A 57671-nucleotide genomic window follows, 5' to 3' on the forward strand; every position below is an offset into this window, starting at 1 on the left:
CGACCTTCGGGTTATGAGCCCGACGAGCTACCAGGCTGCTCCACCCCGCGTCCGTGGAAGCGCACTATACTCGGTTAGGTTTGTGATGCAACCCCTTTTTCACATAAATCATTAACTTTGTATGTAAATTGAACGGCGTTGCGATATTTGGACTATTTTTTGCTCAGAATTTGCCAAAGGGCATGTGATTCCGTTTCTTTAGAACAGTGGGTTTGTTATCTTCATCACGCGGTAATGGGCAACTTTAAGACGAGATATAATGAAAGGACGTTGGGCGAAGTATCTAATGACAGGGGCAATGGTAGCCATTCTTGCGGCCTGCTCTTCTAAACCGACCGATCGCGGTCAACAGTATAAAGACGGGAAGCTATCCCAGCCTTTCTCTTTAGTTAATCAACCTGATGCCGTTGGCGCACCGATCAACGCCGGAGACTTTTCCGAGCAGGTTTACCAGATCCGCAACGCGTCGCCACGTCTGTATGGCTCACAGAGCAGCGTTTATAACGCGGTACAGGACTGGCTACGCGCGGGCGGTGATACGCGCAATATGCGCCAGTTTGGTATCGACGCCTGGCAGATGGAAGGGGCGGATAACTATGGCAACGTCCAGTTTACCGGCTACTACACCCCGGTTATCCAGGCGCGACACACGCGTCAGGGCGAGTTCCAGTATCCCATTTACCGAATGCCGCCTAAACGCGGTCGTCTGCCGTCCCGCGCTGAGATCTACTCCGGTGCGCTGAGCGAAAACTACGTTCTGGCCTACAGCAACTCGCTGATGGACAACTTCATCATGGATGTTCAGGGCAGCGGCTATATCGACTTTGGCGATGGCTCCCCCCTGAACTTCTTTAGTTATTCCGGTAAAAACGGTCATGCCTATCGCAGCATTGGTAAAGTGCTGATCGACAGAGGCGAAGTGAAAAAAGAAGACATGTCGATGCAGGCGATCCGCGAGTGGGGTGAAAAACACAGCGAAGCCGAAGTGCGTGAGCTGCTGGAACAGAACCCGTCGTTTGTCTTCTTTAAACCGCAAAACTTTGCGCCAGTGAAAGGGGCGAGTGCCGTTCCACTGATTGGCCGCGCCTCGGTAGCTTCGGATCGTTCTATTATTCCTGCGGGCACCACGCTGCTGGCGGAAGTGCCTCTGCTGGATAACAACGGCAAATTTAACGGTCAGTACGAGCTACGTCTGATGGTCGCGCTGGATGTCGGCGGTGCGATTAAAGGTCAGCACTTCGATATTTATCAGGGCATTGGCCCGGATGCGGGGCACCGTGCAGGCTGGTATAACCACTATGGGCGCGTATGGGTGCTCAAGGCAGCCCCTGGCAGCGGTAACGTATTCAGCGGCTGATTGTGGTATTCTGAGTCGTACTGAATTAACAGAGAAGGGTGAGGAATAACCTCACCCTTTTGACATCTGAGGTTTTATGTCTGTAGTAATCAGCGATGCCTGGCGTCAGCGTTTTGGCGGCACGGCACGTCTATATGGTGAAAAAGCCCTGCAGCTGTTTGCGGATGCGCATGTCTGCGTCGTGGGGATTGGCGGTGTTGGCTCCTGGGCGGCGGAAGCGCTGGCGAGAACCGGCATTGGCGCGATCACGCTGATTGATATGGATGACGTTTGCGTCACCAACACCAACCGTCAAATCCATGCCCTGCGCGATAACGTCGGGCTGGCGAAATCTGAGGTAATGGCGGAGCGTATTCGCCTGATTAACCCGGAATGCCGCGTGACGGTGATCGATGACTTTGTGACGGCAGATAACGTCGCCGAATACATGAGTAAAGGCTACAGCTATGTCATCGACGCGATCGACAGCGTGCGTCCAAAAGCGGCGTTGATTGCCTACTGTCGGCGTTACAAGGTTCCTCTGGTTACCACCGGGGGGGCTGGCGGGCAAATCGATCCCACGCAGATTCAGGTGGCCGATTTGGCAAAGACGATTCAGGACCCGCTGGCGGCCAAGCTGCGCGAGCGCTTAAAAAGCGATTTTAACGTCGTGAAAAACAGCAAAGGCAAGCTGGGCGTTGACTGTGTCTTTTCGACTGAAGCCCTGGTCTACCCGCAGGCTGACGGTTCGGTGTGTGCGATGAAAAGCACGGCGGAAGGGCCAAAAAGGATGGATTGCGCCTCAGGCTTTGGTGCGGCCACCATGGTGACCGCCTCTTTCGGCTTTGTAGCCGTCTCTCACGCCCTGAAGAAAATGATGGCGAAGGCGGAACGTCAGGCCTGAGCCTGACGCGCGGCATCCTGTACCGCCTCACTGAGTGCGACCAGGCCCTGACCGCGCGAGGCGCTGAGCTGCGCCCGTAGCCCCAGTTCATCGAACAATGCCAGCGGCGAGTGCGTCAGCAGCTCCGCCGCGCTTTTCCCTTCCACGGCGGTTAACAGTACCGCCAGCAGCCCGCGAACGATACGCCCTTCGCTGTCGCCAAAGAAATGCAGTTTTTCACCGGATACCGTGCATCCCAGCCAGACGCGGTTCTCGCAGCCGGAAATCTCTTTCGCCTGCGCTTTGCGTTCGTCTGACAGCGCCGGCAACTGCTTGCCGAGCAGGATCAGCTGGCGATATTTATCTTCCCATTGCAACAGCGGGGCGAAAGTCTGTTTTAAGGTCTCTTCTGTGATAACCGTGCCAAACGGATGCTCGGCTAACGCTGAACTCGTCATTAATCCACCAGTATTTCAAGGGCGCGGTCAACGGCATCAACCAGCGCATCCACATCGCTTTGCGTATTATACGGCGCAAACGACGCACGCAGTGTACCGCTCACACCCAGCGCGGCCAGTAATGGCTGCGCGCAGTGCTGGCCGGCACGCAGGGCAATGCCATACCCGGCAAGCAGCGTAACCATATCGCTATGATGAACGCCGGCATAATCAAAGGCCAGCAGGCTTGAGTCCTGCACGCGGAACGATCGAAAACCCGGACGTTTCTGCAGCGCTTCTTCTGCAAGCGTCGCCAGACCCCGGCTCCAGCGTTCTGCCTGAGCGATATCCGTTTCAGCCAGCCATTCAAGCGCGGCACTCAGGCCGATGACGCCTGCGACGTTCGGCGTTCCGGCTTCCAGACGGTAAGGGACATCCTGAGTTTTAAAGCCCTCAAAGGTCACCTCGGTGATCATTTTACCTCCCCCAAGCCACGGCGTCATTTGCGCCAGCAGGGCCGGTTTTCCGTACAGCACTCCGATCCCGGTTGGGCCGTACAGCTTATGTCCTGAGAAGGCATAGAAATCAATATCCAGCTTTTGTACATCAGCGGGGAAATGCACCACGCCCTGGGCACCGTCGACCATCACCACCATGTCGTTAGCGTGGGCCACGTCGATGGCCAGAGCCAGATCCGGGCAACCCCCTGTGACGTTCGACATTTGTCCGAGTGCCAGAATGCGGCTGCGGGGGGTAATGAGCTCAGATAAGCGCGCTACGTCTGGCAGAAGATCTGCACCCAGCGGCAGTTTCACAATGCGCGCGCCCGTTTGCTCAGCCACCATCAGCCACGGAACCAGGTTGGCGTGGTGTTCTGCCTCGCTGACAATAATTTCATCGCCGGGCTTAAGCCGCGGGCGCGCATAGCACTGGGCCACCATGTTAATGGCTTCAGTAGTGCCTCGCGTCCAGACGATGTTTTTCCCGCTTTCGGCGTTGATCAGGCGTGCGACCTGATCGCGTGCGGCTTCATAGCGCGCGGTTAATCGCTGTGCTTCGGCAAACTGGCTACGGTGCACGTTCCCGGCGCTCAGGCTGTAGAACTGCTGCGTCGCCTCAATGACTGCCTGAGGCTTAAGGGCGGTGGCAGCGCTATCAAGGTAAATACCGGCATCGGCCAGCGCCGGGAACTGTGCGCGAAACTGCGCGGGACTGAAAGCGTTCATGGAATTCCTCATCTCAATAGTGAGATCGTCGCGCAATTTCATCGGCAGGGCAAGAAGGTTGATATCTATCAGATTTGTCTGCTAATCCTTACTTATCCTGGCGACTCTGAAAAAGCAGGTTATGCTAAATAAGGTTAGGTGAATGTTTAAGCCTGTTATAAATCGATGTTTGAATAGCATTAATTGCTAAAGGAGAATAAGCATGAAAAAGACAGCCGCCATTATCTCTGCCTGTGCGTTGACCTTTGCCCTGAGCGCCTGTTCCGGTAACAACTACGTAATGCATACTAACGATGGCCGTTCTATCGTCTCTGAAGGGAAACCGACAACCGATAACGACACCGGTATGATTTCGTATAAAGATGCGAACGGGAACAAGCAGCAGATTAATCGCACTGACGTGAAGGAAATGAAAGAAATCGAGCATTAATCGATCGCAGGCGAAAAAAAAGCACCGCAAATTGGCGGTGCTACATTAATCACTATGGACAGACAGGGTAAATGTACAGGAAGTGAAAAATTGGTAGCGTTGCTACCGTGGTCTGAATCGCAGACCAATTGCAAACACAACAACACAACATCACAACCGTAAGCCAAAAGCCCTTCAGAACACGCATTCCGAAAAAAGCTCTTCGTTCCGGCTCAGGAAGTGCCGCCACTATAGGTATTTGCTGGTAGTTCCTCAACGGACAAATTATAATGGCTCAGATAAAAAAAACTAATAGGTTAAACATTGTTTCCTGTTTGTTAAATCTCGTTAACATCTAAGCCAGATAACCATGTCGAAGCGATTGCCACCCCTAAATGCATTACGTGTTTTTGATGCAGCAGCACGTCACCTGAGTTTCACGCGCGCAGCCGATGAGCTTTTTGTGACACAGGCCGCAGTAAGTCACCAAATCAAGTCTCTGGAGGATTTCCTGGGCCTTAAGCTGTTCCGTCGGCGCAACCGTTCATTACTGTTGACCGAAGAGGGGCAGAGCTATTTTCAGGATATTAAAGAGATTTTTTCCCAGCTCACGGAAGCCACGCGCAAGCTGCAGGCCCGCAGTGCAAAAGGCGCGCTGACGGTAAGTTTATTACCCAGTTTTGCCATTCAGTGGCTGGTGCCAAGACTCACAAGCTTTAACTCAGCTTATCCGGGAATCGACGTTCGAATCCAGGCGGTGGACCGTCAGGAAGACAAGCTGGCCGATGATGTGGACGTCGCCATTTTTTATGGCCGCGGTAACTGGCCAGGCTTGCGTGTCGAAAAATTATACGCAGAATATCTGCTGCCGGTCTGTTCACCGCTGCTCTTAACGGGCGAAAAGGCGCTGAAGACCCCCGCTGACCTGGCGCGACATACGCTTTTACATGATGCTTCTCGCCGTGACTGGCAAACTTATACCCGTCAATTAGGTCTTAATCATATAAACGTGCAGCAGGGCCCCATTTTTAGCCACAGCGCAATGGTGTTACAGGCTGCCATTCACGGGCAAGGCGTGGCGTTGGCGAATAACGTCATGGCGCAGTCCGAAATTGAGGCAGGCCGTCTGGTTTGTCCATTTAATGATGTGCTGGTCAGCAAGAACGCGTTTTATCTGGTTTGTCATGACAGTCAGGCAGAACTGGGTAAAATAGCCGCTTTCCGACAGTGGATTCTGGCGAAAGCGGCGAGTGAGCAAGAAAAATTCCGCTTCAGGTATGAACAGTAACTTTTGTGTGCCGGGCACGCATCACTTTAGGATTTAAACATGACCAGCCGATTCATGCTGATTTTTGCCGCGGTGAGTGGCTTTATTTTTGTTGCACTGGGCGCCTTTGGCGCACATGTATTAAGCAAGTCGTTGGGGGCGGTAGAAATGGGCTGGATCCAGACCGGCCTTGAATACCAGGCATTCCACACGCTGGCGATTTTTGGGCTGGCGGTGGCAATGCAGCGCCGCATCAGCATCTGGTTTTACTGGAGCAGCGTATTCCTGGCGTTAGGCACCGTGTTGTTCAGCGGTAGTCTGTACTGCCTGGCGCTTTCGCATTTACGCCTGTGGGCGTTTGTTACACCTGTCGGCGGCGTCAGCTTCCTGGCAGGTTGGGTATTAATGTTTATCGGAGCCATCCGTCTGAAACGCAAGGGCGTTGTTCATGAATAAGGTTGTTTTATATTGTCGCCCGGGGTTTGAGAAAGAGTGCGCCGCGGAAATTACTGATAAAGCGGCGAAGCGCGAAGTCTTTGGCTTTGCACGCGTTAAAGATAATGCCGGCTACGTCGTATTCGAGTGCTATCAGCCTGAGGATGCGGATAAACTGGCGCGTGAGCTGCCGTTCAGCTCACTGATCTTCGCTCGCCAGATGTTTGTCGCCGGTGAACTGCTAAAAGATCTTCCGCCGGAAGACCGCATCACGCCGGTTGTGGGTATGCTGCAGGGCGTCGTGGAAAAGGGTGGCGAGCTGCGTGTTGAAGTCGCGGATACCAACGAAAGCAAAGAGCTGATGAAGTTCTGTCGTAAGTTTACCGTACCGCTGCGCGCTGCACTGCGTGACGCAGGCGTGCTGACAAACTACGAAACGCCAAAACGTCCGGTGGTGCATATATTCTTTATCGCCACTGGCTGCTGCTACACGGGTTACTCCTACACCAATAACAACTCTCCCTTCTTCATGGGCATTCCGCGTCTGAAATTCCCTTCAGATGCGCCAAGCCGTTCTACCCTGAAGCTGGAAGAGGCGTTCCACGTGTTTATCCCGGCGGATGAGTGGGATGAGCGTCTGGCGAACGGCATGTACGCGGTCGATCTCGGCGCGTGTCCGGGCGGCTGGACCTATCAACTGGTGAAACGCAACATGTGGGTCTCTTCGGTTGATAACGGCCCGATGGCCCAAAGCCTGATGGATACCGGACAGGTCACCTGGCTGCGTGAAGATGGTTTTCGCTATCGTCCCACCCGCAACAACATCTCCTGGATGGTGTGCGATATGGTTGAGAAGCCGGCAAAAGTGGCCGCGCTGATGGCCTCCTGGCTGGTGAACGGCTGGTGCCGTGAGACTATCTTTAACCTCAAGCTGCCGATGAAAAAGCGCTATGAGGAAGTCTCGCAAAACCTGGCCTATATCCAGGCGCAAATGGATGAGCACGGCATTAACGTGGAGATTCAGGCGCGCCAGCTGTATCACGACCGCGAAGAAGTGACGGTGCACATTCGTCGCTGGTGGGCTGCTGTCGGCGGACGTCGCGACGAGCGATAATACGCGTTACATTGCCCGGTGGCGTTTTGCTTGCCGGGCGATTCATCTGAAAACGATTTAACGTTCTAAGCGCAACTGCTGCAAGTTCCCGTCCAGCTGTAAATCCGTCTGTAACGTCGCCACATCCCGGCAGATAAAGGCCATCTCTTTATGCGCCTCCAGCTTCTTGCGCCATTTTTCCGGGACCTCGTCCAGCCTGGCGTAAATCCCTTCCAGACTCTGAAAATCCGTCAGCAGTTGGGCGGCACTCTTCGGCCCGATGCCTGCCACTCCCGGAACCTTCGAGCTGCTTATTCCGGCCAGTCCCCAGTAGTCAGGAAGTTGTTCCGGCGAGACGCCAAACTCACTGGCGATAAAGGGGGCATCAAGCCAGCGCTTCTGGAAGTAATCGCGGATGCGGACGGTGGGTGAAAGCAGCTGGCAGTAGCCTTTATCGGTTGAGACGATGGTGGCCTGATGTCCGGCGCTCGCGACCTTGACGGCTAACGTGGCGGCCAGATCATCGGCTTCATTGCCATGGGCTCCCCAGCAGGGAACGCCGCGCTGTTCAAAGGCGGCGCGAATGGCCGGCATTTCGGCATGCAGATCGTCAGGCATTGGTGCGCGCCCGGCCTTATAGTCGGGAAGGCGCTGGTGTCGCCAGCCGCTGTTACGCGCTTCGTCATCAAAAACGGCAACCACATGGGTCGGTTCGCTATGGCGGATAAGTTGCTCCAGCGCGTGCAGACACGTGTCCTTACAGGGCGTACCTTGCACCGCATGGATCCGGCGAATGAGGTTGAGCGCATCGACGATAAGCAAATGAACAGCCACAGATAATCTCCCTTCTGTTTAATGGGGGAAGGGTAACATTGTCAGCGGTGGGAAACTATGTGCGGTGGGGAAAACAGGAAGAAGCCTCGCAAAACGAGGCTTCCTGAAAGGCTTAATCGCAGGTCACGATCTTCATCGCCAGGCCGCCGCGAGATGTTTCGCGGTATTTGGCGTTCATATCTTTACCTGTTTCGTACATGGTTTCGATAACTTTATCGAGGCAAACGCGCGGTTCACTGGTACGACGCAGTGCCATACGTGCGGCGTTGACCGCCTTCACGGAGGCGATGGCGTTACGCTCGATGCAAGGCACCTGTACCTGTCCGGCAACCGGGTCGCAGGTCAGTCCCAGGTTATGTTCCATGCCGATTTCAGCCGCAATACAGACCTGTGTCGGGCTTGCGCCCAGCAGTTCTGCCAGACCCGCCGCAGCCATGGAGCAGGCGACGCCAACTTCACCCTGACAGCCTACTTCTGCACCGGAAATGGAGGCGTTCATCTTGTACAGTGAACCAATCGCACTGGCGACCAGCAGGTAGCGTGCCAGCGAGTTCGCGTTCACTTCGCGGATAAACTTGTCGTAGTACGCCAGTACCGCCGGAACGATACCGCAGGCGCCGTTAGTCGGTGCTGTCACCACGCGGCCACCCGCAGCGTTCTCTTCGTTTACCGCCAGCGCGAACATATTGATCCAGTCAACGACCGCCATAGGGTCCGTGGTCGTTTTGTCGGTGCTCACGAGCATCCGACGCAGCGCTGCCGCACGGCGTGGTACGCGAAGCTTACCGGGCAGAACACCTTCGGTAGTGATCCCGCGTTCGATACCGCCGCGCATGACTTCCCAGACGTTGGTGAAGTGCTGCTCCAGTTCCGCTTTGCTGTGCAGGGCCAGCTCGTTTTTCATCATCAGGCCGGAAAGGGAGAGACCCGTTTCCTGGCAGTGACGCTGAAGATCCGCCGCGGTTTTGTACGGATAAGGCACGTCAACGGAGGATGTGCTGGTTTCACCAAAGTGGTCTTCGTCGACGATAAACCCGCCGCCGATAGAGTAGTAAGTCTGGCTGTATACCGCTTTGTCGCCTGCCAGTGCGGTAATACGCATTCCGTTTTCGTGCAGTGACAGGTTGTCTGCATGGAAATTCATGCAATGATCAACCGGGAATTCCACTTCATGTTCGCCATTTGCCAGCAGCAGGCGACCGTGGGTATTGACGTCCTGGATGAAACCAGGGATCGCATCAATATCAACGGTATCCGGCAGGTTTCCTGCCAGGCCCATGATAATGGCGATATCGGTATGGTGGCCCTTACCTGTCAGGGAGAGAGAGCCGTACACATCGACAACCACGCGGGTTACGTCGTGCAAAATGCCGCGCGCAATCAAGTCATCCGTGAACTGCTTACCGGCTTTCATTGGTCCGACGGTGTGAGAGCTGGAAGGACCAATACCGATTTTGAAAATATCGAATACGCTAATCATGATGCGTCCATTGCTTTCAGTCAGAGGGGGAGGAGTGCGCCGTCCTGAGACGGCGCGGGTGATAATCAGAACATGGTGTACAGGGAGTAGAAGATTGCGGAGATAGCGATAAGCCCCATGATAACCACGAAGATATTGCTAATCTGACCGCTGTACTTGCGCATGGCAGGTACTTTCTGAATCGCGTACATCGGCATCAGGAACAGAATCATCGCGATAACCGGGCCGCCCAGGGTTTCAATCATGCCCAGGATGCTTGGGTTCAGCGTGGCAACTGCCCAGGTGGTGACCAGCATGAACAGCGCGGTCATCTTGTTCAGTTTGTTGACTTCAATGCTCTTGCCTTTACCGCGCAGAGATTTAATCACCATACCGTTGAAGCCTTCACGTGCGCCCAGGTAGTGGCCGAGGAAGGATTTGGTAATGGCGATGATCGCGATGATAGGGGCCATCCACGCGATGACCGGTGCGTTAAAGTGGTTCGCCAGGTAAGACAGAATGGTGATGTTCTGCTCTTTCGCTGCCGCCAGATCCGCCGGGGAGAGGCTCAGTACACAGCTGAAGACGAAGAACATAACGGTCAGCACCATCATGATGTGCGCACGCGCCAGGATGCTGGAGCACTTCTTCTCTGCACCGTCGCCGTACTCTTCACGCTTCGCCACGGCGAAGGAGGAGATGATCGGTGAGTGGTTAAAGGAGAATACCATCACCGGGATAGCCAGCCACAGGGTCATCAGCAGGCCGTTACCGGTTGCAGATGCGCTGCTCAGGGAGAGCGTTTCCAGCGCGGCACCGTGCCACTGTGGAATCAGATACAGCGCCAGTACCATCAGTGCAGCCACAAACGGGAACACCAGGATGCTCATCGCTTTCACGATCATCTGCTCACCGAAACGGACAATGGTCATCATGCCCACAATCAGGATCAGAGACAGAATGGCACGCGGTGGTGGCGTCATGTGCAGCTGGTGCAGCATGAAGCTTTCAACGGTGTTGGTGATTGCAACGCTGTAAACCAGCAAAATGGGGTAAATCGCGAAGAAGTAGAGCAGGGTAATCAGTTTACCTGCGCCCACGCCGAAATGTTCTTCAACGACTTCAGTAATGTCTTCGCCAGGATTTTTACCGGACAGCACGAAGCGGGTCAGGCCGCGGTGCGCAAAGTAGGTCATCGGGAAGGCAATGATAGCCATGATGATCAGCGGAATCAGACCGCCGACGCCTGCGTTAATAGGAAGGAACAATACACCAGCGCCGATAGCTGTGCCGTAAAGGCCAAGCATCCACATGGTATCTGATTTGCGCCAGCCACTTCGGGATTCAATCGAAGCAACGGTGCTGGTTTGAGTGGTTTCCATCTGTATCTCCTGGAGGAAGCAAATTGTCAGGTTTGTAGTCAAATCCGATGAAAAAGTGCCTGACGGTAATATGAAATTCGTTCAGTGACGGTTTTTTAATAATTTTCGCCCGTAACTATTGGCGGGCGGAAAGATACATTCTCGTTATGAATCTATCAGTGATCCCGATCCCAATTGCAATAATCCACTTTTGATGTGGGCATCTTTAGACCATTTATCTATTAAAAAAACATCGAATAGGATTTACGGGTGCGAAGGCTACCATCAACAACATGTGAGCTAAAAGAGCACCCGCGAAGATAGGTGTCTTACGCTGTAAAGAAATGGGTTTTTAGGATTTTCTGGCAGGTAATTTAGTTTAAGGCTGATAATTTACGGTTGTAAAAACGAGGTAATCGTTTGCGTAGTGTCAGAGTTTGTAAAAGGTATAAGCAATATCTATGAGTTGTTTCGGTAATAAAAAAGCCGGGCCCACAGCATCGTGGCCCGGCTTTTATCAGGAGAGTGAAAATGTTACGTGCAGATTTCGTAGCAAGGAATGTACGCCGACCCGGGTAGCTTCATGCGGTGCTGGGCAACAAAGCCCTGCAACATGTCATCCATGCGGCGCATCATTTCGCGATCGCCATGGATCTTATACGGACCATACTTCTCGATGGCACGGATACCCATCTCTTTCACGTTACCCGCCACGATGCCGGAGAAGGCGCGTCGCAGGTCGGCAGCAAGGACTTCTACCGGCTGGTCCGGGTACAGTTTCAGGTTGGCCATGTTTTCGTGCGAGGGTTCGAACGGGATCTGCAGGTCCGGCGCGATGCGGATTGACCAGTTAAAGCTGTAGGCATCTCCGGTATCGCGACGGTTCTCTTTTACCAGCGGCATCGCTTTTTTCATCTGACGCGCAACTTCTGCCGCATCGTCAATGATGATGCGATAGTGACGACGCGCGGTTTCCCCCAGCGTATGAACGATAAACTCGTCCAGTACGCGGAAGTAGTCAGCGCTCTCTTTCGGCCCGGTCAGGATCAACGGCAGAACCTGATCTTTGTTAGCCGGGTTCATCAGAATACCCAGCAGGTAGAGCAGCTCTTCTGCGGTTCCCACGCCGCCCGGGAAGATGATTATCCCGTGGGCGATACGGACAAACGCCTCAAGGCGCTTCTCGATATCCGGCATAATAATCAGTTCGTTAACCAGCGGGTTAGGTGGCTCAGCGGCGATGATCGACGGCTCGGTCATGCCGATAAAGCGCCCTTCTTTGTAACGCTGCTGAGCGTGTCCCACTGCCGCGCCTTTCATTGGCGCTTCCATCGCCCCGGGACCACAGCCGGTACAGATATTCAGCTCACGCAGGCCGAGCTGGTTTCCCACCCGACGGGCATAGAGATATTCGGTTTCGTTAATCGAGTGACCACCCCAGCAGACGACCATATTAGGGGCTTCGCCCACGTGCAGGGCGCGGGCGTTACGTAAAATGGAGAACACCAGATTGGTGATATGTACCGAGCTTTCCAGGTCGAGATGCTGGAAGCGGCCTGCGTTGTGGATCTGCCCGTTAACAAACAGGATGTCACGCAGCACGGCAAACAGGTTGGCCTGAAGGGAGCGAATGATGCGCCCGTCCACAAAGGCCTCTTCCGGCGGGTTGATCACTTCAAGTTTCACGCCACGCTCGCGGCGCAGCACGTTGATATCAAAGTTTTCGAAGCGGGACAGCAGCTCTTTACTGTTGTCGGTCAGGCTTCCGGAGTTCAGTACGGCAAGTGAACAGTTACGAAACAATTGATAAAGATCGCTGCTGGCCGTGCGTTTAAGCATGTCCACTTCCAGCTGCGACAACATATCCATTGAGCCAAGAGGGCTAATATGTGTAATCAAGTGAGCTCCTTACGGGACGATTATCGTCTTTCCCTGTTGATTACAATAGCCCTGGCTTACGACGTTTCACAACCTAAAGCGCGGAATAGACCGCGCATATTGCGAAAATATTTAGGTTACTGGCGTACAAGACGGCCGGTGGCAGGCACAAAGTCCGTGTTGGTGCGCCATGGATTGATATCCAGACCACCACGGCGGGTGTAGCGCGCATAAACGCTTAACGTTTCGGGATGACAGAAACGCTGAATATCATTAAAGATGCGCTCCACGCACTGCTCGTGGAATTCGTTGTGATGGCGGAACGACACCAGGTAGCGCAGCAGTTTTTCCCGGTCAATCTTCGGACCGCGATACTGGATCTGCACGGAGCCCCAGTCCGGCTGATGGGTGATCAGGCAGTTGGATTTCAGTAAATGACTTACCAGCGTCTCTTCAACGGTCTTTCCGCTTGCCGCATTTTCGAGGTAATCGGTACTGAATTCGTAATTATCCACTGCGATATCCTGATCGTCGATGCAGGTACCGTTGAAGTGGGCAACCGGCTGCCCTTCCAGCTCATTCAGACGATAGAGTGACACGCTCACCTTGCCCTGTGCGCAGGCGCTTAAATCCCGCTCCAGGGTATGCTGAACCTCTTCCTGACTGTCGAATTTGGTCTGGTTAAAGCTGTTGAGATAGAGCTTAAAGCTTTTGGATTCCACCAGGTTCTGGCTGGCATAATCCAGTTCAACATGGCCCACTGCGACCTGCGGCAGACCGCGGGCGTTGAGCCAGGAAAGCTCGTAGAGCGTCCAGATATCACCGCCAACAAACGGCAGCGCGTCAGCGCGCAGGCCCAGAGGATCGCGATTCAGACTGCGCGGTACGCCCTGCAGCAGGCCTGCATCGTAGGTGTCGCGGTAATCGGTCGATTTACCCAGCGTTAAGCCCGTTAACGCCTGATGATTTTCGTAAGACATGTTTCATAGCCACTTTACAGGTACACTTATGGGCTGAGTTTATCCTGTCTTACAAGAAGAGAGAAATCGGTGGACATCGAAACTGCAAATGCCCTCACTGCCTTCACGACCCGCTATTGCGATGCATGGCATGAAACGCACGGCACATGGCCGCAAAGCACTGACTTATATGGTGTACCTTCGCCATGTATTATCTCTTCTCCGGATGATTACGTTATCTGGCAACCGCAACCCCCGACGGGTGAGCAAAATGTAAATGCGGTTGAACGGGCAATGGACATTGTGGTACAACCAGCGGTTCACGCGTTTTATACCACGCAATTTGCAGGGGATATGCCTGCGCGATTTGCTGATATCACGCTGACGCTGTTGCAGACCTGGAGTGAAGACGATCTGCAGCGTGTTCAGGAAAACCTGATTGGTCATCTGGTCACGCAAAAGCGCCTTAAGCTTTCTCCGACGCTCTTTATTGCCACGCTGGACAGTGAACTGGACGTTATCTCAGTCTGCAACCTGTCTGGTGAAGTGGTTAAAGAGACCATCGGTACCCGCAATCGCGAGACTCTCGCACCCTCACTTGCGGAATTCCTCACCCGACTTGAGCCACTTCTGTAATCCACGATGCTATCGCGCGTGTGAGAGATCTCTTACAGAGTTGTGAGAGATCGCTGGATCATTCAGTATTACCTTATTTAATTAAGATTAACATTACTCTATTTTTCAATATCTTAATGAGGTATCGCCGCGTCCAGGGGGGCACGGGACGACTTACAGCGCTGCCAGCATGGGTTGTAAGACGAAGCAGAATAGCGGATTCTAGTTGTGTCGACAGGACGCCGACACGAGAAACGAACATCAGGATGATGGCGTTTCTCACCAGGAACACGTCAGGATGACGCTGCAGGAAGGCTTCAGGATGAAGCAAAAGGATCGCGCAGGATGCGTAAGGGACACCTCCAGGAAGGGAGAATGAGAGCCGGTCAGGATGGTCGGTGGGTCAGGATGGCCAGGACGTTTCAGGATGAAACAAACACATCAGGACGATGTGAGCAGGATGCACAAGGTGAAGGATGACCAGGCCTTCGGGCTTCAGGAAAAGTTGTCACGGATGAGCAGGGAGCACGAATTGTAGCTGGATTGCTGCGGAACGAACCGGGAGCACTGTTTTTACAGTGCTCCCTTTTTTTATTTCTGTCTCCTGCAATGCTATGCTGCGCGCCGTTCACTTTTTCAGTTGAGGTTACTATGACGCAACACGATAGCGTTCGTGCCCGGTTGCACGCCATCGAGGCATTATTGCGCCAACATCAGCTGTGGCAGGAGACCGCGCCGCAGCCAGAAGCCTTCGCAAGCACTCAGCCGTTCTGTCTGGATACGCTGGCACCGTTCGAATGGCTCCAGTGGGTATTAATTCCGCGCATGCACGCGCTGCTCGACGGCGGCCACCCGCTGCCGCAGGCGTTCGCTGTTGCGCCTTATTATGAAATGGCGCTGGACGCGACCCACCCTGCGCGCGATGTCATGCTGATTGAGCTGGAAAAGCTGGATGCTGTGTTTGCCGGTGAAGATGCATGACGCTTGAGATCCTCTATCAGGATGAGTGGCTGGTCGCGGTAAACAAACCGTCTGGCTGGCTGGTGCACCGAAGCTGGCTGGACCGCGATGAAAAAGTGGTGGTGATGCAAACCGTGCGCGACCAGATTGGTCAGCACGTCTTTACGGCTCATCGTCTCGACAGGCCAACCTCCGGTGTGTTGCTGATGGGGCTTTCCAGCGAAGCGGGCCGCCTGCTGTCGCAGCAGTTTGAACAGCACCAGATCCAGAAACGCTACCACGCGATCGTTCGTGGCTGGCTGACGGAGAGCGCCACGCTCGATTATCCGCTGGTGGAAGAGCTGGACAAGATTGCCGATAAATTTGCCCGCGATGACAAAGGCCCGCAGCCCGCCGTGACGGATTACCGCGGCATGGCGACCACGGAAATGCCGGTGGCAACCAGCAAGTTTCCGACCACCCGCTACAGTCTGGTTGAGCTGTTGCCCAAAACCGGGCGCAAACACCAGCTCCGCCGTCACCTGAAACATCTGCGTCATCCGATTATCGGTGACAGCAAGCACGGCGATTTGCGCCAGAACCGCAGTGCTGCCGAACATTTTGGCTGCGACCGCCTGATGCTGCATGCCAGTGCACTGAGCCTGGTGCACCCGTTTACCGGCGAACCGCTGACTCTCCATGCGGGGCTGGATAACGTCTGGATGCAGGCGCTGTCACAGTTTGGCTGGCTGGGGCAACTCCCCGAAAATGAAAGGGTTGAGTTTGTATCGGGCAACGTTCAGGATGAACAGCAAGCGCAATAATCAAGGAAATACATCATGGCTGAAGTGGGCATTTTTGTCGGCACAATGTACGGCAACTCGCTGCTGGTAGCAGAAGAGGCTGAGGCGATACTCGCAGGTCAGGGCCATAAAGCCACGGTCTATGAAGACCCGGAGCTGGCAGACTGGGAAAAGTACAAAGATAAATACATTCTGGTGGTTACCTCCACTACCGGGCAGGGCGATCTGCCGGACAGCATCGTGCCGCTTTTCCAGGCAATCAAGGATCAGCTTGGCTATCAGCCAGATGTTCACTACGGCATCATTGCTCTGGGCGACAGTTCTTACGCCAATTTCTGTGGCGGTGGTAAGCAGTTCGATGCGCTTTTGCAGGAACAGAGCGCGCAACGCGTCGGTGAAATGCTGCTGATTGATGCCGGTGAACACCCTGAGCCAGAGAGTGAATCGAACCCGTGGGTTGAACACTGGGCAACGCTGCTTAAATAACCCTCTGGCCGGGCAGCCCTTCGCATACCCGGGCCCCGCGCCCACGTGGCGCGAGCGCAAACACAAAACGGTAACGTCGGTTACCGTTTTGCTTTTCTCCCGCCTTCCGGCGAATTCCGTGAACTACCTTCCACTGCTTTGGGCTTATGCCCCAAACAACTTCTCATTGACCCCTCAATGTTGTGTTCATGCACGGTGAGGGACAGAGGCACTTCTCCCTATACTTTTCCGGTCAGTCATCAAAAAGGCAGTGCGCACTATAAAACGGCATCAAGCCGTACCAAAACTGCCAAATACTAACCCTCATTCTGGTTACCCTACCGGTGCTGTACAGAATGAACTGGCGAGAGCCTGGATTCAGGAGTGCAACAATGAGTACATTAAGCCACGCGGCGAGCAGCGCTGAGAAGCGCACAAATGCGCGCTACTGGATAGTGGTGATGCTGTTTATCGTCACATCCTTTAACTATGGTGACCGTGCCACGCTGTCGATTGCCGGTTCTGAAATGGCAAAAGACATCGGTCTTGATCCGGTTGGCATGGGCTACGTTTTCTCCGCATTTTCATGGGCCTACGTTATCGGCCAAATTCCTGGCGGCTGGCTGCTTGATCGTTTTGGCTCCAAACGCGTCTATTTCTGGTCCATCTTCATCTGGTCGGCATTTACCCTGTTGCAGGGCTTCGTCGATGTGTTCAACGGATTTGGCATCATCGTTGCGCTCTTCACCCTGCGCTTCCTGGTGGGCTTAGCCGAAGCACCTTCCTTCCCCGGTAACAGCCGTATTGTGGCGGCGTGGTTCCCGGCGCAGGAGAGGGGAACGGCGGTGGCAATTTTTAACTCTGCGCAATACTTTGCGACGGTGATCTTTGCACCCATTATGGGCTGGCTGACGCATGAAGTGGGCTGGTCACATGTCTTCTTCTTTATGGGTGGGCTTGGGATCATCATTAGCTTCGTCTGGCTGAAAGTGATCCATGAACCGAACCAGCATCCCGGCGTGAATAAAAAAGAGCTGGAGTACATTGCTGAAGGCGGGGCGCTGATCAACATGGATCAGAAATCGGCAAAAGCAAAAGTGCCGTTCAGCCAGAAATGGGCGCAGATCAAACAGCTCGTCGGCTCGCGCATGATGATCGGCATCTATCTGGGCCAGTATTGCATTAACGCCTTAACTTACTTCTTCATCACCTGGTTCCCGGTTTACCTGGTGCAGGCGCGCGGGATGTCGATCCTGAAAGCGGGCTTTGTGGCGTCAGTCCCGGCTATCTGCGGTTTTGTAGGGGGGGTGCTGGGGGGTGTGATTTCCGACTGGCTGATGCGTCGTACAGGCTCTTTGAATATCGCGCGTAAAACGCCGATTGTGCTCGGCATGCTGCTCTCCATGACCATGGTGTTCTGTAACTACGTCAGCGCCGAGTGGATGATTATTGGCTTTATGGCGATGGCCTTCTTCGGTAAAGGGATCGGTGCCCTCGGCTGGGCGGTCATGGCGGATACCGCACCGAAAGAGATCAGCGGCCTGAGCGGTGGACTGTTCAACATGTTTGGCAACATCTCCGGGATTGTGACCCCCATTGCCATCGGCTACATCGTGGGAACCACCGGCTCCTTCAACGGCGCGCTGATTTACGTTGGCGTACACGCGCTGGTGGCGGTCCTGAGCTACCTGGTTCTGGTGGGTGATATCAAGCGCGTGGAACTTAAACCTGTAGTGGAGCGCGGCTGATGACGACTCAATCAAGCCCGGTGATTACCGACATGAAGGTCATACCGGTGGCCGGACAGGACAGTATGCTGCTCAACATCGGTGGCGCACATAACGCCTGGTTTACCCGTAATATCGTGGTGCTGACGGACTCCGCGGGCCACACCGGCGTTGGGGAAGCGCCGGGTGGCGAGGTTATCCACCAGACGCTGGTAGACGCCATTCCGCTGGTCGTCGGGAAGGAGGTAGCTCGCCTCAATAACGTGGTGCAGCGGGTGCACAAGGGCAATCAGTCGGCAGACTTTGACACGTTCGGCAAAGGCGCCTGGACGTTCGAACTGCGCGTCAACGCTGTCGCCGCGCTAGAGGCTGCGCTGCTTGATTTACTGGGTAAGGCGCTGAAGGTCCCGGTCTGCGAACTGCTGGGGCCAGGAAAACAGCGCGACGCGGTGACGGTGCTCGGTTATCTGTTTTACGTTGGCGATCGCAACAAAACCGACCTGCCTTATCTGGCGCATTCCCCTGGCGACCACGAGTGGTATCACCTGCGTCACCAGGAGGCGCTTTCCGGTGAGGCGGTGGTTCGGCTGGCGGAAGCCGCGCAGGATCGCTACGGATTTAAAGATTTCAAGCTGAAAGGCGGCGTATTGCCCGGCGAGCAGGAGATTGAAACTGCCCGCGCGCTCAAAAAACGCTTCCCGGATGCGCGCATCACGGTGGATCCGAACGGTGCATGGCTGCTGGATGAGGCCATTGCCTTATGCAAAGGGCTGGACGACGTGTTGACCTACGCGGAGGATCCGTGCGGGGCCGAGCAGGGCTTCTCCGGTCGTGAAGTGATGGCGGAATTCCGGCGTGCCACCGGTCTGCCGGTGGCCACCAATATGATCGCCACCAACTGGCGTGAAATGGGCCACGCGGTGATGCTGAACGCGGTCGATATTCCGCTGGCGGACCCGCATTTCTGGACACTCTCAGGTGCCGTTCGCGTCGCACAGCTCTGCGACGACTGGGGACTGACCTGGGGTTGTCACTCCAACAACCATTTCGACATTTCGCTGGCGATGTTTACGCACGTTGGCGCGGCGGCTCCGGGCAACCCGACCGCCATTGATACCCACTGGATTTGGCAGGAGGGAGAAGCCCGCCTGACGAAAGAACCGCTGGTAATCAAAAATGGCAAGATTGCCGTACCAGATGCACCGGGGCTGGGCGTTGAGCTTGACTGGGATCAGGTTCATCACGCGCATGAGGCGTATAAAAAACTGCCAGGCGGCGCGCGTAACGACGCGGGGCCGATGCAGTACCTGATCCCCGGCTGGACATTTGATCGTAAGCGCCCTGTTTTTGGACGTCACTGATAAAAGGATTGAACGATGAGTACTTTTACTACCCCTGTAGTCACCTCCATGCAGATCATTCCGGTCGCCGGCCATGACAGCATGTTGATGAACCTGAGCGGAGCGCATGCGCCGTTTTTCACCCGCAATATTGTCATTATCAACGATAACTCCGGGCATACCGGCGTGGGTGAAATCCCCGGTGGTGAGAAGATCCGCAAAACGCTGGAAGAGGCCGCTCCGCTGGTGGTGGGAAAAACGCTGGGCGAATATAAAAATATCCTCAATACCGTGAGAAGCACCTTCGCTGACCGTGATGCCGGCGGTCGTGGTCTGCAAACCTTCGACCTGCGAACCACCATTCACGTGGTCACCGGTATCGAAGCCGCGATGCTGGATCTGCTGGGCCAACACCTGGGCGTTAACGTTGCGTCGCTGCTGGGCGAAGGTCAGCAGCGCAGTGAAGTGGAAATGCTGGGCTATCTGTTCTTCGTTGGTGACCGCACGCTGACGCCGCTGCCGTACCAGAACCAGGCGGATGAAAAATGTGACTGGTACCGACTCCGCCACGAAGACGCGATGACCCCGGATGCGGTGGTGCGCCTGGCGGAAGCCGCGTACGAAAAATATGGCTTCAACGATTTCAAACTTAAGGGCGGCGTGCTTGCGGGTGAACAGGAGGCGGAAGCCATTACCGCACTGGCAAAACGTTTCCCGCAGGCACGCGTCACGCTCGACCCGAACGGTGCCTGGTCTCTGGATGAAGCTATCCGCATTGGTAAACAACTGAAAGGCGTGCTGGCGTACGCGGAAGATCCGTGCGGGGCTGAGCAGGGCTTCTCGGGCCGTGAAGTGATGGCGGAATTCCGTCGCGCCACCGGTTTACCCACCGCGACCAATATGATTGCCACTGACTGGCGTCAGATGGGGCACACCCTGTCGTTACAGTCTGTCGATATTCCGCTGGCAGACCCCCACTTCTGGACGATGCAGGGGTCGGTGCGTGTGGCACAGATGTGTCATGAATTTGGCCTGACCTGGGGCTCGCACTCCAATAACCACTTTGATGTCTCGCTGGCGATGTTCACCCACGTGGCCGCTGCTGCACCGGGCACGATCACCGCTATCGATACCCACTGGATCTGGCAGGAAGGTAATCAGCGTCTGACCAGAGAGCCGTTTGAGATCAAAGGAGGCATGGTGCAGGTGCCAACCACGCCGGGTCTGGGCATTGAGCTGGATATGGATCAGGTGATGAAAGCCCACGAGCTGTATCAAAAACATGGTCTGGGGGCACGCGATGATGCGATGGCCATGCAATATTTGATACCTGACTGGAAATTCGACAATAAACGTCCGTGCATGGTACGATAAACGCATTGGGACCGCTCCCATGAGCGGTCGTTTACGTGGTGTATGCTTAACGTAATGACTATGCGTAAGGATGGCTTATGAAGATTGTTATCGCACCGGATTCGTATAAGGAAAGCCTGAGCGCCCTTGAGGTAGCCACCGCGATTGAGCTGGGTTTTCGCGAGATTTTCCCCGCGGCTGACTTTGTGAAATTGCCGGTCGCCGATGGTGGAGAAGGTACCGTAGAAGCTATGGTGGCGGCGACGCAGGGGCGCATTGTCCATGCCTCTGTCTCAGGCCCGCTGGGTGAGCCTGTGGACGGGTTCTATGGCATCTCCGGTGACGAACAGAGCGCGTTTATTGAAATGGCGGCGGCAAGCGGTCTGGAGCTGGTTGCGCCTTCGCAACGCAATCCCCTTTTTACCACCTCCTGGGGGACCGGCGAGCTTATCCGGCACGCGCTGGATGCGGGCGTTAAGCATATTATTATTGGCATTGGCGGCAGTGCCACCAATGACGGCGGTGCCGGCATGGTGCAGGCGCTGGGGGTAAAGCTGCTGGATACCAACGAGCAGTCCCTTGGACAGGGGGGCGGCGAGCTGGCAAAACTGGCCCGTATCGACCTGAGCGGGCTGGATAAGCGTCTGGCAGAGTGCCGGATTGAAGTCGCCTGTGACGTCACTAATCCGCTCACCGGAGACGAAGGGGCATCCGCGGTCTTTGGCCCGCAAAAAGGCGCCACGCCGGAGATGATTGTGACCCTGGATAACGCCCTGGCGCATTACGCGCAGGTCATTGCCCGGGATCTGGATATCGACGTCATCAACCTTGCCGGCGGCGGTGCGGCGGGTGGGATGGGGGCGGCACTCTACGCTTTCTGCGGTGCGCAGCTTCGTCAGGGGATTGAGATTGTCACCGATGCGCTGCATCTGGCAGAGCAGGTGGCTAACGCCGATCTGGTGATTACGGGAGAAGGGCGCATTGACAGCCAGACGATCCACGGCAAAGTGCCGGTGGGCGTCGCGAAGGTGGCTAAACGCTTTAATAAACCGGTCATCGGTATTGCGGGTAGCCTGACGGCGGATGTCGGGGTGGTACATAATCACGGCATCGACGCGGTATTCAGCGTGATTTATACCATCTGTTCGCTGGAGGACGCGCTGGAAAATGCCAGCGACAATGTGCGGATGGCCGCACGCAATATCGCTGCAGTGCTGAAAGTGGGGCAGGCGTTCAGGCTCTGAACGGCGGGCAATCCTGTTTGCCCTCTCCCGGCGGGAGAGGGCAACGCTAGTTACCTAACACCTTCATGGCTTCCCGCGTCACATTATCCATCTCATCCAGCAGCTCCAGAAATTCCGGTTCAAGATCGGTTTCCGGCGTGCCCGCGCGAAGCTGTTGCTCCAGCAGCTGGCAGAGATTCTTCAGCCGCGGCACACCGCTGTAGCCGCAGCTACCGTGCAGCTTATGAATGGCTTCCAGCAGATCTTCCGGGTTTTCACCCACCAGCTGCTCTTCGACCTTATTACGAATTTCCGGCAGAAATGCGACCAGCATTTGCAGCATATCGCGGGCCAAATCAGGCTTACCCGCCGCCTGGCGCAGCGCAAGCTGCCAGTCAAAGGTGGCGTTGTGATTGACGCTGATTTCCACCGGTTCGGACGATACCGTGTACGTTCCGCCGATATGCCCCGGCTTATAGCGTAACAGCAGGCTATGCAGCTTCTCTTCGTCGATAGGTTTGGCCAAATAATCATTCATTCCGGCGCTCAGCAGCTTCTCTTTCTGACCGGCCATCGCGTGGGCGGTGACCGCAATCACCGGCGTTTGCTGCTGATGCGGGAGCTGACGGATCAGCTCGCAGGCACGAATGCCATCCATGCCGGGCATCTGAATATCCATCAGAATTAAATCGAACTGCATCTGTTTCGCATGCTCAACCGCCTGCGCACCGCTGGTACACAGCTCTACGTGCTGAACCTGATCTTCAAGCAACACGCCAATCAGCTTCAGGTTGGCCGGATTATCATCCACCGCCATTACGCTCATCGGCAATTTTTGCTCATCGTCAATCAGCGGCAGGGCGTGCTGGCTCAGACGACAGTATTCCGTCAGTGCTGGCAGCAGGCGGGTCGCGGTAAGTGGCTTAAGCAGGCAGGCGGCGGCCCCGTCATTTTTTAACTCTTCCGCATTGATCTGGGCATGACACGGCAGGGCCAGCAGCAGGTAGTCGGTCATCGATGCGGCTTTCGCCAGCCGTTCCTGTTGCATGGTGAGCTCGCCGGTAAAGGTGACCGGGACCCCCAACAGCAGGATGTCGTAATGCTCCACGGTAAGCGCTGAGAAGGTAGGACTGTAGATCACCTCCAGCGGCGTGGTGCTTAAGATATCAAGCGTACACTGCGCCGCTGCGGCGTTCGGCTCAACGTAGGCAAGGCGCATTCCTTTCAGGCAATTGGTTACCGGACCGTCGGTCAGCACGTTCGGGTTAAGGTCCAGATTAATATGGAACCAGAACGTGGAGCCCCGGTTTGGCTGGCTGTGGAACGAGATATCTCCCCCCATCTCCTTAACCAGTTTCTGTGTGATAACCAGACCCAACCCCGTGCCGCCATGACGTCTGGAAATACTTGCATCGGCCTGACGAAACGCCTGGAACAGACGGGACTGATCCCGCTCCGGAATACCGATGCCGGTATCGCGGATCTGAACTTCAATCTGAACCTTGTTGTTACTGATGGAGCGCTTTTCCACCAGAATATCAATGTTGCCGCTTTCGGTGAATTTGATGGCGTTACCGACAAGGTTTGTAATCACCTGCTGCAGGCGCAGCGGGTCGCCAATGACGTTATCCGGTACGTCATTTTTAATGTTGAGCGTCAGCTCCAGGCCTTTATCGTGCGACGAGTGCGCGAGCAGCGTCACCACTTCATCGAGCGTGCTGCGCAGCGGGAATGGGATGCTCTCCAGGATCAGCTTGCCGGCTTCCAGCTTGGAGAAGTCGAGCACGTCGTTAATGATCGCCAGCAGGTTGTTGGCCGAGCGTTCAATGGTGTGCAGATGATCGCGCTGGGTTGGGTTCAGCTCGCTTTTTAGCGTCAGACGGGTAAAACCAATCACGCCATTGAGCGGCGTACGCAGCTCGTGGGACATATTCGCGAGGAACTCGGATTTGATACGTGCGGCTTCCTGCGCGCGTTTTTTCGCCAGATCCAGCTCAACGTTCTGAATCTCCATCTGCTCCAGGGTTTCGCGCAGGTCAGAGGTCGCCTGGTCGACGTTGTGCTGCATCTCTTCGTGATACGCTGCCAGCGACATCGCCATCGAGTTAATGCCGTTTTTGAGCATATCGAGCTCGCCCAGCATAAACCCTTCTACCCGGCTGTCGAGCTGGCCCCGGCGAATGCGGTCGACGGTGTTAACCATGTTGCGAATAGGCCCCGTCACGTCACGCATCAGGCGCCAGCCGAAGATAAGTGCAATCCCGATACAGAACAGCATCATAACGCCGGAGATGAAAATTTCTTTGTACTGCTGCAGACGCACCGACTTGAGATCCAGCTCCAGCGCCACATATCCGAGCATATTGTCGCTGGATTTGGCGTCAGACTGGGCGGATTCATCGGGTGAATAGCTTTCCGAAATAATCGGGGTGCGCAGGATCATGATATCGCCGCGTCGCAGCACGGTGAGGTGGCGCGGGAAGGGCGTACCGTCAGGAATTTTCAGGGCCGCTGGATCCAGATGAAAATTCGAGGTGACAAAGAGGCGGTTATGCTCGTCGTAAACGGAGATGGCACGCACGATATCCGAATGACGGCGGTGCAGCACGCTGATTAACTGACCTATCGATTCGCGGTTTTGCAGGTTCATCCCATACTCACTGGAGACGGCCAGCGGTTCGATAATGCTGGCACCGGCATCTTCCAGTTGCCGCTGCAAATCGTTATAGCGGTGCACCACAAAAAAGATACTCAGCAGCAAACCGATGAGAACGGTGGGGGCGAGGATCAAAATCATCATGCGCGCGCGCAGGCTGTAGTTGGTCATGGCGTTCCGTTATGGGACAATTAGGATAATTATGTTTATGTGAGAAAAATCTCGGCGATGGCGCAATTCTACTCTGCAAAGCGACGCGTGACGACGCGTCAGATCATAACTGTTGAAGCCACTGACCTCGATCCCTTTGGCCAGGGGGTTGCGCGTCATAATGGTAAGACACTGTTTATAACAGATTTACTGCCAACAGAACGAGCAGAAATTACGCTGACGGAAGATAAACGCCAGTTTGCACGCGGGCAGGTTAAGCAGCGTCATAACGATAGCCCGGACCGCGTGAAGCCTCGCTGCCCGCATTTTGGCGTCTGCGGTGGCTGCCAGCAACAGCATGTCAGCACAGAATTACAGCAAAAAAGTAAAAGCAGCGCCCTGGCCCGCCTGCTTAAGCACGACGTCAACGAGATCATCGCCGACCAGCCCTGGGGCTATCGTCGTCGCGCGCGATTGAGCCTGAACTATCAGCCAAAAACTGAGCGGCTGGAGATGGGATTTCGCAAAGCCAGCTCCAGCGATATCGTCGATATCAGGCAATGCCCCATTTTGGTGCCCCGTCTTGAGGCATTGCTTCCTGACGTGCATGCCTGCCTCTGCGGACTGGACGGCGTTCGACACCTCGGGCACGTTGAACTGGTCATGGCCAACAATGGCCCGCTAATGGTGCTGCGCCACACCGCGCCGCTGTCGACAAAAGATCGCGAAAAACTGGAACGCTTTTCGCATTCCCACGAGCTGGCGCTTTTCCTTGCCCCCCAAAGCGAGATACTTGAGCAACTGACAGGTGAAGCGCCCTGGTATGCGTCAAACGGGCTACGCTTAACGTTCAGTCCGCGCGATTTCATTCAGGTAAATGATGGCGTCAATCAGCAAATGATTGAGAAAGCGCTGATGTGGCTCGATGTGCAGAAGAGCGATCGGGTACTTGACCTGTTTTGCGGAATGGGCAATTTCACGCTGCCTTTGGCCCGGCAGGCGGCAAGCGTTGTGGGCGTCGAAGGCGTTGAGGCGCTGGTGGCTAAAGGGCAGGAGAACGCACGACAGAACGGCTTGCAAAATGTGACATTCTTTCACCAAAATCTTGAGGAAGATGTGACACAGCAGCCGTGGGCGACGCAGGGGTTTGACAAAATTCTTCTCGACCCGGCGCGCGCAGGTGCACCGGGTGTAATGCAACATATAATTAAACTCGCGCCCAGGCGCGTGGTCTATGTTTCCTGTAACCCGGCAACGCTTGCCCGAGACAGTGAGGCATTAATCCGTGCGGGTTACCAGATTCAGCGTCTGGCAATGCTGGACATGTTCCCGCACACTGGGCATCTGGAATCGATGGTGTTGTTTGAGCACATCTAATTAGTTTGGCTTGTCGACTTCGACAGGCCCTGGTCCCTAAAGGAGAGGACAATGGTTGCGGTAAGAAGTGCACATCTTAATAAAGCTGGGGAGTTTGACCCACAAAAATGGATAGCAAGTCTGGGGATTTCCAGCCAGCAGTCGTGTGAACGCTTAACCGAAACCTGGGCCTACTGTCAGCGCACCACTCTGGGGCATCCTGACGCCGAACTGTTATTGTGGCGCGGCGTGGAGATGGTTGAAATCTTATCCATGCTGAACATGGATATCGAAACGCTGCAGGCCGCGCTTTTGTTCCCGCTTGCCGATGCGGATGTCGTCACTGAAGACGTGCTGCGCGACAGCGTCGGGCAATCCGTCGTGGCGTTGATCCACGGCGTACGGGATATGGCGGCAATCCGCCAGCTCAAAGCCGCACATACCGATTCCGTCTCCTCGGAGCAAGTTGATAACGTTCGCCGGATGCTGCTGGCCATGGTGGACGATTTCCGCTGCGTGGTCATCAAGCTCGCTGAACGCGTTGCCCACCTGCGCGAAGTAAAAGATGCGCCGGAAGACGAGCGCGTACTGGCCGCGAAAGAGTGTACGAACATCTATGCACCGCTGGCGAACCGCTTAGGGATTGGTCAACTGAAATGGGAGCTGGAGGATTACTGCTTCCGTTACCTGCACCCGGCAGAATATAAGCGGATTGCAAAACTCCTGCACGAGCGCCGCATTGACCGCGAGCACTATATTGAGGAATTCGTCAGCGGATTGCGCCAGTCGATGAAAGAAGAGAATGTGCGGGCCGAAGTCTATGGTCGACCCAAGCACATCTACAGCATCTGGCGCAAAATGCAGAAGAAACATCTCGCCTTTGATGAGCTGTTTGATGTGCGCGCCGTGCGCATCGTTGCGGAGCGTCTGCAGGATTGCTACGCCGCGTTAGGGATAGTACATACTCACTTCCGCCATCTACCGGATGAGTTTGATGACTATGTCGCGAACCCGAAACCTAACGGCTATCAGTCTATTCATACCGTGGTGCTGGGGCCTGGCGGCAAAACGGTCGAGATTCAAATTCGTACCAAACAGATGCACGAGGACGCTGAGCTTGGCGTCGCGGCGCACTGGAAATACAAAGAGGGGACGTCAGGTGGCGTACGCTCTGGTCATGAAGACCGCATTGCCTGGCTGCGTAAGCTGATTGCGTGGCAGGAAGAGATGGCGGATTCCGGCGAAATGCTGGATGAAGTGCGAAGCCAGGTCTTTGACGACCGGGTCTACGTCTTTACGCCGAAAGGTGACGTGGTCGACCTGCCAGCAGGCTCCACGCCGCTGGACTTTGCCTATCACATCCACAGTGATGTGGGGCACCGCTGCATCGGGGCGAAAATCGGCGGACGTATCGTACCGTTTACCTATCAGCTGCAGATGGGCGACCAGATTGAAATCATCACGCAGAAGCAGCCTAACCCGAGCCGTGACTGGCTTAACCCGAACTTGGGTTATGTCACCACCAGCCGCGGGCGCTCAAAAATTCACGCCTGGTTCCGTAAGCAGGATCGTGACAAGAACATTCTTGCCGGTCGCCAGATCCTCGACGACGAGCTGGAACATATCGGCATAAGCCTGAAAGAGGCCGAGAAATTCCTGCTGCCGCGCTACAACTTCAACGAGCTGGATGAACTGCTGGCGGCGATTGGCGGCGGTGATATCCGTCTTAATCAGATGGTGAACTTCCTGCAGGCGCAGTTCAACAAGCCAAGCGCGGCGGAGCAGGATGCGGCGGCGCTGAAGCAGCTGCAGCAGAAAACCTATGCGCCACAGCAGCGCAGCAAAGACAATGGCCGCGTTGTGGTGGAAGGGGTGGGTAATCTGATGCATCACATTGCCCGCTGCTGCCAGCCAATCCCGGGTGATGATATCGTTGGCTTTATCACTCAGGGACGCGGGATTTCCATTCACCGTTCAGACTGCGACCAGCTTGCCGAGCTGCAGTCGCATGCACCGGAACGTATTGTGGAAGCGGTCTGGGGCGAGAGCTACTCGGCGGGGTACTCGCTGGTGGTTCGCGTTACCGCAAACGACCGCAGCGGCCTGCTGCGTGATATTACGACCATTCTCGCGAACGAGAAGGTTAACGTGCTGGGCGTGGCCAGCCGCAGCGATACGCGCGAGCAGCTTGCCACCATCGATATGACCATCGAAATCTACAACCTGCAGGTGCTGGGCCGCGTGCTTGGCAAACTGAACCAGGTCCCGGATGTGATTGACGCACGTCGTCTGCACGGCGGGTAAGCCCACCTTTCTGTAAGCCGGGTAAGGCGTAGCCTTTACCCGGCATTTATTTTTAATCAGGACAGAATTATGACCCAAATCGACCGCCTGCTTTGCATCATGAAACGCCTGCGCGATCCGGAAAACGGCTGCCCGTGGGACAAAGAGCAGACTTTCGCCACCATCGCCCCGTACACCCTCGAAGAGACCTATGAAGTGCTGGACGCCATTTCACGCGAGGATTTTGACGACCTGCGTGGTGAGCTGGGTGACCTGCTGTTCCAGGTGGTGTTCTATGCGCAAATGGCGCAGGAAGAGGGGCGTTTTAACTTCGAGGACATCTGCGCTGCCATCAGCGACAAACTGGAACGCCGTCATCCGCATATCTTTAGCGATGCCACCGCAGGTGATAGCGCGGAAGTGCTGGCGCGCTGGGAACAGATTAAAAGCGCCGAGCGCGCGGAGAAATCCCAGCACTCGGCACTGGATGACATTCCCCTGAACCTGCCTGCGCTGATGCGGGCGCATAAAATTCAGAAACGCTGCTCCGCGGTTGGCTTTGACTGGACGTCTCTTGGCCCGGTGCTGGAAAAAGTGCATGAAGAGATCGACGAAGTGATGCACGAAGCGCAACAGGCCGTGGTAGATGAAGCAAAGCTTGAAGAAGAGATGGGCGATTTGCTGTTCGCGACCGTCAACCTTTCTCGCCATCTGGGTGTAAAAGCGGAAACCGCCCTGCAAAAAGCCAACATTAAGTTTGAACGACGCTTTCGCGAAGTTGAGCGGATTGTGGCCTCGCGCGGCCTGGAAATGAGCGGAATTGACCTCGATGCGATGGAAGAAGTCTGGCAAGAAGTAAAACGCCAGGAAACTGATCTCTAACGAAATTTTGCGATCAAGCGCAATTTGTGTGATTTTTTAAATGACAAGCGCTTGATTTGCGTCAAAAACATTTACCCAAAAGGGGCTATTTTCTCACTCCTTATGTTTGTCATTGGCTGGACAGGAGACGGAGAATGAAAGTTTGTGGCGCTCGCCGTGTTCGGGTATACTACTTTCCCGTCCTGGTTATTCCATCGTTTCACCCTAACTTCTCAGGTTCAGCATGACAACGAACTATATTTTTGTGACCGGCGGGGTCGTATCCTCTCTGGGTAAAGGCATTGCCGCAGCCTCCCTCGCAGCCATTCTTGAAGCCCGTGGCCTCAATGTGACCATGATGAAACTGGATCCGTACATCAACGTCGATCCGGGTACCATGAGTCCAATCCAACACGGGGAAGTGTTCGTTACTGAAGACGGCGCTGAAACCGATCTGGATCTTGGCCACTACGAGCGTTTCATCCGCACTAAAATGACCCGTCGTAACAACTTCACGACAGGCCGTATCTACTCCGACGTTCTGCGTAAAGAGCGCCGTGGTGATTATCTTGGTGCTACCGTTCAGGTTATCCCACACATCACTAACGCTATCAAAGAACGCATTATTGCGGGCGGCGAAGGCCACGACGTGGTGCTGGTTGAAATCGGCGGTACCGTGGGTGATATCGAATCCCTGCCATTCCTGGAAGCGATTCGTCAGCTGGCGGTTGATATTGGCCGTGAAAACGCGCTGTTCATGCACCTGACGCTGGTGCCTTACATGGCAGCCGCAGGTGAAGTGAAAACCAAACCGACTCAGCACTCCGTTAAAGAGTTGCTCTCCATCGGTATTCAGCCAGACATCCTGGTTTGCCGTTCCGATCGCGCGGTTCCGGCGAACGAACGCGCGAAAATTGCATTGTTCTGTAACGTGCCGGAAAAAGCCGTTATTTCAATGAAAGATGTCGATTCCATTTATAAAATCCCGGGCCTGTTGAAATCACAGGGCCTGGACGATTATATTTGTAAACGATTCAGCTTGAACTGTCCGGAAGCTAACCTGTCTGAATGGGAACAGGTTATTTACGAAGAAGCGAATCCGGCTGGCGAAGTGACTATCGGCATGGTTGGCAAGTACATTGAACTGCCAGATGCCTATAAGTCAGTTATCGAAGCGCTGAAACACGGTGGTCTGAAGAACCGCGTCTCCGTTAACATCAAGCTGATTGATTCGCAGGATGTTGAAACGCGTGGCGTTGAAATTCTGAAAGATCTGGATGCAATCCTTATCCCTGGCGGCTTTGGCTACCGTGGTGTAGAAGGCAAGATCGCCACCGCACGCTATGCGCGTGAAAACAATATTCCATACCTCGGTATCTGCCTGGGTATGCAGGTTGCGCTGATCGAATTTGCGCGCAACGTAGCGGGAATGGAAAACGCGAACTCTACGGAATTTGTGCCAGACTGTAAGTACCCTGTCGTGGCGCTTATCACTGAATGGCGCGACGAAGAAGGTAACGTCGAAGTCCGTACCGAGAAGAGCGACCTGGGGGGCACGATGCGTCTTGGCGCACAGGCCTGCCAGCTGTCCGACGATAGCGTCGTTCGCAAGCTGTATGGCGAGCCGGTTATCACCGAACGTCATCGTCACCGCTATGAAGTCAACAACATGTTGTTGAAACAAATTGAAGCTGCGGGTCTGCGTGTTGCGGGCCGCTCCGGGGATGATCAGTTAGTCGAGATCATCGAAGTGCCAAACCATCCGTGGTTTGTCGCCTGCCAGTTCCACCCGGAATTTACTTCAACGCCACGTGACGGGCATCCGTTGTTTGCAGGCTTTGTGAAAGCCGCCAGCGATTACCAGAAGCGTCAGGCGAAGTAAAAAAAGTTAGAACGGCAACGCGTACCTCTGGTGCGCGTTGTTTGTCTGGAGTTTTAGTTTAACTTGTACTGAGGAAAATCTAATGTCCAAAATCGTTAAAGTCATCGGTCGTGAAATCATCGACTCCCGTGGTAACCCGACCGTTGAAGCCGAAGTTCACCTGGAAGGTGGTTTCGTCGGTATGGCAGCTGCTCCGTCAGGTGCTTCTACTGGTTCCCGCGAAGCGCTGGAACTGCGCGATGGCGACAAATCCCGTTTCATGGGCAAAGGCGTACTGAAAGCTGTTGGCGCCGTAAACGGCCCTATTGCTCAGGCAATCATTGGCAAAGACGCTAAAGACCAGGCTGGCATCGACAAGATCATGATCGATCTGGACGGTACTGAAAACAAATCTAACTTCGGTGCTAACGCAATCCTGGCCGTTTCCCTGGCGAACGCCAAAGCTGCAGCGGCTGCTAAAGGTATGCCACTGTTCGAACACATCGCTGAACTGAACGGCACTCCAGGCAAATACTCCATGCCTGTACCGATGATGAACATCATCAACGGTGGTGAGCACGCAGACAACAACGTTGATATTCAGGAATTTATGATTCAGCCAGTTGGCGCGAAATCCCTGAAAGAAGCAGTACGTATGGGTTCTGAAGTGTTCCACAACCTGGCTAAAGTTCTGAAAGCTAAAGGTATGAACACGGCTGTTGGTGACGAAGGTGGCTATGCGCCAAACCTGGGTTCTAACGCAGAAGCACTGGCTGTTATCGCTGAAGCGGTTAAAGCAGCAGGCTACGAGCTGGGCAAAGACATCACTCTGGCGATGGACTGTGCAGCGTCTGAATTCTACAAAGACGGTAAATACGTTCTGGCTGGCGAAGGCAACAAAGCGTTCACCTCTGAAGAGTTCACTCACTTCCTGGAAGACCTGACCAAACAGTACCCAATCGTTTCTATCGAAGACGGTCTGGACGAGTCTGACTGGGATGGCTTCGCATACCAGACTAAAGTACTGGGCGACAAAATCCAGCTGGTGGGTGACGACCTGTTCGTAACCAACACCAAGATCCTGAAAGAAGGCATCGAGAAAGGCATCGTTAACTCCATCCTGATCAAATTCAACCAGATCGGTTCTCTGACCGAAACGCTGGCTGCGATCAAAATGGCGAAAGACGCTGGCTACACCGCTGTTATCTCTCACCGTTCTGGCGAAACTGAAGACGCTACCATCGCTGACCTGGCTGTTGGTACCGCGGCTGGCCAGATCAAGACCGGTTCTATGAGCCGTTCTGACCGTGTTGCTAAATACAACCAGCTGATTCGTATCGAAGAAGCACTGGGCGAAAAAGCACCATACAACGGTCGTAAAGAGATCAAAGGCCAGGCATAATCGCTAAGCCTTAAAATGAAAATGCCAGTCGTAAGACTGGCATTTTTTTTGGCTATTTAAAATCGACCGCCATTTGTTCCGGAATGGTCAGTCCCTGAGTGGTTTGCACGCAGCGGGCAATATAGTCCGTAAAGCGGGGTGGCTTAGGCATGCCCATGCTAAGCAGCTTATCATTGCTGAAGCGCACGTTGAGTGTGGCAAAAGCACCGTATAAACGCATTGCTTTCAGCATCAGGCGCTCGTTGCATGGCCCAAAAATATCCTTCAGTTCGCGGCGCATTCTGACCAGCGTTTCGTAACTCACCTGAGCGTATCGATCTCCGACAGGGGCTTTCTCCAGCGCCTGTGCCATTGCCTTATCAATATCAGCAAAGCGAACGCTGTTCTCTTCCCCGGCAGAAATATGTACCACTTCCCCTGAACGTGCATCACTGGTAAGCAGCATTAACAGCGCGTCGGCACAATAGTCCACCGGAACGACATCGATTTTGTCTTCCATCGAACACATAAATTTTTGCAGCATTAACCCCATGCTAAAGACCCAGAAAATACTGCTTGAAGGCGTGCAGCCGTGACGGGTATGGCCGACGACGATAGACGGGCGGGCGATGAGCAGCGGCAGGCCAGGACAGTGCTGGCGCATCAGCTGTTCAATGGTGGATTTCGAATAGGTATATTCCACCAGATGCTCGGCGTTCTCTCTGAATTCTGCACTTTCGGCGATCAGCGAATCCTGCTCCGGCGTGCAGGACATCGCCGTGCCAACGTGCAGGAAGCGCTGTAGGGTCGACACCCGTTCCATGCGGCGCGCCAGCGCCAGGGTTCCCTCGACGTTCACCTTCCAGATAAGCGGATTGTTGCCAAATGACGCGACGGCCGCGCAGTTAACGACATGCGTCACCTGTTCAAGACGCGGATCGTTCAGGAAGGCTTCCGGCTGGCTGAGATCGCCAATGAGAATATTCTCCACGCTCAGCGAGGCCAGTGCATGCTCAGGCACGTTGAACTTACGCATATTCTCCTGCACTCGCGACAGCCCACCTTGCGGGTCACTGGCGCGCGCAAGCAGAAGCAAATTTACGGCGCTCTCGCCGGTCAGGATTTTTTCAAGTACTGCACCGCCCAGAAATCCGGTCACGCCTGTAATCAGTAAGGTTTTCATTGATACCGTCTCATTATGATTGATGAGGCGGATTGTAGGCGGGCGAAAGTAAACGGCGTTTAAATAAAAAAATGGCCAGCCTTACCGTTTCTTAAGCTTATTTTAAGGTAAGGAATTCAGGGGATGAGATTGGACATTGCAGGAGGGAAGAAAATTCAATTTATAAAGATATTTATTTTAACTTGCTGATTTATATATTATAAATTCGCTTCCTGTATCGTGATGATATTAAGTAAAAATGTAATTATAAAAATACTTTGTAACATCATTCATTGATGCGGTAAATAATTTAACGGATGCTTAAGAACACTCAAAATAACAAACTCGCAGGCTATTGATATATAGCCTGCGAAGGTTTTCTACAGCAACAGAGGAAGCGTTGCGCTGGCGGTTTGTTGGCTGACCTCGCCGTAATGACCGTCTATTGTAATAAGGGAGTGGGTAAGCAACTCGACCAGCAGCATAACACCCACTTTGGCATTGAGTGCGCCTGCGCTAAGCGGCCCCTCGGGTTTGGCTGCAACCAGTAGCATATCGCTCAGGGACGCCAGCGGGCTACGCGGCGTATTGCTGAGCGCCAGCACGGGGACGCCACGTTTGCGCGCAAGTTTTACGACGTGAAGTAAATCCCGCGTTGAGCCTGAACTGGAGATGGCTACCACCAGCGACGCTTTAGAGAGGGTGGTCGCATTCATGGCTGCACGGTGCATATCGCTGAAGAGCTGCACAGGTTTGCCCAGGCGCAACAGCTTATAATGCAGATACTCGCCGAGGATCGCACTGGCAGCGACCCCATAAATCTGGACTGACTGCGCCTGATGCAGCGCCTGTGCCGCCTTTTCCAGCAGCGCTCTGTCGAGCAGTCTGGCGGTATCCTGCAGAGCCTGTACAGACTCTTCCACTACGCTATCAATTTCATCTCCGGCCTGACGCTCTGGCTGACCCTGCTGAATGTCCAGCGCAAGTGCCATTTTGAATTCCGTGTACCCCTTACAGCCCAGCGTGCGGCAAAGACGCGTCACGCTGGCCTCGCTGGTATGACTTTCGCGCGCCAGCTCAGTGATCGTCAGGTAAAGCACCCGGGCAGGATCGTTGAGGACAAACTCTCCCAGTTTTCGTTGCGTTGGGCTGTACCCGGAAGCCTCCTGGCGTAGCTTCAGCAGCAGGTTTTCATGGTCTGACATGCGAGATCCTTAATGCATTCTTCTGTCGACTAGTGTGGCGGAAAGCGGGGGAAAGATGCCAGTCATTTCGAAAAAGTATGATCGTCATCCTGGTTATTGATGATAATTTTCACTATTAATAATTAATATGGTAAAAATTTTCATCTATACACGAGGGGATGAAAAAATGATGCAAATGTTCAGTGGGGCTTCTTCTGGCGGATGGTTTGAGAAAGCGCAGCGCTTTGGCAAATCATTTATGTTGCCCATCGCCGTCTTGCCCGCGGCGGGTTTGTTGCTGGGGATTGGAGGCGCGTTATCAAATCCCAATACCCTCACGGCCTACCCGTTTTTAGATGTTGCGTGGCTGCAGGCCATCTTTACCATTATGAGCAGTGCCGGTTCGATTGTGTTCGCCAACCTCTCGGTGCTGTTTGCTGTCGGGGTCGCCGTCGGGCTGGCAAAAAATGATAAAGGAACCGCGGGGCTGGCGGCATTGCTCGCTTTTCTGGTGATGAATGCCACCATCAATGCGCTGCTGATCCTGACCGGAAAACTGGCGCTTGAGAACCCGGGTGCCGTAGGGCAGGGAATGACGCTGGGGATCCAGACGCTGGAAACCGGCGTATTTGGTGGGGTCGTCATCGGGCTTGTGACCTGCGCGTTACATCATCGGTTCAATAAGATTGCGCTTCCGCAGTTCCTGGGTTTCTTTGGCGGTTCACGTTTTGTACCGATCGTCAGCTCGCTGGCGGCCATACTTGTCGGGGCATTAATGACCGTCATCTGGCCGCATTTCCAGAAGCTGATCTTCGGTCTGGGCGGGCTTGTGGATGCCACCGGTTATCTGGGGACTATGCTGTACGGTTTCATTTTGCGCATGCTCGGGCCGTTTGGTTTACACCACATCTTCTATCTTCCCTTCTGGACGACCGCGCTTGGCGGCAGCGAGATCGTTAACGGTCAGCTGGTAGAAGGTACGCAGCGGATCTTCTTCGCCCAGCTTGCTGACCCGACTACACGCCAGTTTTATGAAGGCACGTCGCGTTTCATGTCCGGACGTTTCATCACGATGATGTTTGGTCTGCTGGGTGCCTGCCTCGCGATGTACCACACGGCAAAGCCGGAGAACAAAAAACGCGTCGCGGGGCTGTTACTTTCGGCGGCATTGACCTCGTTCCTGACGGGAATTACTGAACCTATTGAGTTCTCATTCCTTTTTGTTGCACCTGTGCTGTACGTCATTCACGCCCTGTTTGACGGGCTGGCGTTTATGCTCGCCCATATTTTACACATCACTATCGGGCAAACCTTCTCAGGCGGTTTTATCGACTTCGTGCTGTTCGGCATTCTCCAGGGCGAGGCCAAAACCCACTGGATGTTCGTGCCGCTGGTAGGGGTGCCGTGGTTCTTCCTCTACTACTTTACGTTCCGCTATCTGATTAATCGCTTTGATTTTGCCACGCCGGGGCGTGAGAAAGAGGCGATGGCGGATGAAGTGACCTTTTCGCAGAGCGAGCGTGCTGTTGCGGTGATCGCCGGGTTAGGTGGCAAAGACAATCTCGAAGAGGTGGACTGCTGCGCGACGCGTCTTCGCGTCACGGTGAAGGATGGCAGCAAAGTGAATGAATCGGCGCTGAAAGCGACCGGCGCGCGTGGCGTTATCGTCCGCGGCAACGGTGTTCAGGTCATTTATGGGCCGCATGTCACGATTATTAAAAACGAAGTGGAAGAGATCTTATCGTAATGAAAACTGTACTGGATAACCTGAAGGGAAAACTGGTCGTCTCCTGCCAGGCGCTGGAGAATGAACCTCTGCATAGCGCGTTTATTATGTCACGAATGGCGCTGGCCGCCGCGCAGGGTGGGGCGGCAGCGATCCGTGCCAATAGCGTGGTGGATATCGAAGCCATCAGGCAGCAGGTAGCGCTGCCGGTTATCGGCATCATCAAACGCGATTATCCGGATAGTGAGGTGTTTATCACCGCCACGATGAAAGAGGTGGATGAGCTGATGACGGTTTCTCCGGAAATCATTGCCCTGGATGCGACTGCGCGACAGCGCCCTGGCGGCGAAGACCTGGCGACGCTGGTCGCGCATATCCGCACGCGGTACCCGTCGGTACGCCTGATGGCGGATATTTCCACAACAGAAGAGGCCGTGACGGCGCAGGCGCTGGGTTTTGATTGTGTGGGGACCACGCTTTACGGTTATACGACAGAAACCGCAGGCCATGCGCTACCGGACAATGACTGCGCATTTCTGAAAGAGGTACTGGCTGCCGTCGACATTCCCGTGGTGGCCGAAGGCAACGTTGACACACCTGAACGGGCGGCGAGGTGCCTGGAACTTGGTGCCTTTATGGTCGTTGTCGGCGGGGCCATCACCCGCCCACAGCAAATTACTGCGCGGTTTATGGCAGCGATTGGCGCTCAAAGCACCGATGGAGCATGACCATCTGACGGGGATCTGCGATACTTATCGTTTATCCCCTTAACTGAGATGACTATGCAGTACCCGATTAACGAGATGTTCCAGACCCTGCAAGGCGAGGGTTACTTTACCGGCGTTCCCGCCATCTTTATTCGATTACAGGGATGCCCGGTTGGCTGTGCCTGGTGTGATACCAAACATACGTGGGATAAACTCGCAGATCGGGAAGTGTCGCTGTTTAGCATTCTGGCTAAAACCAAAGAGAGCGATAAGTGGGGCGCGGGAAGTGCAGAAGATCTGCTGGCGATCATTGGCCGTCAGGGCTGGACGGCGCGCCACGTGGTGATTACCGGGGGTGAACCCTGCATCCACGACCTGACGCCACTGACCGAGCTGCTCGAAAAGAACGGCTACAGCTGTCAGATTGAAACCAGCGGCACGCATGAAGTGCGCTGTTCTCACACCACCTGGGTGACGGTTTCGCCGAAAGTTAACATGCGCGGCGGCTACGATGTACTCTCTCAGGCGCTGGAGCGTGCTGATGAGATTAAACACCCGGTTGGCCGCGTGCGTGATATCGAAGCGCTGGATGAACTGCTCGCCACGCTGACGGATGAAAAGCAGCGGATTATCGCGCTGCAGCCTATCAGCCAGAAAGAGGATGCCACGCGCCTGTGTATTGAAACCTGTATTGCCCGCAACTGGCGGCTGTCGATGCAGACGCACAAGTACCTGAACATCGCCTAAAAAAAAGCCCGGATATTCCGGGCTTTTTTTACTCACCGCGATAGATACAGCCCGCGGTGCAGGTCTCTTTGATCATCACCGCGCTCAGCAGAGGCACCTGCGGTTTCATCTGATCCCAAATCCATTTAGCCAGCACTTCACTGGTCGGATTTTCAAGGCCCGGGATATCATTCAGATAGTAGTGATCCAGACGATCGTAGGTCGGCTTGAATGCCGCCTTCAGCTCGGCAAAGTCCATGATCCAACCGGTATGCGGATCGACGTCACCGGTTATCTCAAGACGCACCATAAACGAGTGCCCGTGCAGACGGCCACATTTATGCCCTTCAGGAACATGCGGAAGGTGGTGGGCGGCTTCGAAGGTGAAATCTTTAAACAGTGTGGTGGACATTATTGCTCTCAGTAATGCGGAAAAAACCGCCGCATAGTACCGGAAAGCACAATTTTTATCATTAACTAAAACGGCTCTGTTGCCGCAACGTGGTGCATACGAGAAAGGACTACTGTTTTATGATTAAATTTCAATGGGTTGGTTAATCGTTTTTATCGTTAAGAACGATAACTAAAACAGGTTAGTCCATTTGGTTATTTATTATTTCCATCCCTTCTTTAATTGTTATTATCCTCGCCGTTAACCTTATCTTCAGTTTGGATTTATTCGCTTAAAGTCCGCTTGGCTACTGGAACATAACGACGCATGACAACACAGGCCCCACCTTCAAATTTGCTTCCCCTGAACCCGGAGCAACTGGCGCGCCTTCAGGCTGCCACCTCTGATTTTTCTCCCACCCAGCTTGCCTGGGTCTCCGGCTATTTCTGGGGAATGCTTAACCAGCAACCGGGCGCTGTGGCTGCTGCACCGGCAACTGCGGTAGAAATTCCGGCGATTACGCTGATTTCTGCCTCGCAGACGGGTAATGCTCGCCGTGTGGCCGAAGCGCTGCGCGACGACCTGCTGGCCGCCAAACTGAACGTGAACCTGGTGAACGCCGGGGACTATAAATTCAAACAGATCGCGTCCGAAAAACTGCTGGTGGTGGTGGCTTCAACCCAGGGTGAGGGTGAGCCGGCTGAAGAAGCGGTGGCCCTGCATAAGTTCCTGTTCTCGAAAAAAGCCCCAAAACTGAACGGGACGGCGTTTGCCGTGTTTGGCCTGGGTGACACCTCCTACGAATTTTTCTGCCAGTCCGGTAAAGATTTCGACAGCAAACTGGCGGAACTGGGCGCTGAGCGCCTGCTGGACCGCGTTGATGCGGATGTGGAATACCAGACCGCAGCCGCTGAATGGCGTGCGCGCATCGTTGACGTGCTGAAAGCACGCGTGCCGAAAGAGACGCCAGCGCAGGCTGCCGTCACCGCGGCGGGTGCAGTCAATGATATTCACACCAGCCCGTATACCAAAGAGGCACCGCTGGCAGCGAGCCTGGCAGTTAATCAGAAAATTACCGGTCGCGCCTCTGAGAAAGACGTGCGGCATATTGAAATCGATCTCGGTGATTCCGGTCTGCGTTACCAGCCGGGCGATGCACTTGGGATCTGGTACCAGAACGATCCGGCGCTGGTTAAAGAGCTGGTCGAACTGCTGTGGCTGAAAGGCGATGAGCCTGTCACCGTCGACGGTAACACGCAGCCGCTCTCTGAGGCGCTGCAGTGGCATTTCGAGCTGACGGTCAACACGCCAAACATCGTTGAAAATTACGCCACCTTAACGCGCAGTGAATCGCTGCTGCCTCTGGTGGGGGATAAGGCGAAGCTGCAGCATTACGCCGCGACGACGCCGATTGTCGATATGGTGCGTTTCTCTCCGGCACAGCTGGATGCGGATGCGCTAATCGGCCTGCTGCGTCCGCTGACGCCGCGCCTCTACTCCATTGCCTCTTCGCAGGCCGAAGTGGAGAGCGAAGTGCATATCACCGTGGGCGTGGTGCGTTATGACATCGAAGGCCGTGCCCGTGCGGGCGGGGCATCAAGCTTCCTGGCCGATCGCGTGGAGGAAGACGGTGAAGTGCGCGTGTTTATCGAGCACAACGACAACTTCCGTCTGCCTGCGAACCCGGAAACTCCGGTCATCATGATTGGGCCGGGTACCGGTATTGCGCCATTCCGCGCCTTTATGCAGCAGCGCGCTGCAGATGAGGCGCCGGGTAAAAACTGGTTGTTCTTCGGCAACCCGCACTTTACGGAAGATTTCCTCTACCAGGTTGAGTGGCAGCGTTACGTCAAAGAAGGCGTCCTGACGCGCATCGACCTGGCCTGGTCCCGCGATCAGCAAGAAAAAGTATACGTACAAGACAAACTGCGCGAACAGGGCGCAGAGCTGTGGCGCTGGATCAATGACGGTGCCCACATTTATGTCTGCGGCGACGCCAATCGCATGGCGAAAGACGTTGAGCAGGCATTGCTGGAAGTGATTGCCGAATTCGGCGGTATGGATGCCGAAACGGCGGATGAATTTTTAAGTGAGCTGCGCGTTGAGCGCCGTTATCAGCGAGATGTCTACTAATGAGCGAAAAACATCCAGGGCCACTGGTGGTCGAAGGTAAACTGACAGACGCCGAGCGCATGAAGCTGGAAAGCAACTATCTGCGCGGCACCATTGCTGAAGATCTGAATGATGGTCTCACCGGCGGCTTTAAAGGCGACAACTTTCTGCTGATCCGTTTCCACGGTATGTATCAGCAGGACGACCGTGATATCCGCGCCGAACGTGCAGAACAGAAGCTGGAGCCGCGTCATGCGATGCTGCTGCGCTGCCGTCTTCCGGGCGGGGTGATCACCACGAAACAGTGGCAGGCGATCGATAAGTTTGCGGGTGAAAATACCCTTTATGGCAGCATCCGTCTGACCAACCGTCAGACCTTCCAGTTCCACGGCATTCTGAAGAAGAACGTGAAGCCGGTACACCAGATGCTGCACTCTGTCGGGCTGGACGCGCTGGCCACGGCTAACGACATGAACCGTAACGTGCTCTGCACCTCGAACCCGTACGAGTCCGAGCTGCACGCCGAAGCCTATGAGTGGGCGAAGAAGATCTCTGAGCACCTGCTGCCACGCACCCGCGCCTATGCGGAGATCTGGCTCGATCAGGAAAAAGTGGCCACCACCGACGAAGAACCGATCCTCGGCCAGACCTATCTGCCGCGTAAGTTCAAAACCACCGTGGTGATCCCGCCGCAGAACGATATCGATCTGCACGCCAACGACATGAACTTCGTGGCGATTGCCGAAAATGGCAAGCTGGTGGGCTTTAACCTGCTGGTGGGCGGCGGTCTCTCCATCGAACACGGTAACAAGAAAACCTATGCCCGTACCGCAAGCGAGTTTGGTTTCCTGCCGCTGGAGCACACGCTGGCCGTGGCTGAAGCGGTTGTCACCACGCAGCGCGACTGGGGTAACCGTACGGACCGTAAAAACGCGAAAACCAAATACACCCTGGAGCGCGTGGGCGTAGAGACGTTCAAAGCGGAAGTGGAGCGTCGCGCGGGGATTAAGTTTGAGCCGATCCGTCCGTATGAATTTACGGGACGTGGCGATCGTATTGGCTGGGTTAAAGGCATCGACAATAAATGGCACCTGACGCTGTTTATTGAAAACGGCCGTATTCTTGATTATCCGGGCCGCCCGCTGAAAACCGGTCTGCTGGAAATTGCGAAGATCCATAAAGGTGAATTCCGTATCACCGCTAACCAGAACCTGATCGTTGCCGGCGTGCCGGAAAGCCAGAAAGCGAAGATTGAGAAACTGGCGCGCGACCATGGGTTGATGGACGCGGTGAAGCCGCAGCGTGAAAACTCAATGGCCTGCGTGTCGTTCCCGACCTGCCCGCTGGCGATGGCGGAAGCAGAGCGTTTCCTGCCGTCATTCACCGATAAGGTGGAAGCTATTCTGGAAAAACACGGTATTCCGGACGAGCATATTGTTATGCGTGTCACCGGCTGCCCGAACGGCTGTGGCCGTGCGATGCTGGCCGAGCTGGGTCTGGTGGGTAAAGCGCCGGGTCGCTATAACCTGCACCTCGGCGGCAACCGTATCGGAACGCGTATTCCGCGCATGTTCCGTGAGAACATCACCGAGCCGGAAATTCTTGATTCTATCGACGAGCTTGTCGGGCGCTGGGCGAAAGAGCGCGAAGCGGGTGAAGGCTTCGGCGACTTTACGGTGCGTGCGGGCATTATTCGCCCGGTGCTCGATCCCGCAAGGGATTTCTGGGAGTAAACACGAGAGGTAATTATGTCCGTACTCGATCTAAACGCCCTAAATGAACTGCCAAAAGTCGATCGCATTCTGGCGCTGGCAGAAACCAATGCGCAGCTTGAAAAGCTCGACGCCGAAGGCCGCGTGGCATGGGCCCTGGAAAACCTGCCGGGTGATTATGTGCTCTCGTCAAGTTTTGGTATTCAGGCTGCGGTGAGTTTGCATCTGGTGAACCAGATTCGTCCGGACATTCCGGTGATCCTGACCGATACCGGCTACCTGTTCCCGGAAACCTACCAGTTTATCGATGAGCTGACGGACAAGCTCGGGCTGAACCTGAAAGTCTACCGCGCGGAGCAAAGCGCGGCCTGGCAGGAGGCGCGGTATGGCAAGCTGTGGGAACAGGGTGTTGAGGGCATTGAGAAATACAATGAGATCAACAAGGTCGAGCCGATGAACCGGGCGCTGAAAGAGCTTAACGCGCAGACCTGGTTTGCGGGGTTACGCCGCGAGCAGTCCGGAAGTCGCGCCACGCTCCCGGTGCTGGCGGTTCAGCTCGGGGTGTTTAAAGTGCTGCCGATCATCGACTGGGATAACCGTACGGTTTACCAGTACCTGCAAAAACACGGACTGAAATACCACCCGCTCTGGGACCAGGGTTATCTGTCCGTGGGCGATACCCATACCACGCGTAAATGGGAACCGGGCATGGCGGAAGAAGAGACGCGATTCTTTGGACTTAAGCGCGAGTGCGGATTGCACGAAGGGTAAATTCTGTTCCCTTGTCCCTCACCCTCTTACAAAGGGTGAGGGACATGTTCTGTTCTACGCTTTCCCTGCTTTTGCCAGCTCTTTCACCAGCAGCAGCATCACTTTAACCACATCCCGACTGCGGTGTTCAATCCGCTGCGGCAGTGCGCTATCAATATGCTGCTGATTATCCAGCAGCACGTTATGCCAGCTCGTCCCGTCCGGGAAAGCCTTCGATTTCACCCGCTGCTGATAACCGTCTTTCTTACCCAGCATCCAGTTAGTGGCTTCCACGTACAGAACAGGAATGCCCGCTTTATCGAACACTTCACCATCATTACAGCAGCCGGTTCCGCGAGGATAATCGGGATTCCCGCCCGGGTTGCTGGTGGCATACACCCCATGGCTGCGGGCGATTGCCAGCGCGCGGTCGCGCGTCAGTTTACGCACGGTACCCGGCGTACTCTGTCCGCTGTTGAAATAGAGCTTATCGCCGACGATAAGGTTATCGAGGTTAATCACCAGCAGCGTATTTTTCCTCTCCTCGGCACTCATGCGTTTCAGGAGATTCTCCGCGCCAAGTTTTCCCTCTTCTTCACCGCTGGTAGCAACGAAACGGATCCCGTATTGGGTTGGAATGTCTTTCATTCGCTCTGCCAGTTCGAGCATCACGCCCAGACCCGCCGCGTTATCGTCCAGCCCCTGTAACGTCAGCCCGCCGAGATTATTGTCGGTATCGGCGTCGCTCATTGGCGCGTAGGTGTCCAGGTGCGCCATGATAATGATCTGTTCCGCCGCGCTACCTTCATGCGCCGCAATGACCGTACTGCCGGTCACGTTATGCCAGTTTTTTGTTTTATTGCGCGAGGTATAGACGTAGCGGCTGTGAAACGATCGGATATCGCTCTGGTATCCCATGTCAGCAAATTGCTGGCGAATATAATCGGCGGAAAGCATTTCCGCTGGCGTGCCGGTCATACGACCCGGAAAGACGGTCGCAATATGCCGCGCCTGCATATTCGCGATTTCACCATAGGGCTGATTTTTTGCCTGGGCCGGAAGGATAAAGCAAACGCCGAGCGCCAGGGCAGCGATACGGTGGCGCGTTGCGGAAAACATAGTGAGTCCTTAAAAACAGAGCAAAATTTTAACCCGCCTAGTATGAAACTGTGATCGACCATACACAATTTGAATTGCTCTTAAATGCCCGAAAATTCGCGTGTTAAGCACTTTTTGATCTTTGCTTTTCCACGGCGTTATTCCATTGAGTAACTACTCATTCCAATTCGTAATTTCATTCGATCTAAGCCGCCCCCTATAGTCCCACTATTCCTTGTTGTTAGTGAGTTGTAGCTTGTGGACTATCTGCCCCTTTTTGCCGCGATAAAAGACAGACCTGTGCTGGTAGTCGGCACCGGTGAGGTTGCCGATCGCAAAATCGCGTTTCTGCAGCGAGCGGGGGCGCAGGTACGGGTAGTCGACGAGGCGGATTTCGACGAGTCGCAAATCGACACCGTGGTGCTGGTGATTGCGGCAACCGACAACCGCGAGCTCAACCGCCGTATTTCAGAGGCGGCTCAGGCCCGTCACCGTCTGGTGAACGTGGTGGACGATCGGCCGCTGTGTTCGTTTATCTTCCCGTCGATTGTTGACCGTTCGCCATTGCTGGTGGCCATCTCCTCCGGCGGGACCGCGCCGGTGCTGGCACGCGTGCTGCGGGAAAAAATCGAAGCGCTTTTGCCTACCAGCCTTGGGCGAATGGCGGAGAAAGCGAGCTTCTGGCGTAACCATCTGAAAACGCGCCTGACCAGCGTGACGGAACGCCGTCGCTTTTGGGAGCGCGTGTTCCGCGGTCGTTTTGCCAGCCTGATGCATGCCGGGAATGAAACGGCGGCGCAGCAGATCCTCGAAGATGAGCTGGATAACCCTGGCAGTAGCGGCGGCGAGATCATTCTGGTCGGTGCGGGGCCGGGTGATGCCGGGCTGCTGACCCTGCGCGGCCTGCAGGTGCTTCAGGATGCCGATGTGGTGTTCTACGACCATCTGGTCACCGACGGGGTGCGCGAATTGATTCGCCGTGACGCAGAACAAATCTGCGTTGGCAAACGGGCGGGCGAGCACTCTGTACCGCAGCATGACACCAACCAGATGCTGGTGGCGGCGGCAAAAGCGGGCAAAACGGTGGTGCGGCTTAAAGGTGGCGACCCGTTTATCTTTGGTCGCGGCGGGGAAGAGCTGCAGGCGGCGGCTGAAGCGGGCGTGCCGTTCCAGGTCGTCCCGGGTATCACGGCGGCTTCCGCAGTGACGGCCTACGCCGGTATACCGCTTACTCACCGCGATTACGCCCAGAGCGTGACCTTTGTCACGGGCCATTACAAGGCGGACAGCACCCCGTTTGACTGGTCGCATCTGGCCCAGAGTCGTCAGACGCTGGCTATCTATATGGGCACGATGAAGGCGGCGGACATCAGTGAACAACTTCTTCAACACGGTCGAGAGGCAACCACGCCGGTCGCCGTGATTTCTCGCGGCACGCGCGTCGATCAGCATGTGGCTATCGGTACGCTACAGGATCTTGCCACCCTGGCGAAAGAGGCCCCTATGCCCGCGCTTATCGTGGTAGGGGAAGTGGTGCACCTGCACAGCACACTCGCCTGGTTTCAACATACAACAGACTCAGAGGGGTTTGGCTCCTCTGTGGTGAATCTGGCTTAAGGAACGGTTATGGACCAAAAACGACTTACTCACCTGCGGCAGCTCGAAGCGGAAAGTATCCATATTATCCGCGAAGTGGCAGCCGAATTCTCTAACCCGGTGATGATGTATTCCATCGGTAAAGATTCCAGCGTGATGCTACACCTGGCGCGTAAAGCGTTTTACCCGGGTACGCTGCCGTTCCCGCTGCTGCACGTTGATACCGGCTGGAAATTCCGTGAAATGTATGAATTCCGCGACCGTACGGCAAAAGCCTACGGCTGCGAACTGCTGGTGCATAAAAACCCGGAAGGGGTGGCGATGGGTATTAACCCGTTCGTGCACGGTAGTGCCAAACACACTGACATCATGAAAACCGAAGGGCTGAAGCAGGCGCTGAACAAATACGGTTTTGACGCGGCCTTCGGCGGCGCACGCCGTGACGAAGAAAAATCCCGTGCGAAAGAGCGTATCTACTCTTTCCGCGACCGCTTCCACCGCTGGGATCCAAAAAACCAGCGTCCGGAGCTGTGGCATAACTACAACGGCCAGATCAACAAGGGCGAAAGCATTCGCGTGTTCCCGCTCTCCAACTGGACCGAGCTGGATATCTGGCAGTACATCTATCTGGAAAATATCGAGATCGTGCCGCTGTACCTGGCCGCTGAACGTCCGGTGCTGGAGCGTGACGGCATGCTGATGATGATCGATGACGATCGCATCGACCTGCAGCCAGGCGAAGTGATCAAAAAGCAGATGGTGCGTTTCCGTACCCTCGGCTGCTGGCCATTGACCGGTGCCGTGGAGTCCAGTGCGCAGACGCTGCCGGAGATCATTGAAGAGATGCTGGTGTCGACCACCAGTGAGCGACAGGGCCGCGTGATTGACCGCGACCAGGCAGGCTCCATGGAGCTGAAGAAACGTCAGGGTTATTTCTAAGGAGCCGCCATGAACACGACCATTGCTCAACAAATTGCCAATGAAGGCGGCGTAGAAGCTTATCTGCACGCGCAACAACACAAAAGCCTGCTGCGCTTTTTGACCTGCGGCAGCGTCGATGACGGGAAAAGCACGCTGATCGGCCGTCTGCTGCACGATACGCGTCAGATTTACGAAGATCAGCTCTCGTCCCTGCACAACGACAGTAAACGTCATGGTACCCAGGGCGAAAAACTCGACCTGGCGCTGCTGGTGGACGGCCTGCAGGCCGAGCGCGAGCAGGGCATCACCATTGATGTGGCGTATCGCTATTTCTCCACCGAGAAGCGCAAATTTATTATTGCCGACACCCCGGGGCATGAGCAGTACACCCGTAACATGGCGACCGGTGCGTCTACCTGTGAACTGGCGATCCTGCTGATTGACGCCCGTAAAGGGGTACTGGATCAGACTCGTCGCCACAGCTTTATCTCCACGTTGCTGGGGATCAAACACCTGGTGGTGGCGGTCAACAAAATGGATCTGGTGAACTTCAGCGAAGAGAAGTTTGATGAGATCCGCCAGAGTTACCTGACGTTTGCTGAACAGCTGCCGGGTAACCTGGATATTCGCTTTGTGCCGCTCTCTGCGCTGGAAGGCGACAACGTGGCTTCCCAGAGCGCGAACATGCCGTGGTATAGCGGCCCGACGCTGCTCGAAGTGCTGGAAACCGTGGAGATCCAGCGCGTGGTCGACACCCAGCCGATGCGCTTCCCGGTTCAGTACGTTAACCGTCCTAACCTTGATTTCCGCGGTTTCTCCGGCACTCTCGCGTCGGGCACCGTGGCGGTCGGTCAGCGCGTTAAAGTTCTGCCGTCTGGTGTGGAATCCACCATCAGCCGTATCGTCACCTTTGATGGCGATCTGCCGCAAGCCGGTGCGGGTGAAGCGGTCACGCTGGTATTGAAAGATGAAATTGATATCAGCCGCGGCGATCTGCTGGTGGACGCTCAGGAGACGCTGGCAGCGGTGCAGGGGGCTTCCGTTGATGTGGTGTGGATGGCTGAACAACCGCTGACCGCCGGTCAGAGCTACGACATTAAAATCGCGGGTAAGAAAACCCGTGCCCGCGTGGACGGTATCCAGTTCCAGGTGGACATCAATAACCTGACCCAGCGCGATGTCACCGAGCTGCCGCTGAACGGCATTGGTCTGGTCGACGTGACCTTTGACGAGCCGCTGGTGCTGGATCCCTACCAGCAGAACCCGGTAACGGGTGGGCTGATCTTTATCGATCGCCTCTCCAACGTGACCGTGGGTGCCGGTATGGTGCGTGAGCCAAATGAACAGGCTACGGTAGCCTCTGAGTTCAGCGCTTTTGAGCTGGAGCTGAATGCGCTGGTGCGTAAGCACTTCCCGCACTGGGGTGCGCGCGATCTGCTGGGAGGCAAGTAATGGCCGCCCATGATGAGAACGTCGTCTGGCATCCTCATCCGGTCACCGTCGCGCAGCGCGAGAAACTTCACGGTCATCGTGGCGTGGTACTGTGGTTTACCGGGCTATCCGGCTCTGGTAAATCCACGGTAGCGGGCGCGCTGGAAGAGGCGCTACACCAGCAGGGGGTCAGTACCTACCTGCTGGATGGCGACAATGTGCGCCACGGCCTGTGCAGCGATTTGGGCTTCAGCGACGACGATCGTAAAGAGAATATTCGCAGGGTGGGGGAAGTGGCCAGCCTGATGGCGGATGCCGGGTTAGTGGTACTGACCGCGTTTATCTCACCGCATCGTGCCGAACGCCAGATGGTGCGCGAGCGCGTCGGGCAGGATCGCTTTATCGAAGTGTTTGTCGATACGCCGCTGGAAATTTGCGAAGCGCGCGATCCCAAAGGGCTGTATAAGAAAGCGCGTGCGGGAGAGCTGCGAAACTTCACCGGCATTGACTCGGTGTACGAAGCGCCTGAATCGCCTGAAATTCACCTGGAAGGTCAACAATTGGTAACAAATTTAGTAAGCCAATTATTAGACCTGCTCAGACGGGACGATATTATCAGATCCTGAGACGGTATCGTTCGGGAGCTGTCTTCCCGAACGATGAGTCACGGTCACAGGATCAGCTATGCGCAACAGTGAGAACTACATTATTACCACCGGGTCGGAGCCGTTAGCGACCGACGACGAGACGACCTGGTCCTTTCCTGGGGCCATAGTCGGCTTCGTCTCGTGGTTGCTGGCCCTGGGCATCCCTTTTCTTATCTACGGCGGTAATACGCTGTTCTTCTTTCTCTATACCTGGCCTTTCTTCCTGGCGCTGATGCCTGTGGCGGTTGTCGTCGGTATTGCGCTGCACTCGCTGCTTAATGGCAAACTCCTTTACAGTACCGTGGTCACGATTGTGACGGTGGTTCTGATGTTTGGTCTGTTATTTTTGTGGCTCATGGGCTAACTTCAGCCATAATTCAAACCGTAAACAACTGTGTGACGATATTGAGCAAGGCGATTCTGCGGAAAAAATGTGGTACATTTGCCCGCGATGTTGCGGCATCTCTGTTACCCCGGCAAAGAGATCTGGGGGCGTTTTGGGATGATGATGCCGTTTTTCAGGGGGCAGGATGGGTAAACTAACGCTGCTGTTGCTGGCTTTGCTGATCTGGCTGCAATATTCGCTGTGGTTCGGTAAAAACGGACTGCACGACTATAGCCGGGTAAGCGATGACGTCGCGGCTCAGCAGGCAACAAACGCCAAACTTAAGGCGCGAAACGATCAACTTTTTGCTGAAATTGATGACCTCAATGGCGGGCAAGAGGCGATTGAGGAACGCGCACGCAATGAACTCAGTATGACTAAGCCGGGCGAAACTTTTTATCGTCTGGTTCCGGATGCGTCTAAACGCAATCAGGGCTCAGCACAAAACAATCGATAATCAGGCCCAGGATTACGACATGGCAGTAACTTTTTCGGACGTATGCGCCGTGGTGCCGGCTGCGGGTTTTGGCCGGCGCATGCAGACAGAATGTCCCAAGCAATACCTCTCTATTGGCGATAAAACGATCCTCGAGCACTCCGTGGCGGCGCTGCTGGCGCATCCGCGGGTGACGCGCGTGATTATCGCTATCAGCCCGGGTGATGCGCGTTTCGCGCAGTTACCGCTGGCAAATCATCCGCAGATTACCGTTGTTGACGGCGGCGCCGAGCGTGCCGATTCCGTGCTGGCGGGCATTCAGGCCGCCGGTGAGGCACCATGGGTTCTGGTCCATGACGCTGCCCGTCCGTGCCTGCGTCAGGATGACCTTGCGCGCCTGCTGGCGCTTAGCGAAACCAGCCGGGTAGGCGGTATTCTTGCCGCCCCGGTACGCGACACCATGAAGCGTGCTGAGCCGGGCAAGCAGGCTATCGCGCACACCGTTGAGCGCGTCGATTTATGGCACGCGCTGACCCCCCAATTTTTCCCCCGCGAATTACTCCACGACTGCTTAACGCGTGCGCTTAAAGAAGGTGCGACCATCACGGACGAAGCCTCGGCGCTGGAGTATTGCGGTTTCCATCCTGAGCTGGTTGAAGGACGCGCTGATAATATAAAAGTGACGCGTCCGGAAGATTTACAGCTCGCGGAATTTTATCTTACCCGTTCGACCCATCAGGAGAAGGCATAATGCGAATTGGACACGGTTTTGATGTACACGCCTTTGGCGGAGAAGGCCCAATTATCATTGGCGGCGTACGCATTCCTTATGAAAAAGGGCTGCTTGCGCATTCTGATGGCGACGTAGCATTACATGCCCTGACCGATGCATTGCTGGGTGCGGCGGCACTGGGCGATATCGGTAAGCTGTTCCCGGACACTGACCCGGCCTTCAAAGGCGCGGACAGCCGTGCGCTGCTGCGTGAAGCCTGGCGTCGTATTCAGGCGAAAGGCTACACCCTCGGCAACGTGGATGTGACGATCATCGCTCAGGCCCCCAAAATGCTGCCGCATATCCCGCAAATGCGGGTGTTCATTGCAGAAGATCTCGGTTGCCACATGGATGATGTTAACGTCAAAGCGACGACGACAGAGAAACTGGGCTTTACCGGTCGCGGTGAAGGGATTGCCTGTGAGGCCGTGGCGCTGCTGGTGAAGGCAAGCCAATGACGGACTTCGACAACCTGACCTGGCTGCACGGTAAACCGCAGGGGAACGGGCTGCTGAAAGCCAGCCCTGAAGATTTTGTTGTGGTGGAAGACCTGGGATTCGCGCCGGATGGCGAAGGCGAACATATCCTGGTACGCATTCTGAAAAATGGCTGCAATACCCGTTTTGTGGCCGATGCGCTGGCAAAATTCCTCAAAATTCATGCCCGCGAAGTGAGCTTTGCCGGGCAGAAAGATAAACACGCCGTCACCGAACAGTGGCTCTGTGCGCGCGTGCCGGGTAATACGATGCCTGATTTAAGCAAATTTGAGCTTGAGGGCTGTAAGGTACTGGAATACGCACGCCATAAGCGCAAACTGCGTCTGGGCGCGTTGAAGGGCAACCATTTTACGCTGGTACTGCGCGAGATTTCGGACCGTGATGATGTGGAAAAACGCCTGAACGCTATCAACGCGTGCGGCGTACCAAACTATTTTGGCGCACAGCGCTTTGGTATCGGCGGCAGCAACCTGCTCGGCGCACTGCGCTGGGCGCAAAGCGATGCCCCGGTCCGCGACAGGAATAAACGCAGTTTTTGGTTGTCGGCGGCCCGCAGTGCGTTGTTTAATCAGATTGTGAGCGAACGGCTGAAAAAACCGGACGCGAATCAAGTTGTTGTCGGCGATGCGCTACAATTAGCGGGACGCGGGAGCTGGTTTGTGGCGACGGCTGAAGAAATGGCCGATGTGCAGTCGCGCGTGGATACTCAAACGCTGATGATTACCGCAGCCTTGCCCGGCACGGGCGACTGGGGTACGCAGGGCGATGCGCTGGCTGCTGAGCAGTCTGCTGTCGCTGATATGCAGGCATTACAAACATTGCTGGTGCGGGAAAAAGTCGAGGCGGCACGCCGTGCGATGCTGCTCTATCCGCAACAGTTGAGCTGGAACTGGTGGGACGACGTAACCGTCGAGTTACGCTTCTGGCTGCCGGCAGGTAGCTTTGCCACCAGTGTTGTCAGGGAACTTATCAACACGTCGGGTGATTATGCGAATATTGCTGAGTAACGATGACGGGATCCATGCGCCGGGTATACAGACCCTGGCGAAACACCTTCGCGAATTTGCGGAAGTGCAGGTCGTGGCACCCGATCGTAACCGCAGTGGAGCGTCTAACTCTCTGACGCTGGAGTCGTCGCTTCGCACCTTTACCTTTGAAAATGGTGATATCGCCGTCCAGATGGGCACGCCGACCGACTGCGTTTTTCTGGGCGTGAACGCGCTGATGCGCCCGCGCCCGGACATCGTCGTCTCCGGTATTAACGCCGGGCCCAATCTTGGCGACGATGTGATTTACTCCGGAACCGTGGCCGCCGCCATGGAAGGGCGCCATCTGGGGTTCCCTGCGCTGGCCGTTTCGTTAAACGGCCACACGCACTACGACACGGCGGCAGCGGTGACCTGTTCTCTCCTGCGGGCGCTCAATCGCGAGCCGCTGCGTACCGGGCGCATCCTCAATATTAACGTGCCGGATCTGCCGTTGAGTGAAATCAAAGGCATTCGCGTAACGCGTTGCGGAAGCCGACACCCGGCTGACCAGGTGATCCCGCAGCAGGATCCGCGCGGCAATACGCTTTACTGGATTGGTCCTCCTGGCGACAAGTGTGACGCCGGACCGGATACCGACTTTGCCGCCGTTGATGAAGGATATGTCTCGGTTACGCCGCTGCATGTAGATTTAACCGCGTATAGTGCGCATGATGTGGTGTCGTGTTGGCTGGATCGCGCAGGAGTGAACGCGCAATGGTAAGCAAACGTGTACAAACTCTTCTGGAACAGCTACGCGCTCAGGGGATCCGCGACGAGCATGTGCTCGACGCGCTCGCCCAGGTGCCGCGTGAGAAATTTGTAGACGAGGCGTTTGAACACAAAGCGTGGGAAAACGTGGCGCTGCCTATCGGGCAGGGCCAGACGATTTCACAGCCTTACATGGTGGCGCGTATGACGGAGCTGCTGGAGCTCACGCCCCATTCGCGCGTGCTGGAAATTGGCACCGGGTCGGGGTACCAAACCGCGATCCTGGCGCATCTGGTGCACCATGTTTGCTCCGTTGAGCGTATTAAAGGTTTGCAGTGGCAGGCGCGTCGTCGCCTGAAACAACTTGATTTACATAACGTTTCGACACGACACGGTGATGGATGGCAGGGTTGGCAGGCACGCGCCCCGTTTGACGCGATCATCGTGACGGCTGCTCCACCTGAAATTCCCGCTGCTCTGTTATCGCAGCTGGATGAAGGCGGCATTCTTGTTCTGCCTGTCGGGGACGAGCAACAGCTCCTGAAGCGCGTTCGTCGGCGTGGCGGCGAGTTTATTATCGATACCGTGGAAGCCGTGCGCTTTGTTCCTCTGGTAAAGGGGGAGTTGGCCTGAGACTCAGAATTATCCAGGGTTATTAAGGCAAATTCAGCGTATGGTGTGGCGCGAAAGATTCGTGTCATCACGGTAAATTTTAAGTCACTGGTAGTTAACACATTCCTGGGGGATAAATGAGCGCGGGAAGCCCTAAATTCACCATCAGCCGTGTTGCGGCATTATCACTGGTTTCGCTCTGGCTGGCAGGCTGTACAAGTTCTAATAATGCACCTGCGCCCGTCAGTTCCGTGGGGGGATCCAGCAGCTCGGGTAACACGTCCAGCGGAATGTTGATCACGCCTCCGCCTAAAATGGGTACTGCTGCGGCACAACAAAATCCGCCCATTCAGCCAATGCAGCCTCCTGTTACGCAGCCAACACAGGTTCAGCCAGTGGAACACCCTGTGCAGACTCAAAATGGCCGCATAGTGTATAACCGCCAGTATGGGAACATTCCGAAAGGTAGCTATACCGGTGGGAGCACCTATACCGTAAAACGCGGCGACACGCTGTTCTATATTGCGTGGATCACCGGGAACGATTTCCGTGACCTGGCGCAGCGTAATAACGTCCAGGCCCCGTATGGTCTGGAAGTCGGCCAGACGCTCCAGGTGGGCAATGCGACGGGTACGCCGCTCACGCCTGGCAACACCGTTTCAGCGGCCGATGTCACTGCGCAAAATAACAGCGTTAAGCCTGCACAAAAATCCACCACGGTGGTTGCTTCACAACCGGTAATTACGTATTCTGAGGATTCAGGTGATCAGACTGCTAACAAAATGTTGCCGAATAATAAAGGGACTGCGACTGTTGTCACAGCACCGACTACGGCACCTGTGGTTAGCTCTACTGAACCGACTGCCAGCAGTATGACCTCCAGTTCGCCAATTTCTGCATGGCGCTGGCCAACTGACGGCAAGGTTATCGAAAACTTCTCTTCCTCCGAGGGAGGAAATAAAGGGATCGATATCGCAGGGAATAAGGGACAGGCTATTATCGCGACCGCAGACGGTCGTGTTGTATATGCCGGTAACGCTCTGCGCGGTTACGGTAATCTTATTATCATCAAACATAACGATGATTACCTGAGTGCCTACGCCCATAACGACACAATGCTGGTCCGGGAACAACAAGAAGTTAAGGCGGGGCAAAAAATCGCTACCATGGGTAGCACCGGCACCAGTTCTACACGCTTGCATTTTGAAATTCGTTACAAGGGGAAATCCGTAAACCCGCTGCAGTATTTGCCGCAGCGATAAGTTGACGGGGCATGCCAGCCAGGGTGTCTCGTTCAGGGATCACGGGTAGGAGCCACCTTATGAGTCAGAATACGCTGAAAGTTCATGATTTAAATGAAGATGCGGAATTTGATGAGAACGGAGCAGAGGCTTTTGATGAAAAAGCCTTAGTAGAAGAGGAACCCAGTGATAACGATTTGGCTGAAGAAGAGCTGTTATCGCAGGGCGCCACACAGCGTGTACTGGACGCGACTCAGCTTTACCTTGGGGAGATTGGTTACTCCCCACTGTTAACGGCCGAAGAAGAAGTCTATTTCGCACGTCGTGCTTTGCGTGGTGATGTTGCCTCGCGCCGTCGCATGATTGAAAGTAACTTGCGTCTGGTCGTGAAAATTGCCCGTCGTTACGGCAATCGAGGTCTGGCTCTGCTGGATCTGATTGAAGAGGGCAACTTAGGTCTCATCCGCGCAGTTGAGAAGTTTGACCCGGAACGCGGGTTCCGTTTCTCAACCTACGCGACCTGGTGGATTCGTCAGACCATCGAACGGGCGATTATGAACCAAACCCGTACGATTCGCCTGCCGATTCACATCGTCAAAGAGTTGAACGTCTATCTGCGTACTGCGCGCGAGTTGTCCCATAAACTGGACCACGAGCCAAGCGCGGAAGAGATCGCCGAACAACTTGATAAACCGGTTGATGACGTAAGCCGTATGCTGCGTCTCAACGAGCGCATTACCTCCGTTGACACCCCGTTGGGTGGCGACTCCGAAAAAGCGCTGCTGGACATCCTGGCCGATGAAAAAGACAACGGTCCGGAAGACACCACGCAGGACGATGACATGAAACAGAGCATCGTCAAATGGCTGTTCGAACTGAACGCCAAACAGCGTGAAGTGCTGGCACGTCGTTTCGGTTTACTGGGGTATGAAGCTGCAACACTGGAAGACGTCGGCCGCGAAATTGGCCTGACCCGTGAACGTGTTCGTCAGATTCAGGTTGAAGGTCTGCGTCGCCTGCGTGAAATCCTGCAGGGGCAAGGTCTGAATATCGAAGCGCTGTTCCGCGAATAAGCAATCTTTCATCAAAAAAGGCCCGTCGTGAGACGGGCCTTTTTCTTTTGCGTTACGGTTGTGCCGTTTCGTGCAGCAAACGCCACGTTATCTTGCCATCCCTCTGATTGAGCACGGCGGTTGACCAGCGCACATTGACGGGCTGATCCGGGCGAGTTTGCGTTTCCCGGTAGTGAAGCACTGCGCCGTTGGCCCACGTCTGTAGCGTCGTTATCTCATCAAGAACAATCTCCAGACCAGGACGGCTGCCGCGCTGAAGGTCCAGGAAACCGACAAGCGCGTTATAGTCAAAATGGACGCCACCTGGGGTGAGCATCATAAAATCCGGCTGAAAGTGGGCAAGCAGGGCGTCAACATCCCCTTCGCCCTTACCCAACCAGTTCTCCAGCTTAATGTGAACGTCGATAATGTCCTGTTCGAAATGGGTCATGGTTTCTCCTGTTGCACCTCTGAAAGCACCTGCGTGTTGTTAAGACGAAAGACGTACACGACGGGCAGTAATGTGATGGCCGCAGCAACACTAAACATCCAGTGCCATGCGGCGAGCGGCGTGAAAAACGCCAGTGTCAGGTTCAGCACCTGCGAGAGCAGGAATGCCCCGGCAAAAAAACTGATCTGACGATTAAGATTCCATAGCGCGCTGGCGTCAGGCATATCGTCGCGCGCCGTCGTTAAAAATGCGCTGCTTTGCGCCGTACTGCTGCAAAGACTGCCGCCCGCGCCCATTAACGTAAACGCGACGCCAGGTAACAACACTGTGGTAGTCGGGTTGACGTTAAGCAGCAGTAAAACGCCCAGCGCCTGTAACAGGCAACCCACGACAATGAGAGGCCGGGGACCCACGCGGTTAAAATAACGTCCGGTCGCGGTGATCGCCATAAACGAGGCCAGAGACCATGGCAGCATCAGCATCCCCGTTGCGGCAGGTGTCATGTGCGCCTCGCTCTGAAGATAATACATCCCCGTGACGTTCACCCCAATAAACATGCCGGGTACGCACAAATAGACAAGCATGGAAAAACGCAGCAGCGGGTCGGCCAGCAGGGGCAGGTTTAAGAGCCTGCTCGCTTTCACGGGGGCCCTCTCATTCTTAAGCCACACGCAGGCCAGGAAAAACGTCACGGCGGCGACAGGCGTTGTGGCAAAAAATATCCATCGCCAGCTGAGGGCCTGAACCAGCACTCCCCCCACGGCGGGTGAGCATGCAGGCGCAAGCAATGCAACCAGCATGACCGCTGAGGAGAGCCTGGCACGCTCATGGGGTTTAAACTGTTGCCAGGTCAGCGCCTGTCCGACCGGGATCAGTAAACCCCCTCCCATGCCCTGCAGCACTCGCCAGGCAATCAGGCTCTCAAGTGAGGACGACAAACCTGCCGCAACGGAGGCGGCGCTAAAGAGAAAAAGCGAAAGCAGAATCACATGCTTCGGCCCGAGCCTGCGCGTCAGCAGGGTGCTGAAGGGGATGACGAGTGTCAGACCGGCAATATAGCCGTTACTGACCCAGGCAAGCGATGAGGGCGTGGCGTTGAACGCCTGAGCCATTGCCGGAAAAGCGACGCTGGCGATAAACATATTAATTAAATCAAGAAAAAAGCCCAGCAGATAGACAACGGCGACTTTGCTGCGATACGACATGGCGGCACCTCCAGTGAGGGGCGTATCGTATCGGGCAGGGAGGTACGGATAAACGTTATAAAGCGCGATATACTGTCAAAAAATTTTTGACAGTAATAGGGCTGACCATGATTAATTTGCAGCGTACCGCGATGTTTGTCGCCGTCGCAGATACCGGGAGTTTCACCGCCGCAGCAGAGGCAATGGGGCTGACAAAAGCGGTGGTCAGCTTCAATATCCGCCAGCTGGAAGATGAACTGGGTGTCACCCTGTTGCTGCGTTCCACCCGTCGACTGACGTTAACCGAGGCAGGGAGGCTTTTCCATCAACGGAGCGTCGCGCTTTTAAAGGACGCGGAACGCCTGAAGGACGACGTCCGTGCAAACCATGCAGGTCTTACGGGGGAGTTGCGGATCACCACCACACCGGAGTACGGCTCGCAGGTTGTGGTCCCGTTACTGGCTGAGTTTAGCCAGCAACACCCGGACCTTCGCGTGCGTCACGTTTCGTCTTCACTGCATGCCGATTTGATTTCAGAGCGCTTTGATGTCG

General features: G+C 55.1%; 53 protein-coding genes (1 of these 53 running past the window's edge). 39 read left to right on the forward strand and 14 right to left on the reverse strand.

From position 1 onward, the window contains the following. The first annotated feature begins 259 nt into the window (after positions 1-259). Positions 260-1357, forward strand: coding sequence for a murein transglycosylase A (gene mltA, locus QLG09_RS03895; RefSeq protein ID WP_025203349.1), 1098 nt, complete (start codon positions 260-262; stop codon positions 1355-1357). 76 nt (positions 1358-1433) lie between these two features. Further along, entirely contained in the window at positions 1434-2240 is an 807-nt protein-coding gene (gene tcdA / locus QLG09_RS03900) for a tRNA cyclic N6-threonylcarbamoyladenosine(37) synthase TcdA (RefSeq protein ID WP_006811804.1), read from the forward strand. Here tcdA and csdE read toward each other — a convergent pair. Both csdE and csdA read right to left on the reverse strand, forming a co-directional pair. Continuing rightward, positions 2231-2677: a cysteine desulfurase sulfur acceptor subunit CsdE gene (csdE, locus tag QLG09_RS03905; protein ID WP_014171435.1), complete on the reverse strand. Its 447-nt coding sequence runs from the start codon at positions 2675-2677 to the stop codon at positions 2231-2233. The two genes, tcdA and csdE, sit on opposite strands and share 10 nt — an antisense overlap. After that, positions 2677-3882 (reverse strand): cysteine desulfurase CsdA, encoded by a 1206-nt coding sequence (csdA, locus tag QLG09_RS03910; protein ID WP_049022419.1) that lies wholly within the window; start codon positions 3880-3882, stop codon positions 2677-2679. The genes csdE and csdA overlap by 1 nt, the downstream gene beginning before the upstream one ends. Positions 3883-4084: 202 nt before the next feature. Here csdA and QLG09_RS03915 point away from each other — a divergent pair, with 202 nt between their 5' ends. The 4 genes from QLG09_RS03915 to rlmM all read left to right on the forward strand — a co-directional run bounded on the left by QLG09_RS03915 (position 4085) and on the right by rlmM (position 7107). Next, complete coding sequence (locus QLG09_RS03915; RefSeq protein ID WP_003862759.1) at positions 4085-4312, forward strand: YgdI/YgdR family lipoprotein; 228 nt, start codon at positions 4085-4087, stop codon at positions 4310-4312. Positions 4313-4661: 349 nt separating this feature from the next. Further along, positions 4662-5579: a glycine cleavage system transcriptional regulator GcvA gene (gene gcvA, locus QLG09_RS03920; RefSeq protein ID WP_014171433.1), complete on the forward strand. Its 918-nt coding sequence runs from the start codon at positions 4662-4664 to the stop codon at positions 5577-5579. Between the two features lie 39 nt (positions 5580-5618). Continuing rightward, complete coding sequence (locus QLG09_RS03925; protein ID WP_008499646.1) at positions 5619-6014, forward strand: DUF423 domain-containing protein; 396 nt, start codon at positions 5619-5621, stop codon at positions 6012-6014. Further along, complete coding sequence (rlmM, locus tag QLG09_RS03930; protein ID WP_282488743.1) at positions 6007-7107, forward strand: 23S rRNA (cytidine(2498)-2'-O)-methyltransferase RlmM; 1101 nt, start codon at positions 6007-6009, stop codon at positions 7105-7107. The genes QLG09_RS03925 and rlmM overlap by 8 nt, the downstream gene beginning before the upstream one ends. Positions 7108-7164: 57 nt before the next feature. Here the strand turns inward: rlmM and xni are convergent, their stop codons facing one another. The 5 genes from xni to queF all read right to left on the reverse strand — a co-directional run bounded on the left by xni (position 7165) and on the right by queF (position 13598). Continuing rightward, positions 7165-7920 carry a flap endonuclease Xni gene (xni, locus tag QLG09_RS03935; RefSeq protein ID WP_014171431.1) on the reverse strand — a complete coding sequence of 252 codons (756 nt, stop codon included), beginning with the start codon at positions 7918-7920 and terminating at the stop codon, positions 7165-7167. A gap of 112 nt (positions 7921-8032) precedes the next feature. Then, on the reverse strand, positions 8033-9400 hold the full coding sequence (locus QLG09_RS03940) for an L-serine ammonia-lyase (protein ID WP_032680378.1): 1368 nt from the start codon (positions 9398-9400) through the stop codon (positions 8033-8035). 65 nt (positions 9401-9465) lie between these two features. Next, on the reverse strand, positions 9466-10761 hold the full coding sequence (locus QLG09_RS03945) for an HAAAP family serine/threonine permease (RefSeq protein ID WP_020883794.1): 1296 nt from the start codon (positions 10759-10761) through the stop codon (positions 9466-9468). Between the two features lie 513 nt (positions 10762-11274). Next, a complete protein-coding gene (gene ppnN, locus QLG09_RS03950) occupies positions 11275-12639 on the reverse strand; it encodes a nucleotide 5'-monophosphate nucleosidase PpnN (RefSeq protein WP_032680379.1) in 1365 nt (454 codons plus the stop codon). Between the two features lie 116 nt (positions 12640-12755). After that, the gene (gene queF, locus QLG09_RS03955) at positions 12756-13598 is read right to left on the reverse strand and encodes an NADPH-dependent 7-cyano-7-deazaguanine reductase QueF (RefSeq protein ID WP_014171427.1); all 843 of its coding nucleotides are present in this window, start codon (positions 13596-13598) and stop codon (positions 12756-12758) included. 69 nt (positions 13599-13667) lie between these two features. On the opposite strand from queF, the gene syd reads away from it, so the two are divergent. The 8 genes from syd (at position 13668) to QLG09_RS03995 (ending at position 22063) form a co-directional block, all read left to right on the forward strand. Next, on the forward strand, positions 13668-14213 hold the full coding sequence (gene syd / locus QLG09_RS03960) for a SecY-interacting protein (RefSeq protein ID WP_020883796.1): 546 nt from the start codon (positions 13668-13670) through the stop codon (positions 14211-14213). A gap of 630 nt (positions 14214-14843) precedes the next feature. Continuing rightward, complete coding sequence (locus QLG09_RS03965; protein WP_032678877.1) at positions 14844-15173, forward strand: YqcC family protein; 330 nt, start codon at positions 14844-14846, stop codon at positions 15171-15173. Further along, positions 15170-15955: a tRNA pseudouridine(65) synthase TruC gene (gene truC / locus QLG09_RS03970; RefSeq protein WP_049022844.1), complete on the forward strand. Its 786-nt coding sequence runs from the start codon at positions 15170-15172 to the stop codon at positions 15953-15955. Before QLG09_RS03965 ends, truC begins: the two co-directional genes overlap by 4 nt. A gap of 15 nt (positions 15956-15970) precedes the next feature. After that, a complete protein-coding gene (locus tag QLG09_RS03975) occupies positions 15971-16420 on the forward strand; it encodes a flavodoxin (protein WP_014171421.1) in 450 nt (149 codons plus the stop codon). A gap of 371 nt (positions 16421-16791) precedes the next feature. After that, positions 16792-18147: an MFS transporter gene (locus QLG09_RS03980; RefSeq protein WP_020883799.1), complete on the forward strand. Its 1356-nt coding sequence runs from the start codon at positions 16792-16794 to the stop codon at positions 18145-18147. Continuing rightward, positions 18147-19487, forward strand: a complete 1341-nt coding sequence (locus QLG09_RS03985) for an enolase C-terminal domain-like protein (protein ID WP_025203355.1) — start codon at positions 18147-18149, stop codon at positions 19485-19487. The genes QLG09_RS03980 and QLG09_RS03985 overlap by 1 nt, the downstream gene beginning before the upstream one ends. A 15-nt stretch (positions 19488-19502) precedes the next feature. Then, positions 19503-20840, forward strand: coding sequence for a glucarate dehydratase (gene gudD, locus QLG09_RS03990; RefSeq protein ID WP_020883801.1), 1338 nt, complete (start codon positions 19503-19505; stop codon positions 20838-20840). 77 nt (positions 20841-20917) lie between these two features. Next, positions 20918-22063: a glycerate kinase gene (locus QLG09_RS03995; protein WP_049022843.1), complete on the forward strand. Its 1146-nt coding sequence runs from the start codon at positions 20918-20920 to the stop codon at positions 22061-22063. Between the two features lie 46 nt (positions 22064-22109). Here the strand turns inward: QLG09_RS03995 and barA are convergent, their stop codons facing one another. Then, positions 22110-24869: a two-component sensor histidine kinase BarA gene (gene barA, locus QLG09_RS04000; RefSeq protein WP_049022842.1), complete on the reverse strand. Its 2760-nt coding sequence runs from the start codon at positions 24867-24869 to the stop codon at positions 22110-22112. 57 nt (positions 24870-24926) lie between these two features. On the opposite strand from barA, the gene rlmD reads away from it, so the two are divergent. The 5 genes from rlmD to eno all read left to right on the forward strand — a co-directional run bounded on the left by rlmD (position 24927) and on the right by eno (position 32611). Further along, positions 24927-26225, forward strand: a complete 1299-nt coding sequence (gene rlmD, locus QLG09_RS04005; protein WP_049022841.1) for a 23S rRNA (uracil(1939)-C(5))-methyltransferase RlmD — start codon at positions 24927-24929, stop codon at positions 26223-26225. 51 nt (positions 26226-26276) lie between these two features. Further along, positions 26277-28508: a GTP diphosphokinase gene (gene relA / locus QLG09_RS04010; RefSeq protein ID WP_014171414.1), complete on the forward strand. Its 2232-nt coding sequence runs from the start codon at positions 26277-26279 to the stop codon at positions 28506-28508. Positions 28509-28577: 69 nt separating this feature from the next. Then, positions 28578-29369 (forward strand): nucleoside triphosphate pyrophosphohydrolase, encoded by a 792-nt coding sequence (gene mazG, locus QLG09_RS04015; RefSeq protein WP_049022840.1) that lies wholly within the window; start codon positions 28578-28580, stop codon positions 29367-29369. 223 nt (positions 29370-29592) lie between these two features. Further along, positions 29593-31230, forward strand: a complete 1638-nt coding sequence (gene pyrG / locus QLG09_RS04020; RefSeq protein ID WP_014171412.1) for a glutamine hydrolyzing CTP synthase — start codon at positions 29593-29595, stop codon at positions 31228-31230. Positions 31231-31312: 82 nt separating this feature from the next. Then, on the forward strand, positions 31313-32611 hold the full coding sequence (eno, locus tag QLG09_RS04025; RefSeq protein WP_014885045.1) for a phosphopyruvate hydratase: 1299 nt from the start codon (positions 31313-31315) through the stop codon (positions 32609-32611). Between the two features lie 52 nt (positions 32612-32663). Here eno and QLG09_RS04030 read toward each other — a convergent pair whose 3' ends face one another. Both QLG09_RS04030 and QLG09_RS04035 read right to left on the reverse strand, forming a co-directional pair. Further along, positions 32664-33773, reverse strand: a complete 1110-nt coding sequence (locus tag QLG09_RS04030) for an SDR family oxidoreductase (protein ID WP_049022839.1) — start codon at positions 33771-33773, stop codon at positions 32664-32666. A 359-nt stretch (positions 33774-34132) separates the two neighbouring features. After that, positions 34133-34957 (reverse strand): MurR/RpiR family transcriptional regulator, encoded by an 825-nt coding sequence (locus tag QLG09_RS04035; RefSeq protein WP_049022838.1) that lies wholly within the window; start codon positions 34955-34957, stop codon positions 34133-34135. Positions 34958-35123: 166 nt separating this feature from the next. On the opposite strand from QLG09_RS04035, the gene QLG09_RS04040 reads away from it, so the two are divergent. From QLG09_RS04040 to queE, 3 genes are read left to right on the forward strand one after another with little or no spacing between them, the layout of a single operon-like run. Further along, positions 35124-36683 (forward strand): maltose/glucose-specific PTS transporter subunit IIC, encoded by a 1560-nt coding sequence (locus tag QLG09_RS04040; RefSeq protein WP_020883808.1) that lies wholly within the window; start codon positions 35124-35126, stop codon positions 36681-36683. Next, entirely contained in the window at positions 36683-37390 is a 708-nt protein-coding gene (locus tag QLG09_RS04045; RefSeq protein WP_049022837.1) for an N-acetylmannosamine-6-phosphate 2-epimerase, read from the forward strand. Before QLG09_RS04040 ends, QLG09_RS04045 begins: the two co-directional genes overlap by 1 nt. Before the next feature lie 54 nt (positions 37391-37444). Further along, positions 37445-38116 carry a 7-carboxy-7-deazaguanine synthase QueE gene (gene queE / locus QLG09_RS04050; RefSeq protein WP_020883810.1) on the forward strand — a complete coding sequence of 224 codons (672 nt, stop codon included), beginning with the start codon at positions 37445-37447 and terminating at the stop codon, positions 38114-38116. Positions 38117-38144: 28 nt separating this feature from the next. Here queE and queD read toward each other — a convergent pair whose 3' ends face one another. Beyond that, positions 38145-38507, reverse strand: coding sequence for a 6-carboxytetrahydropterin synthase QueD (gene queD / locus QLG09_RS04055; protein WP_014171404.1), 363 nt, complete (start codon positions 38505-38507; stop codon positions 38145-38147). 306 nt (positions 38508-38813) lie between these two features. Here queD and cysJ point away from each other — a divergent pair, with 306 nt between their 5' ends. The 3 genes from cysJ to cysH are packed head-to-tail and all read left to right on the forward strand — an operon-like array spanning position 38814 to position 43081. Beyond that, positions 38814-40619: an NADPH-dependent assimilatory sulfite reductase flavoprotein subunit gene (cysJ, locus tag QLG09_RS04060; protein ID WP_020883811.1), complete on the forward strand. Its 1806-nt coding sequence runs from the start codon at positions 38814-38816 to the stop codon at positions 40617-40619. Continuing rightward, positions 40619-42331, forward strand: coding sequence for an assimilatory sulfite reductase (NADPH) hemoprotein subunit (cysI, locus tag QLG09_RS04065; RefSeq protein ID WP_014171402.1), 1713 nt, complete (start codon positions 40619-40621; stop codon positions 42329-42331). Before cysJ ends, cysI begins: the two co-directional genes overlap by 1 nt. A gap of 15 nt (positions 42332-42346) precedes the next feature. Beyond that, positions 42347-43081 carry a phosphoadenosine phosphosulfate reductase gene (gene cysH / locus QLG09_RS04070; RefSeq protein WP_282488744.1) on the forward strand — a complete coding sequence of 245 codons (735 nt, stop codon included), beginning with the start codon at positions 42347-42349 and terminating at the stop codon, positions 43079-43081. 54 nt (positions 43082-43135) lie between these two features. Here cysH and QLG09_RS04075 read toward each other — a convergent pair whose 3' ends face one another. Then, complete coding sequence (locus QLG09_RS04075) at positions 43136-44179, reverse strand: aminopeptidase (RefSeq protein WP_049022836.1); 1044 nt, start codon at positions 44177-44179, stop codon at positions 43136-43138. A gap of 246 nt (positions 44180-44425) precedes the next feature. On the opposite strand from QLG09_RS04075, the gene cysG reads away from it, so the two are divergent. The 13 genes from cysG to rpoS all read left to right on the forward strand — a co-directional run bounded on the left by cysG (position 44426) and on the right by rpoS (position 55505). Continuing rightward, complete coding sequence (gene cysG / locus QLG09_RS04080; RefSeq protein WP_282488756.1) at positions 44426-45775, forward strand: siroheme synthase CysG; 1350 nt, start codon at positions 44426-44428, stop codon at positions 45773-45775. Positions 45776-45784: 9 nt separating this feature from the next. After that, complete coding sequence (gene cysD / locus QLG09_RS04085) at positions 45785-46693, forward strand: sulfate adenylyltransferase subunit CysD (RefSeq protein WP_006811770.1); 909 nt, start codon at positions 45785-45787, stop codon at positions 46691-46693. 9 nt (positions 46694-46702) lie between these two features. After that, complete coding sequence (cysN, locus tag QLG09_RS04090) at positions 46703-48127, forward strand: sulfate adenylyltransferase subunit CysN (protein WP_014171398.1); 1425 nt, start codon at positions 46703-46705, stop codon at positions 48125-48127. Then, positions 48127-48732, forward strand: a complete 606-nt coding sequence (gene cysC / locus QLG09_RS04095) for an adenylyl-sulfate kinase (RefSeq protein ID WP_014171397.1) — start codon at positions 48127-48129, stop codon at positions 48730-48732. Before cysN ends, cysC begins: the two co-directional genes overlap by 1 nt. Before the next feature lie 58 nt (positions 48733-48790). After that, entirely contained in the window at positions 48791-49117 is a 327-nt protein-coding gene (locus tag QLG09_RS04100) for a DUF3561 family protein (protein ID WP_014171396.1), read from the forward strand. Positions 49118-49283: 166 nt separating this feature from the next. Beyond that, positions 49284-49595 carry a cell division protein FtsB gene (ftsB, locus tag QLG09_RS04105; RefSeq protein ID WP_008499609.1) on the forward strand — a complete coding sequence of 104 codons (312 nt, stop codon included), beginning with the start codon at positions 49284-49286 and terminating at the stop codon, positions 49593-49595. Between the two features lie 19 nt (positions 49596-49614). Next, complete coding sequence (gene ispD, locus QLG09_RS04110; protein WP_282488745.1) at positions 49615-50325, forward strand: 2-C-methyl-D-erythritol 4-phosphate cytidylyltransferase; 711 nt, start codon at positions 49615-49617, stop codon at positions 50323-50325. Continuing rightward, entirely contained in the window at positions 50325-50804 is a 480-nt protein-coding gene (ispF, locus tag QLG09_RS04115) for a 2-C-methyl-D-erythritol 2,4-cyclodiphosphate synthase (protein WP_014171394.1), read from the forward strand. Before ispD ends, ispF begins: the two co-directional genes overlap by 1 nt. After that, positions 50801-51850: a tRNA pseudouridine(13) synthase TruD gene (truD, locus tag QLG09_RS04120; protein WP_014171393.1), complete on the forward strand. Its 1050-nt coding sequence runs from the start codon at positions 50801-50803 to the stop codon at positions 51848-51850. The genes ispF and truD overlap by 4 nt, the downstream gene beginning before the upstream one ends. Further along, positions 51831-52592 (forward strand): 5'/3'-nucleotidase SurE, encoded by a 762-nt coding sequence (gene surE / locus QLG09_RS04125; protein ID WP_047743520.1) that lies wholly within the window; start codon positions 51831-51833, stop codon positions 52590-52592. Before truD ends, surE begins: the two co-directional genes overlap by 20 nt. Beyond that, positions 52586-53212: a protein-L-isoaspartate(D-aspartate) O-methyltransferase gene (locus QLG09_RS04130; RefSeq protein ID WP_020883820.1), complete on the forward strand. Its 627-nt coding sequence runs from the start codon at positions 52586-52588 to the stop codon at positions 53210-53212. Before surE ends, QLG09_RS04130 begins: the two co-directional genes overlap by 7 nt. Positions 53213-53328: 116 nt before the next feature. After that, positions 53329-54453 carry a murein hydrolase activator NlpD gene (nlpD, locus tag QLG09_RS04135; protein ID WP_020883821.1) on the forward strand — a complete coding sequence of 375 codons (1125 nt, stop codon included), beginning with the start codon at positions 53329-53331 and terminating at the stop codon, positions 54451-54453. 59 nt (positions 54454-54512) lie between these two features. Next, complete coding sequence (gene rpoS / locus QLG09_RS04140) at positions 54513-55505, forward strand: RNA polymerase sigma factor RpoS (protein WP_013098493.1); 993 nt, start codon at positions 54513-54515, stop codon at positions 55503-55505. Between the two features lie 52 nt (positions 55506-55557). On the opposite strand, the gene QLG09_RS04145 is transcribed toward rpoS, so the two are convergent. Both QLG09_RS04145 and QLG09_RS04150 read right to left on the reverse strand, forming a co-directional pair. Then, the gene (locus QLG09_RS04145) at positions 55558-55935 is read right to left on the reverse strand and encodes a DUF4440 domain-containing protein (RefSeq protein WP_049022833.1); all 378 of its coding nucleotides are present in this window, start codon (positions 55933-55935) and stop codon (positions 55558-55560) included. Then, on the reverse strand, positions 55932-57140 hold the full coding sequence (locus QLG09_RS04150; protein ID WP_049022832.1) for an MFS transporter: 1209 nt from the start codon (positions 57138-57140) through the stop codon (positions 55932-55934). Before QLG09_RS04150 ends, QLG09_RS04145 begins: the two co-directional genes overlap by 4 nt. Positions 57141-57247: 107 nt before the next feature. Between QLG09_RS04150 and QLG09_RS04155 the strand changes: the two genes are divergently transcribed. After that, positions 57248-57671, forward strand: partial view of a LysR family transcriptional regulator gene (locus QLG09_RS04155; RefSeq protein ID WP_049022831.1) — the beginning only. Its footprint extends 464 nt past the window's final position; the window shows 424 of its 888 coding nt (coding positions 1-424); it begins with the start codon at positions 57248-57250; the stop codon falls past the right edge of the window.

The organism is Enterobacter sp. V89_11 (assembly GCF_029967775.1).
Classification (GTDB): domain Bacteria; phylum Pseudomonadota; class Gammaproteobacteria; order Enterobacterales; family Enterobacteriaceae; genus Enterobacter; species Enterobacter ludwigii.

Excerpts from the sequence above, each read along its gene's own strand:
- barA (WP_049022842.1), bottom strand. The coding sequence starts at position 24,869 with ATGACCAACTACAGCCTGCGCGCGCGCATGATGATTTTGATCCTCGCC.
- rlmM (WP_282488743.1), top strand. The coding sequence starts at position 6,007 with ATGAATAAGGTTGTTTTATATTGTCGCCCGGGGTTTGAGAAAGAGTGC.
- QLG09_RS03925 (WP_008499646.1), top strand. The coding sequence starts at position 5,619 with ATGACCAGCCGATTCATGCTGATTTTTGCCGCGGTGAGTGGCTTTATT.
- QLG09_RS03975 (WP_014171421.1), top strand. The coding sequence starts at position 15,971 with ATGGCTGAAGTGGGCATTTTTGTCGGCACAATGTACGGCAACTCGCTG.
- gcvA (WP_014171433.1), top strand. The coding sequence starts at position 4,662 with ATGTCGAAGCGATTGCCACCCCTAAATGCATTACGTGTTTTTGATGCA.
- ispD (WP_282488745.1), top strand. The coding sequence starts at position 49,615 with ATGGCAGTAACTTTTTCGGACGTATGCGCCGTGGTGCCGGCTGCGGGT.
- cysD (WP_006811770.1), top strand. The coding sequence starts at position 45,785 with ATGGACCAAAAACGACTTACTCACCTGCGGCAGCTCGAAGCGGAAAGT.
- cysH (WP_282488744.1), top strand. The coding sequence starts at position 42,347 with ATGTCCGTACTCGATCTAAACGCCCTAAATGAACTGCCAAAAGTCGAT.
- QLG09_RS03945 (WP_020883794.1), bottom strand. The coding sequence starts at position 10,761 with ATGGAAACCACTCAAACCAGCACCGTTGCTTCGATTGAATCCCGAAGT.
- cysC (WP_014171397.1), top strand. The coding sequence starts at position 48,127 with ATGGCCGCCCATGATGAGAACGTCGTCTGGCATCCTCATCCGGTCACC.
- QLG09_RS04075 (WP_049022836.1), bottom strand. The coding sequence starts at position 44,179 with ATGTTTTCCGCAACGCGCCACCGTATCGCTGCCCTGGCGCTCGGCGTT.
- QLG09_RS04040 (WP_020883808.1), top strand. The coding sequence starts at position 35,124 with ATGATGCAAATGTTCAGTGGGGCTTCTTCTGGCGGATGGTTTGAGAAA.
- QLG09_RS04145 (WP_049022833.1), bottom strand. The coding sequence starts at position 55,935 with ATGACCCATTTCGAACAGGACATTATCGACGTTCACATTAAGCTGGAG.
- truD (WP_014171393.1), top strand. The coding sequence starts at position 50,801 with ATGACGGACTTCGACAACCTGACCTGGCTGCACGGTAAACCGCAGGGG.
- tcdA (WP_006811804.1), top strand. The coding sequence starts at position 1,434 with ATGTCTGTAGTAATCAGCGATGCCTGGCGTCAGCGTTTTGGCGGCACG.
- rlmD (WP_049022841.1), top strand. The coding sequence starts at position 24,927 with ATGGCGCAATTCTACTCTGCAAAGCGACGCGTGACGACGCGTCAGATC.
- QLG09_RS04035 (WP_049022838.1), bottom strand. The coding sequence starts at position 34,957 with ATGTCAGACCATGAAAACCTGCTGCTGAAGCTACGCCAGGAGGCTTCC.
- queF (WP_014171427.1), bottom strand. The coding sequence starts at position 13,598 with ATGTCTTACGAAAATCATCAGGCGTTAACGGGCTTAACGCTGGGTAAA.
- gudD (WP_020883801.1), top strand. The coding sequence starts at position 19,503 with ATGAGTACTTTTACTACCCCTGTAGTCACCTCCATGCAGATCATTCCG.
- pyrG (WP_014171412.1), top strand. The coding sequence starts at position 29,593 with ATGACAACGAACTATATTTTTGTGACCGGCGGGGTCGTATCCTCTCTG.
- ispF (WP_014171394.1), top strand. The coding sequence starts at position 50,325 with ATGCGAATTGGACACGGTTTTGATGTACACGCCTTTGGCGGAGAAGGC.
- cysN (WP_014171398.1), top strand. The coding sequence starts at position 46,703 with ATGAACACGACCATTGCTCAACAAATTGCCAATGAAGGCGGCGTAGAA.
- cysJ (WP_020883811.1), top strand. The coding sequence starts at position 38,814 with ATGACAACACAGGCCCCACCTTCAAATTTGCTTCCCCTGAACCCGGAG.
- QLG09_RS03995 (WP_049022843.1), top strand. The coding sequence starts at position 20,918 with ATGAAGATTGTTATCGCACCGGATTCGTATAAGGAAAGCCTGAGCGCC.
- rpoS (WP_013098493.1), top strand. The coding sequence starts at position 54,513 with ATGAGTCAGAATACGCTGAAAGTTCATGATTTAAATGAAGATGCGGAA.
- mltA (WP_025203349.1), top strand. The coding sequence starts at position 260 with ATGAAAGGACGTTGGGCGAAGTATCTAATGACAGGGGCAATGGTAGCC.
- truC (WP_049022844.1), top strand. The coding sequence starts at position 15,170 with ATGACGCTTGAGATCCTCTATCAGGATGAGTGGCTGGTCGCGGTAAAC.
- QLG09_RS03940 (WP_032680378.1), bottom strand. The coding sequence starts at position 9,400 with ATGATTAGCGTATTCGATATTTTCAAAATCGGTATTGGTCCTTCCAGC.
- cysI (WP_014171402.1), top strand. The coding sequence starts at position 40,619 with ATGAGCGAAAAACATCCAGGGCCACTGGTGGTCGAAGGTAAACTGACA.
- mazG (WP_049022840.1), top strand. The coding sequence starts at position 28,578 with ATGACCCAAATCGACCGCCTGCTTTGCATCATGAAACGCCTGCGCGAT.
- QLG09_RS03980 (WP_020883799.1), top strand. The coding sequence starts at position 16,792 with ATGAGTACATTAAGCCACGCGGCGAGCAGCGCTGAGAAGCGCACAAAT.
- queD (WP_014171404.1), bottom strand. The coding sequence starts at position 38,507 with ATGTCCACCACACTGTTTAAAGATTTCACCTTCGAAGCCGCCCACCAC.
- nlpD (WP_020883821.1), top strand. The coding sequence starts at position 53,329 with ATGAGCGCGGGAAGCCCTAAATTCACCATCAGCCGTGTTGCGGCATTA.
- queE (WP_020883810.1), top strand. The coding sequence starts at position 37,445 with ATGCAGTACCCGATTAACGAGATGTTCCAGACCCTGCAAGGCGAGGGT.
- QLG09_RS04100 (WP_014171396.1), top strand. The coding sequence starts at position 48,791 with ATGCGCAACAGTGAGAACTACATTATTACCACCGGGTCGGAGCCGTTA.
- QLG09_RS04045 (WP_049022837.1), top strand. The coding sequence starts at position 36,683 with ATGAAAACTGTACTGGATAACCTGAAGGGAAAACTGGTCGTCTCCTGC.
- eno (WP_014885045.1), top strand. The coding sequence starts at position 31,313 with ATGTCCAAAATCGTTAAAGTCATCGGTCGTGAAATCATCGACTCCCGT.
- csdA (WP_049022419.1), bottom strand. The coding sequence starts at position 3,882 with ATGAACGCTTTCAGTCCCGCGCAGTTTCGCGCACAGTTCCCGGCGCTG.
- QLG09_RS04150 (WP_049022832.1), bottom strand. The coding sequence starts at position 57,140 with ATGTCGTATCGCAGCAAAGTCGCCGTTGTCTATCTGCTGGGCTTTTTT.
- QLG09_RS03985 (WP_025203355.1), top strand. The coding sequence starts at position 18,147 with ATGACGACTCAATCAAGCCCGGTGATTACCGACATGAAGGTCATACCG.
- csdE (WP_014171435.1), bottom strand. The coding sequence starts at position 2,677 with ATGACGAGTTCAGCGTTAGCCGAGCATCCGTTTGGCACGGTTATCACA.
- ftsB (WP_008499609.1), top strand. The coding sequence starts at position 49,284 with ATGGGTAAACTAACGCTGCTGTTGCTGGCTTTGCTGATCTGGCTGCAA.
- QLG09_RS04130 (WP_020883820.1), top strand. The coding sequence starts at position 52,586 with ATGGTAAGCAAACGTGTACAAACTCTTCTGGAACAGCTACGCGCTCAG.
- QLG09_RS03965 (WP_032678877.1), top strand. The coding sequence starts at position 14,844 with ATGACGCAACACGATAGCGTTCGTGCCCGGTTGCACGCCATCGAGGCA.
- QLG09_RS03915 (WP_003862759.1), top strand. The coding sequence starts at position 4,085 with ATGAAAAAGACAGCCGCCATTATCTCTGCCTGTGCGTTGACCTTTGCC.
- QLG09_RS04030 (WP_049022839.1), bottom strand. The coding sequence starts at position 33,773 with ATGAAAACCTTACTGATTACAGGCGTGACCGGATTTCTGGGCGGTGCA.
- relA (WP_014171414.1), top strand. The coding sequence starts at position 26,277 with ATGGTTGCGGTAAGAAGTGCACATCTTAATAAAGCTGGGGAGTTTGAC.
- surE (WP_047743520.1), top strand. The coding sequence starts at position 51,831 with ATGCGAATATTGCTGAGTAACGATGACGGGATCCATGCGCCGGGTATA.